Origin of the sequence: Streptomyces sp. NPDC048623 (assembly GCF_040650755.1) — a bacterium.
In the GTDB taxonomy this organism is placed as follows: domain Bacteria; phylum Actinomycetota; class Actinomycetes; order Streptomycetales; family Streptomycetaceae; genus Streptomyces.
Window position 1 is genome coordinate 56,348 of the sequence record NZ_JBEZHV010000011.1, and the last position, 55,104, is coordinate 111,451.

At 73.6% G+C, this 55,104-nt stretch carries 52 protein-coding genes (2 of these 52 only partly in view); 28 read left to right on the forward strand and 24 right to left on the reverse strand.

The annotated features are described in order from the left end of the window. The 5 genes from AB0C73_RS17900 to AB0C73_RS17920 form a co-directional block, all read left to right on the forward strand. A protein-coding gene (locus AB0C73_RS17900; protein ID WP_362530611.1) for a DUF4429 domain-containing protein crosses the window boundary here: on the forward strand, positions 1-345 show its final stretch. Its footprint begins 519 nt before the window's first position; 345 of the gene's 864 nt are visible here — the last part of the coding sequence; the start codon falls outside the window, past its left edge; its stop codon occupies positions 343-345. A 147-nt stretch (positions 346-492) separates the two neighbouring features. Next, positions 493-1,977: a sensor histidine kinase gene (locus AB0C73_RS17905; RefSeq protein ID WP_362530614.1), complete on the forward strand. Its 1,485-nt coding sequence runs from the start codon at positions 493-495 to the stop codon at positions 1,975-1,977. Then, positions 1,974-2,654, forward strand: coding sequence for a response regulator transcription factor (locus AB0C73_RS17910; RefSeq protein WP_362530617.1), 681 nt, complete (start codon positions 1,974-1,976; stop codon positions 2,652-2,654). The genes AB0C73_RS17905 and AB0C73_RS17910 overlap by 4 nt, the downstream gene beginning before the upstream one ends. 183 nt (positions 2,655-2,837) lie before the next feature. Further along, complete coding sequence (locus tag AB0C73_RS17915; protein WP_362530619.1) at positions 2,838-3,893, forward strand: alpha/beta hydrolase; 1,056 nt, start codon at positions 2,838-2,840, stop codon at positions 3,891-3,893. Further along, entirely contained in the window at positions 3,890-5,179 is a 1,290-nt protein-coding gene (locus AB0C73_RS17920; RefSeq protein WP_362530621.1) for an acyltransferase, read from the forward strand. The genes AB0C73_RS17915 and AB0C73_RS17920 overlap by 4 nt, the downstream gene beginning before the upstream one ends. Before the next feature lie 20 nt (positions 5,180-5,199). Here AB0C73_RS17920 and AB0C73_RS17925 read toward each other — a convergent pair whose 3' ends face one another. Together AB0C73_RS17925 and AB0C73_RS17930 are read right to left on the reverse strand one after the other, a co-directional pair. After that, complete coding sequence (locus tag AB0C73_RS17925) at positions 5,200-6,228, reverse strand: aldo/keto reductase (protein WP_362530624.1); 1,029 nt, start codon at positions 6,226-6,228, stop codon at positions 5,200-5,202. Next, on the reverse strand, positions 6,225-6,665 hold the full coding sequence (locus tag AB0C73_RS17930) for a MerR family transcriptional regulator (protein ID WP_362530626.1): 441 nt from the start codon (positions 6,663-6,665) through the stop codon (positions 6,225-6,227). Before AB0C73_RS17930 ends, AB0C73_RS17925 begins: the two co-directional genes overlap by 4 nt. Before the next feature lie 52 nt (positions 6,666-6,717). Between AB0C73_RS17930 and AB0C73_RS17935 the strand changes: the two genes are divergently transcribed. Beyond that, entirely contained in the window at positions 6,718-7,548 is an 831-nt protein-coding gene (locus AB0C73_RS17935) for a serine hydrolase domain-containing protein (protein ID WP_362530628.1), read from the forward strand. 73 nt (positions 7,549-7,621) lie between these two features. Here AB0C73_RS17935 and AB0C73_RS17940 read toward each other — a convergent pair whose 3' ends face one another. After that, the gene (locus AB0C73_RS17940) at positions 7,622-8,470 is read right to left on the reverse strand and encodes a methyltransferase domain-containing protein (protein ID WP_362530631.1); all 849 of its coding nucleotides are present in this window, start codon (positions 8,468-8,470) and stop codon (positions 7,622-7,624) included. 128 nt (positions 8,471-8,598) lie between these two features. Between AB0C73_RS17940 and AB0C73_RS17945 the strand changes: the two genes are divergently transcribed. Then, positions 8,599-9,213 (forward strand): TetR/AcrR family transcriptional regulator, encoded by a 615-nt coding sequence (locus tag AB0C73_RS17945; protein WP_362530634.1) that lies wholly within the window; start codon positions 8,599-8,601, stop codon positions 9,211-9,213. A gap of 26 nt (positions 9,214-9,239) precedes the next feature. Here AB0C73_RS17945 and AB0C73_RS17950 read toward each other — a convergent pair whose 3' ends face one another. From AB0C73_RS17950 to AB0C73_RS17970, 5 genes are read right to left on the reverse strand one after another with little or no spacing between them, the layout of a single operon-like run. Next, the gene (locus AB0C73_RS17950) at positions 9,240-9,866 is read right to left on the reverse strand and encodes a hypothetical protein (protein ID WP_362530637.1); all 627 of its coding nucleotides are present in this window, start codon (positions 9,864-9,866) and stop codon (positions 9,240-9,242) included. Next, positions 9,863-11,353 carry a HAMP domain-containing sensor histidine kinase gene (locus AB0C73_RS17955; RefSeq protein ID WP_362530639.1) on the reverse strand — a complete coding sequence of 497 codons (1,491 nt, stop codon included), beginning with the start codon at positions 11,351-11,353 and terminating at the stop codon, positions 9,863-9,865. Before AB0C73_RS17955 ends, AB0C73_RS17950 begins: the two co-directional genes overlap by 4 nt. 19 nt (positions 11,354-11,372) lie before the next feature. Further along, positions 11,373-12,059: a response regulator transcription factor gene (locus AB0C73_RS17960; protein ID WP_362530642.1), complete on the reverse strand. Its 687-nt coding sequence runs from the start codon at positions 12,057-12,059 to the stop codon at positions 11,373-11,375. A gap of 43 nt (positions 12,060-12,102) precedes the next feature. Then, positions 12,103-13,752 carry a murein biosynthesis integral membrane protein MurJ gene (murJ, locus tag AB0C73_RS17965; RefSeq protein ID WP_362530644.1) on the reverse strand — a complete coding sequence of 550 codons (1,650 nt, stop codon included), beginning with the start codon at positions 13,750-13,752 and terminating at the stop codon, positions 12,103-12,105. Further along, the gene (locus tag AB0C73_RS17970) at positions 13,749-14,882 is read right to left on the reverse strand and encodes a peptidoglycan bridge formation glycyltransferase FemA/FemB family protein (RefSeq protein ID WP_362530996.1); all 1,134 of its coding nucleotides are present in this window, start codon (positions 14,880-14,882) and stop codon (positions 13,749-13,751) included. Before AB0C73_RS17970 ends, murJ begins: the two co-directional genes overlap by 4 nt. 274 nt (positions 14,883-15,156) lie before the next feature. Between AB0C73_RS17970 and AB0C73_RS17975 the strand changes: the two genes are divergently transcribed. Continuing rightward, positions 15,157-16,338, forward strand: coding sequence for an Ig-like domain-containing protein (locus AB0C73_RS17975; RefSeq protein WP_362530646.1), 1,182 nt, complete (start codon positions 15,157-15,159; stop codon positions 16,336-16,338). Positions 16,339-16,389: 51 nt separating this feature from the next. Here the strand turns inward: AB0C73_RS17975 and AB0C73_RS17980 are convergent, their stop codons facing one another. Further along, positions 16,390-17,061: a pirin family protein gene (locus AB0C73_RS17980; protein ID WP_362530649.1), complete on the reverse strand. Its 672-nt coding sequence runs from the start codon at positions 17,059-17,061 to the stop codon at positions 16,390-16,392. Between the two features lie 448 nt (positions 17,062-17,509). Between AB0C73_RS17980 and fasR the strand changes: the two genes are divergently transcribed. The 5 genes from fasR (at position 17,510) to fabF (ending at position 22,454) form a co-directional block, all read left to right on the forward strand. Next, positions 17,510-18,691: a fatty acid biosynthesis transcriptional regulator FasR gene (gene fasR / locus AB0C73_RS17985; RefSeq protein WP_362530651.1), complete on the forward strand. Its 1,182-nt coding sequence runs from the start codon at positions 17,510-17,512 to the stop codon at positions 18,689-18,691. Positions 18,692-18,780: 89 nt separating this feature from the next. Then, a complete protein-coding gene (locus tag AB0C73_RS17990) occupies positions 18,781-19,719 on the forward strand; it encodes an ACP S-malonyltransferase (RefSeq protein WP_362530654.1) in 939 nt (312 codons plus the stop codon). An 18-nt stretch (positions 19,720-19,737) separates the two neighbouring features. Further along, on the forward strand, positions 19,738-20,769 hold the full coding sequence (locus tag AB0C73_RS17995; RefSeq protein ID WP_362530657.1) for a ketoacyl-ACP synthase III: 1,032 nt from the start codon (positions 19,738-19,740) through the stop codon (positions 20,767-20,769). 58 nt (positions 20,770-20,827) lie between these two features. Further along, positions 20,828-21,076: an acyl carrier protein gene (locus AB0C73_RS18000; RefSeq protein WP_362530658.1), complete on the forward strand. Its 249-nt coding sequence runs from the start codon at positions 20,828-20,830 to the stop codon at positions 21,074-21,076. 109 nt (positions 21,077-21,185) lie between these two features. Continuing rightward, positions 21,186-22,454, forward strand: coding sequence for a beta-ketoacyl-ACP synthase II (fabF, locus tag AB0C73_RS18005; RefSeq protein ID WP_362530659.1), 1,269 nt, complete (start codon positions 21,186-21,188; stop codon positions 22,452-22,454). A 181-nt stretch (positions 22,455-22,635) separates the two neighbouring features. On the opposite strand, the gene AB0C73_RS18010 is transcribed toward fabF, so the two are convergent. Beyond that, on the reverse strand, positions 22,636-24,159 hold the full coding sequence (locus tag AB0C73_RS18010; protein ID WP_362530662.1) for a PQQ-binding-like beta-propeller repeat protein: 1,524 nt from the start codon (positions 24,157-24,159) through the stop codon (positions 22,636-22,638). 52 nt (positions 24,160-24,211) lie between these two features. Continuing rightward, positions 24,212-24,706, reverse strand: coding sequence for a DUF3145 domain-containing protein (locus tag AB0C73_RS18015; RefSeq protein WP_362530665.1), 495 nt, complete (start codon positions 24,704-24,706; stop codon positions 24,212-24,214). Between the two features lie 260 nt (positions 24,707-24,966). Here AB0C73_RS18015 and AB0C73_RS18020 point away from each other — a divergent pair, with 260 nt between their 5' ends. Then, positions 24,967-25,866 carry an SGNH/GDSL hydrolase family protein gene (locus tag AB0C73_RS18020; RefSeq protein WP_362530667.1) on the forward strand — a complete coding sequence of 300 codons (900 nt, stop codon included), beginning with the start codon at positions 24,967-24,969 and terminating at the stop codon, positions 25,864-25,866. A 54-nt stretch (positions 25,867-25,920) separates the two neighbouring features. Here the strand turns inward: AB0C73_RS18020 and AB0C73_RS18025 are convergent, their stop codons facing one another. Further along, on the reverse strand, positions 25,921-28,350 hold the full coding sequence (locus AB0C73_RS18025) for a glycoside hydrolase family 3 C-terminal domain-containing protein (protein ID WP_362530670.1): 2,430 nt from the start codon (positions 28,348-28,350) through the stop codon (positions 25,921-25,923). 139 nt (positions 28,351-28,489) lie between these two features. On the opposite strand from AB0C73_RS18025, the gene AB0C73_RS18030 reads away from it, so the two are divergent. Continuing rightward, on the forward strand, positions 28,490-29,059 hold the full coding sequence (locus AB0C73_RS18030) for a TetR/AcrR family transcriptional regulator (protein WP_362530673.1): 570 nt from the start codon (positions 28,490-28,492) through the stop codon (positions 29,057-29,059). 282 nt (positions 29,060-29,341) lie between these two features. Here AB0C73_RS18030 and AB0C73_RS18035 read toward each other — a convergent pair whose 3' ends face one another. Then, positions 29,342-30,184, reverse strand: a complete 843-nt coding sequence (locus AB0C73_RS18035; RefSeq protein ID WP_362530676.1) for an NAD(P)-dependent oxidoreductase — start codon at positions 30,182-30,184, stop codon at positions 29,342-29,344. A gap of 59 nt (positions 30,185-30,243) precedes the next feature. Here AB0C73_RS18035 and AB0C73_RS18040 point away from each other — a divergent pair, with 59 nt between their 5' ends. Continuing rightward, entirely contained in the window at positions 30,244-31,170 is a 927-nt protein-coding gene (locus AB0C73_RS18040; protein WP_362530679.1) for a LysR family transcriptional regulator, read from the forward strand. A gap of 32 nt (positions 31,171-31,202) precedes the next feature. Beyond that, the gene (locus tag AB0C73_RS18045; protein WP_362530681.1) at positions 31,203-31,916 is read left to right on the forward strand and encodes a carbon-nitrogen hydrolase family protein; all 714 of its coding nucleotides are present in this window, start codon (positions 31,203-31,205) and stop codon (positions 31,914-31,916) included. A 133-nt stretch (positions 31,917-32,049) separates the two neighbouring features. On the opposite strand, the gene AB0C73_RS18050 is transcribed toward AB0C73_RS18045, so the two are convergent. Continuing rightward, a complete protein-coding gene (locus tag AB0C73_RS18050; protein ID WP_362530684.1) occupies positions 32,050-34,263 on the reverse strand; it encodes a M4 family metallopeptidase in 2,214 nt (737 codons plus the stop codon). Positions 34,264-34,407: 144 nt separating this feature from the next. On the opposite strand from AB0C73_RS18050, the gene AB0C73_RS18055 reads away from it, so the two are divergent. Continuing rightward, on the forward strand, positions 34,408-35,367 hold the full coding sequence (locus AB0C73_RS18055; protein WP_362530687.1) for a LysR family transcriptional regulator: 960 nt from the start codon (positions 34,408-34,410) through the stop codon (positions 35,365-35,367). Between the two features lie 42 nt (positions 35,368-35,409). Here the strand turns inward: AB0C73_RS18055 and AB0C73_RS18060 are convergent, their stop codons facing one another. From AB0C73_RS18060 to AB0C73_RS18070, 3 genes are all read right to left on the reverse strand, one after another. Beyond that, positions 35,410-36,243, reverse strand: coding sequence for an EI24 domain-containing protein (locus AB0C73_RS18060; RefSeq protein WP_362530690.1), 834 nt, complete (start codon positions 36,241-36,243; stop codon positions 35,410-35,412). 109 nt (positions 36,244-36,352) lie between these two features. Next, entirely contained in the window at positions 36,353-36,775 is a 423-nt protein-coding gene (locus tag AB0C73_RS18065; RefSeq protein ID WP_362530693.1) for an organic hydroperoxide resistance protein, read from the reverse strand. 64 nt (positions 36,776-36,839) lie between these two features. Next, positions 36,840-37,859 carry an NADP-dependent oxidoreductase gene (locus AB0C73_RS18070; RefSeq protein WP_362530696.1) on the reverse strand — a complete coding sequence of 340 codons (1,020 nt, stop codon included), beginning with the start codon at positions 37,857-37,859 and terminating at the stop codon, positions 36,840-36,842. A 124-nt stretch (positions 37,860-37,983) separates the two neighbouring features. Here AB0C73_RS18070 and AB0C73_RS18075 point away from each other — a divergent pair, with 124 nt between their 5' ends. Next, positions 37,984-38,433, forward strand: a complete 450-nt coding sequence (locus AB0C73_RS18075) for a MarR family transcriptional regulator (protein WP_362530699.1) — start codon at positions 37,984-37,986, stop codon at positions 38,431-38,433. A gap of 18 nt (positions 38,434-38,451) precedes the next feature. Here the strand turns inward: AB0C73_RS18075 and AB0C73_RS18080 are convergent, their stop codons facing one another. Further along, positions 38,452-39,339, reverse strand: a complete 888-nt coding sequence (locus AB0C73_RS18080) for a hypothetical protein (protein WP_362530701.1) — start codon at positions 39,337-39,339, stop codon at positions 38,452-38,454. 122 nt (positions 39,340-39,461) lie between these two features. Here AB0C73_RS18080 and AB0C73_RS18085 point away from each other — a divergent pair, with 122 nt between their 5' ends. The 6 genes from AB0C73_RS18085 (at position 39,462) to AB0C73_RS18110 (ending at position 47,263) form a co-directional block, all read left to right on the forward strand. After that, positions 39,462-40,106 carry a hypothetical protein gene (locus AB0C73_RS18085; protein WP_362530703.1) on the forward strand — a complete coding sequence of 215 codons (645 nt, stop codon included), beginning with the start codon at positions 39,462-39,464 and terminating at the stop codon, positions 40,104-40,106. A gap of 169 nt (positions 40,107-40,275) precedes the next feature. Further along, entirely contained in the window at positions 40,276-41,328 is a 1,053-nt protein-coding gene (locus AB0C73_RS18090) for a rod shape-determining protein (RefSeq protein WP_362530706.1), read from the forward strand. A gap of 147 nt (positions 41,329-41,475) precedes the next feature. Next, positions 41,476-43,068 carry a GAF domain-containing protein gene (locus tag AB0C73_RS18095; RefSeq protein ID WP_362530999.1) on the forward strand — a complete coding sequence of 531 codons (1,593 nt, stop codon included), beginning with the start codon at positions 41,476-41,478 and terminating at the stop codon, positions 43,066-43,068. A 135-nt stretch (positions 43,069-43,203) separates the two neighbouring features. Next, positions 43,204-44,391 carry a NarK/NasA family nitrate transporter gene (locus AB0C73_RS18100; protein ID WP_362531002.1) on the forward strand — a complete coding sequence of 396 codons (1,188 nt, stop codon included), beginning with the start codon at positions 43,204-43,206 and terminating at the stop codon, positions 44,389-44,391. A 21-nt stretch (positions 44,392-44,412) separates the two neighbouring features. Next, complete coding sequence (locus tag AB0C73_RS18105; protein ID WP_362530708.1) at positions 44,413-45,930, forward strand: acyl-CoA synthetase; 1,518 nt, start codon at positions 44,413-44,415, stop codon at positions 45,928-45,930. After that, entirely contained in the window at positions 45,923-47,263 is a 1,341-nt protein-coding gene (locus AB0C73_RS18110) for a carboxyl transferase domain-containing protein (protein WP_362530711.1), read from the forward strand. The genes AB0C73_RS18105 and AB0C73_RS18110 overlap by 8 nt, the downstream gene beginning before the upstream one ends. A 70-nt stretch (positions 47,264-47,333) precedes the next feature. On the opposite strand, the gene AB0C73_RS18115 is transcribed toward AB0C73_RS18110, so the two are convergent. From AB0C73_RS18115 to AB0C73_RS18130, 4 genes are all read right to left on the reverse strand, one after another. After that, complete coding sequence (locus tag AB0C73_RS18115; RefSeq protein ID WP_362530713.1) at positions 47,334-47,513, reverse strand: hypothetical protein; 180 nt, start codon at positions 47,511-47,513, stop codon at positions 47,334-47,336. A 150-nt stretch (positions 47,514-47,663) separates the two neighbouring features. Then, on the reverse strand, positions 47,664-48,998 hold the full coding sequence (locus AB0C73_RS18120; RefSeq protein ID WP_362530716.1) for an MFS transporter: 1,335 nt from the start codon (positions 48,996-48,998) through the stop codon (positions 47,664-47,666). Next, the gene (locus tag AB0C73_RS18125; RefSeq protein WP_362530718.1) at positions 48,995-49,477 is read right to left on the reverse strand and encodes a GNAT family N-acetyltransferase; all 483 of its coding nucleotides are present in this window, start codon (positions 49,475-49,477) and stop codon (positions 48,995-48,997) included. Before AB0C73_RS18125 ends, AB0C73_RS18120 begins: the two co-directional genes overlap by 4 nt. 66 nt (positions 49,478-49,543) lie before the next feature. After that, on the reverse strand, positions 49,544-50,017 hold the full coding sequence (locus AB0C73_RS18130; protein WP_362530721.1) for a MarR family transcriptional regulator: 474 nt from the start codon (positions 50,015-50,017) through the stop codon (positions 49,544-49,546). Positions 50,018-50,142: 125 nt separating this feature from the next. On the opposite strand from AB0C73_RS18130, the gene AB0C73_RS18135 reads away from it, so the two are divergent. The 3 genes from AB0C73_RS18135 to AB0C73_RS18145 all read left to right on the forward strand — a co-directional run bounded on the left by AB0C73_RS18135 (position 50,143) and on the right by AB0C73_RS18145 (position 53,649). Next, positions 50,143-50,559, forward strand: coding sequence for an organic hydroperoxide resistance protein (locus tag AB0C73_RS18135; protein ID WP_362530724.1), 417 nt, complete (start codon positions 50,143-50,145; stop codon positions 50,557-50,559). Between the two features lie 253 nt (positions 50,560-50,812). After that, positions 50,813-52,870: a phosphocholine-specific phospholipase C gene (locus AB0C73_RS18140; RefSeq protein WP_362530726.1), complete on the forward strand. Its 2,058-nt coding sequence runs from the start codon at positions 50,813-50,815 to the stop codon at positions 52,868-52,870. Positions 52,871-53,043: 173 nt separating this feature from the next. Continuing rightward, positions 53,044-53,649, forward strand: a complete 606-nt coding sequence (locus AB0C73_RS18145; protein ID WP_362530729.1) for an HAD family phosphatase — start codon at positions 53,044-53,046, stop codon at positions 53,647-53,649. Between the two features lie 35 nt (positions 53,650-53,684). On the opposite strand, the gene AB0C73_RS18150 is transcribed toward AB0C73_RS18145, so the two are convergent. Continuing rightward, positions 53,685-54,449: a phosphate ABC transporter ATP-binding protein gene (locus tag AB0C73_RS18150; RefSeq protein WP_362531005.1), complete on the reverse strand. Its 765-nt coding sequence runs from the start codon at positions 54,447-54,449 to the stop codon at positions 53,685-53,687. 27 nt (positions 54,450-54,476) lie between these two features. Continuing rightward, positions 54,477-55,104, reverse strand: partial view of a class E sortase gene (locus AB0C73_RS18155; RefSeq protein ID WP_362530732.1) — the 3' portion only. Its footprint extends 263 nt past the window's final position; the window shows 628 of its 891 coding nt (coding positions 264-891); its start codon lies off the right edge, out of view — the gene reads right to left on this strand; the stop codon is at positions 54,477-54,479.

Below are 55,104 nucleotides of genomic sequence, written 5' to 3' on the forward strand. Positions count from 1 at the left end.
CTCAGCGGGGTCGAGTGGCGCTCGCCGGAGATCATGGACGGCTATCTGCGCCTCGTCCGCCGGGAAGGCCACGACACCCGCCCGGTGCAGCCCGACCACGACCCGGCATCCCTGGTCTTCGGCCTCGGTTACGGCCCCGTGCACGAGTCCCTGCCGTTCGCGGCGGCCGTCCTCGCCGCGATCCGCGGCGCCTCGGACCGCGTACCGGCGTCCGCGGCGATACGGCCCCGGGACCCGGCCGCCGTCGCAGAAAGGATCCGCCACCTCGGTGAGCTGCACCAGGCGGGGCTCGTGACGGACGAGGAGTTCTCGGCCAAGAAGGCGGACCTGCTGGCGGAGCTGTAGCGGCGGCGGCAGGGATAGGCGGCAGCTGTAGTTGTAGCGGTACGGGACAGGGCGCGCCGCCCACGATCTCGTACCCCGGTATGACGTACCGCCCCGCACCCCGGTATGACGTACCGGCGCGGCGCCGCTGCCTACCCTGGGCGGGCCATGAAGGACGAAGAGAAGCGGCGACCGCCGCGCACGCGTATGCCACGCCCGCCACGCCCGCCACGCACGGCCGGGGCATGGGCCCGCAGGCTGCTCGCCGGCCTCGGGACCGCCCTGACGACGCCCACCGCACACGGCGAGGCGCTGCTCGCGCGCGCCGCGTCGCCCTGGGTGCGCTGGCTGCCGTACGCCGTCGCCGTCGCCCTCGTCGCGACCCTGCTGCCCGTCACGATCGTCGTGCTCGTGAACGACTACCACGTCGACGGACCGGTCGCCGGAGCGCTCGCCACCGCCCAGACCGCCCCGCTGCTGCTCGCCGTCAGCCGGCCGCTGCAGGCCTGGTGGGTGATCTTCGCGGCGGACGTGGCCGGCGGCCTCGCCGTCCTGATCGCCGACGACTACCGCGAACTGCCCTGGCCGTGGACGCCCACCGTGGTGATCGGCTACCTCTTCCTGATGATTCCGCTCGGGCTTCGCGAGTCCCGGCGTGCCCTGTTCTCGGTGTGGCTGATGACCGGCGCCGCCGGTGCGGTCTTCGAGGCGCTCTCGCCCGGCCGGCCGGGCGACGGCGTGGTCGTGCTGCTCTTCGTGCTCAGCGGGCTGGTGCTGCTGCTCACCTCCACGCTGCGCGGACGCGGCGAGGCGGAGCGGCGCCTGGTCGAGCAGGAGACCATCAGCGAGGCCGAACGGTCCCGCCGGACGCTCCTGGAGGAGCGCGCCCGGATCGCCCGCGAGCTGCACGACGTGGTCGCCCACCACATGTCGGTGATCACCGTGCAGGCCGACTCCGCGCCGTACCGCATCCCGGACCTGCCCGACGCGGCCCGCGAGGAGTTCGTGTCGATCGCGAGCGGCGCCCGCGAGTCGCTGGCCGAGATGCGGCGGCTGCTCGCGGTGCTGCGCAGCGAGGGCACGGAGGGCGAGCGGGCGCCGCAGCCGGGGCTCGACCGGGTGCAGCAGCTGGTGGAGGCGACGGTACGGGCGGGGGTGCCGGCCGAGCTGTCGCTCGCCGCGGACCTGGGCGAGGTGCCGCAGGCGGTGGACCTCTCGGCGTACCGGATCGTGCAGGAGGCGCTGGCCAATGTGGTGCGGCACGCGCCGGGTGCGGTCACCCGGGTGTCGGTGCGCGGCGACGCCGCGGGCGGCTGGCTGAACGTCCTGGTGGTCAACGGGCCCGCCGCGGAGCCCACTTCGCCGATCGAGGGCGGTTCGGGCACCGGTCACGGGCTCGTCGGGATGCGGGAGCGCGTACGGTTGACCGGCGGCTCGCTCGACACCGGGCCGCTGCCGGACGGGGGCTTCCGGGTCGCCGCCCGGCTGCCGCTGACCGAGCGGCCACCGGACGGGCAGTCCCTGGCCGAGCGGTCCAAGACCGAGCGGTCCCTGACGAAGCAGGGGCCCGGCGAACCGCCGGCTTCCGAACCGCCGGTATCCGGACCGGCGGCATCCGGACCGCCACCGACCGAATCGAAGGGCACCCCGTGACCATCCGCGTGATCATCGTCGACGACCAGGCCATGGTGCGGGCGGGCTTCGCCGCCCTGCTCTCGGCGCAGAGCGACATCGACGTGGTGGGCGAGGCCCCGGACGGGCGGCAGGGCGTGGACGTGGCGCGCGCGACCCACCCGGACGTGGTCCTGATGGACGTACGGATGCCCGAGCTCGACGGGCTCGCGGCGGCCCGCGAGATCCTCGACCCTCCGCCGGGGGTGGTGCACCGGCCGAAGGTGCTGATGCTCACCACCTTCGACGTGGACGACTACGTGTACGAGGCGCTGCGCGCCGGTGCCTCCGGCTTCCTCCTGAAGGACGCGCCGCCGGCCGATCTGATCGCGGCGGTACGGGTCGTCGCGGCCGGTGAGGCGCTGCTCGCGCCCTCCGTGACCAAGCGTCTGATCGCCGACTTCGCCGCCGCCCGGCCCGCCCCGCGCGCCGACCGGGCGGCGCTGCGGCTCAACGGGCTGACCCCGCGTGAGACGGAGGTCCTGGAGCTGATCGCCCGGGGCCTGTCGAACCAGGAGATCGCCGACCATCTGGTCCTCGCGGAGCAGACGGTGAAGACCCACATCGGGCGGGTGCTCGCCAAGCTGGACCTGCGCGACCGGGCGCAGGCGGTGATCTTCGCGTACGAGTCCGGCCTGGTCACGCCGGGCGCACCGTGACCACGTAGGGAGGGCCCCCGGGGGTTTCCCCCACCCCCGCGCTCCGGGCGGCCCCTCGTCCCACCCCTACCCCGGTATCACTTCGGGATTGGCGCTCCGGTGTGACGTCCCGTCACCCACTCCGTTCCTACCTTCCTCTCGCCAGCGACGAGAGCGACAGGAACGGAAAGGGAGGGCCGCCGCATGGGCCGGTTCACGGGGAGGCGCAAGGAGAGCACGGCTTGCACGGCGAACAGGCGGACCGGGCGGTCGCGCGTCACCAGGACCCTGGTCGCCGCCGCGCTCGCCACCGCCGTGGTGGCGGGAACGGCGGGCTGGGCGTCCGGGACCGCCCAACTGCCGGTCACCGGGGCGCCGGTCGGTAGCGACGCGTGGCGCGCCGCCGGACTGCCCGACCCGGCGCAGATGACACCCGCTCAGGTCGATGCGTACTTCCAGCAGTTGAGCCCGGAGCGGCGGCAGCAGCTCGTACGGTCCCACCCGGGCGTGGTCGGCAACCTGGACGGCGCCCCGCTCACCCTCCGGTACGAGTCCAATGCGCTGACGGCGGGCGCCCGTTACGCCGGGCAACAGGTCCTCGCGTACGACCCGAGAGGGCGCGGGCAGGCCGTGCTCGTGTACGGGGACCTGGCGCGGGCCGCGCATGTGGCCGTGATCGTGCCGGGCTCGGACACCGACGCCGGGCATCTCGACGGGCTCGTGCGCAAGGCCACCGCGCTGCGCGGGGCGACCGGCGGCCGGACCGCCGTGATCGCCTGGGCCGGGTACACCACACCCGTAGGGGTCGGCCTGGACGCCGCCTCCGGGGAGCTCGCCGAGGCCGGCGCGGACCGGCTGACCGGCTTCCTGGCCGGGCTGCGGGCGGTCGGCGCGGCGGAGCCCGCGCTGTTCTGCCACAGCTACGGCTCCGTGGTCTGCGGCCTCGCCGCCCACGCGGTCAAGGCCAAGGACCTGGTCGCCGTCGCCTCGCCCGGTATGCGCGCCGACGACGTGGCCGCCCTGAACACCACCGCCCGGGTGTGGGCCGCGAAGGATCCGACGGACTGGATCGACCGGGTGCCGAACGTCTCGTTCGCGGGTCTCGGTCACGGCACCGACCCGACCGACCCGGTCTTCGGCGCCAGGATCGTGCCCGCCGGGGACGCCGACGGCCACGACGGCTACTTCGCGCCCGGCACCGCCTCCCTGCGTACCTTCGCCGAGATCGCCGAGGGGAACGCCGAGGGGAACGTGCGATGAAGACCCTCACGAAGCCCCTCACGAAGCCCCTCGCGAAGGCCGTCGCGAAGGCCGTCGCGAAGGCCGTCGCGAAGCCCCTCACGAAGTCCGCCGCCCGCACCGCCGCGACGATCGAGGCCCGGACCCCCGCCCACCGCGACCGCGCGATCGACGGACTGCGCGCCCTCGCACTGCTCGCCGTGCCCACCGGGCACTGGCTGCTCGGCGGGTTCACCCGCTCCGCCGACGGCGCGATCCACAACGCCAGCCCGCTCTCCGCCTTCGGCGGCTTCGCGCCGGTCAGCTGGATCCTCCAGATGCTGGGCATCTTCTTCCTGGTCGGCGGCTACGCCTCCGTCCTCTCGTACCGGCGCCGTACGGGCTCCACGCGCGCGTGGCTCGGCGGCCGGCTCGCCCGGCTCGGGCGGCCGGTGCTCGGGGTGACCGCCGTGTGGGCGGCGCTGCTTCCGCTGCTCCACTACGGGTTCGGGGTGCCGGCCGACAGTCTGCGGACGGCGTCCACGCTGGTGATCCAGCCGCTGTGGTTCGTGGGTGTGTACGTGGTCGTCACCGCGCTCACCCCGTACTGCGTGCGCGCCGCCCACCGGCTCGGCGCGTGGGCGGCGGCGCCGCTGCTCGGCTCGGTCGCCGTGGTCGACTTCCTGCGCTACGGGCCGTACGCCGACGCGATGCCGTCCTGGCTGAGCGTGCTCAACATCCTGCCCGGCTGGCTGTTCGCGTATCAGCTGGGCGTGTCCTGGGGCGAGGGGCGGCTCGGGCGCCGCCACGCGTGGGGGCTGCTGCTCGGCGGGGCGGCGCTCTTCGCCGTCCTCCTCGTGTGGTTCGGCTACCCGGCCTCGATGGTCGGCGTCCCCGGCGAGGCACGCACCAACTCCCACCCGCCGTCGCTCCTGGTCCTCGCCCTCGCGGCCGCGCAGAGCGGCGTCGCCATCCTGCTGCGCGAGCGCTTCGGGCGGCTTCTGCGGCGGCCCGCGCTGTGGGCGCCGGTCGTCGTGATCAACCTGTCCGCGATGACGATCCTGTGCTGGCACCAGACGGCCATGCTCGCCGCCGCGCTCCCCGCCTCGTACGCGGGCGAGGTCGCCGGCCTGGTGGGCGCGCCGGACTCGGTGGCGTGGATCCTGGCGCGGCTCGCCTGGATGCCGGTCTTCGCCGGTCTGCTCGTCCTGATCGGCCGGTACGCGCGGGGCTTCGAGTCCCCGTGGACGCGCACCGGCACGGGCCTGCGGGCGGCCGCGGGCGTCCTGGCGGCGGGCTTCGCGGTCTTCGCCCTGGGCCTCGCGTGAGGAGCGGCCCGGCGGCGGCCTCAGCCCTCCCGGGCCGCCGAGGTGGAGCGCATGTCCGGGTAGCGGTCGCCGGCGACGAGGCCGGCGATCGGCTCCAGGGCGGCGAGGTCGGCGTCCGACAGCTTGATCCGCGTGGCGGCGGCGTTCTCCAGGAGGCGGGCGCGCTTGCGGGTGCCGGGGATCGGGACGACGCCCAGGCCGTGGACGGCGGGGCGGTGATGGAGCCAGGCCAGGGCGATCTGCGCGGGCGTCGCCTCGTGGGCGGCGGCGATGGCGCGGACCGGCTCCAGGAGGGCCGCGTTGCGCTCGGCGTTCTCGCCGCTGAAGCGCGGCTGGCTGCGGCGGAAGTCGCCGGCCGCGAGCTCCTTGGAGGCGTCGGCGAAGGAGCCGGTCAGGAAGCCGCGGCCGAGCGGCGAGTACGGCACGAAGGTCACGCCGAGTTCGGCGGCGGCGCCGACCGCGCTGTGCTCCACGTCGCGGGAGAACAGCGACCACTCCGACTGGAGGGCGGCGATCGGGTGCACGGCGTACGCCTCGCGCAGCTCGGGCCCGGTCACCTCGCTCAGGCCGAGCTGCCGGACCTTGCCCTCCTTGACCAGCTCGGCCATGGTGCCGACGGATTCGGCGAAGGGCACGGCCGGGTCCCGGCGGTGCATGTAGTAGAGGTCGATGGTCTCGACGCCGAGGCGCCGCAGGCTGCCCTCGACCGAACGCCGGATGTACGCCGGGGAGTTGTCGATCCCCCGGTAGGTGGGGTCGTCGGCGCGCCGCACCAGGGCGAACTTGGTGGCCAGGACGATCTCGTCGCGGTGCGCGGCGACGAACGGGGCGAGGAACTCCTCGTTCGCGCCGCTGCCGTACGCGTCGGCCGTGTCGATGAGGGTGACTCCGGCCTCCAGGGCCGCTTCGAGGGTGTCGCGGGCGGAAGCCTCGTCGGTGTCGCCGTAGAACTCGCTGATCCCCATCGCGCCGAAGCCCTGCACGCCGATCTCGGGCCCGTCGGGGCCGCCGAGGCGTACGGTGTCGATCTTGCCGTTCCGTGTGGTCATGACGGGGTTCCTCCGCAGAGTGTGCCGTAGTGATCGATCTTGTGGTCGAGCACGGCGAGGGCGTCCTGCAGCTCGGCGATCCGGGCGACGACGTCGTCCCGGGTGCCTTCGAGCAGGGTCCGCCGCGCCTCGTGGGTGTGGGCGCCCTCGCGCACCAGCTCCGCGTAGCGGACCATGTCCGCGACCGCCATGCCGGTCAGCCGCAGCTTGCCCACGAAGCAGAGCCAGTCCAGGTCGCGCCGGCCGAAGCGGCGCTGGCCGGTGTGCGAGCGGTCCACGTGCGGCATGAGGCCGATCCGCTCGTACCAGCGCAGGGTGTGCGCCGAGAGGCCGGTGAGGGCCGCGACCTCGCTGATGGTGAACCGCTCCCGGGCAGGATCACCCGATGTACTCGTACTCGTACTCGTGCTCGTGTCCGTGCTCTCGATCACGCTCATGACCACCACGCTAAAAGGTTGGAGTGCACTCCAAGCAAGTAGGCTCGGCTCCATGCAGAGCAGCTTGCCCAGCCTGGCGTCGATCGAGAACTGGCCCGTCCCCCACGCGGCGGCCGCCGTCGTCCGCGCCGACGGCGCCCTGGCCGGATCGCACGGTCCCACCGACCGCCGCTTCCCGCTCGCCTCCGTGACCAAGCCGCTCGCGGCGTACGCGGTGCTCGTCGCGTACGAGGAGGGGGCGATCGACCTCGACGAGCCGGCCGGGCCCGAGGGCGCGACCGTACGGCATCTGCTCGCGCACACCTCCGGGCTCGCCTTCGACGAGAACCGGGTGACGGCGGCCCCCGGCACCCGCCGGATCTACTCCAACACCGGCTTCGAGGCGCTCGGCGACCATGTCGCCAAGGCCACCGACATCCCCTTCGCCGAGTATCTGCACCAGGCGGTCCTGGAGCCGCTCGGCATGGTGAACACGACCCTCGACGGCTCGCCCGCCAAGGACGGCGTGTCGACCGTCGACGACCTGGTGCGGTTCGCCGCCGAGGTGCAGGCGCCGCGGCTGCTCGACGCGCGCACGGTCCTGGAGGCGATGACCGTCGCGTACCCCGGCGTGACCGGGATCCTGCCGGGCTACGGGCACCAGCGGCCGAACGACTGGGGTCTCGGCTTCGAGATCCGCGACGGCAAGTCGCCGCACTGGACGGGTGCCACGTCCTCGCCGCGCGCCTTCGGGCACTTCGGGCAGTCGGGCACGTTCCTGTGGATCGACCCGGACGCGGGTGCGGCGTGCGTGGCGCTGACCGACCGGGCCTTCGGGCCGTGGGCGATCGAGGCGTGGCCGCCGTTCACGGACGCGGTGCTCGCGGACCTGCGGGCGCGCTAGAACCCTGCCAGGGCCTGACCGTTGCCCGGTCAGGGCCTGGTGAGGGCCTGGCCATTGCCTGGTCAGGGCCTGGTCAGGGCCTGGTCGCCGTGACCAGCCAGGCCGTGCTGCGCAGTCGTACGGCCGTGCCGTCCGGCGTCTCGTGGGGCCGCAGGTGCTCGGTGAGCGTGGCGCGGGCGCGGGCCTGGGTGGCCGGGTCGGCCTGGTCCATGAAGTGGCGGCCGGGGCCGGAGGCCAGCAGGAAGTCGGTGACGTCCTCGGCGTCGCGGCCCCAGTTCCCGTACGCCTCCGCCCGGTCGACGGCGATACCGGTGAAGCCGGCGGCGGTGAGGACGGTGCGGACCCGGTCCGGGTCGGCCAGCGAGAACATGCCGGGCGCGCCCGGTGTGCCGACGTCGCCGACGGGCAGCAGCTCGCGCAGTGCGGTGAGGGCCACCAGCCAGTCGTTGAGTCGCGGTTCGGCCGCGCAGACGAACGCGAGCCGGCCGCCGGGACGCAGGGCCCGGCCGATGTTGCCGAAGGCGGCCTCGGGGTCGGCGAAGAACATCACGCCGTAGCGGCTGATCGCGGCGTCGAACGCGCCCGCGCCCAGCGGGTGGGTCTGGGCGTCGCCCTGGACGAACTCGGCGTTGGTGACGCCTTCGCGGGCGGCGCGGGCGCGGGCCTCGGCGAGCATCGGCCCGGACAGGTCGAGGCCGAGGGCCCGGCCCCCGGGCGCGCGCCGGGCGGCGAGGAGGGTGGTCTGGCCGCCGCCGCAGCCGATGTCGAGGGTGCGGTGGCCCTCGGCGATGCCGGCCGCGGTGAGCAGCGGCTCGTCGAATCCCTCGTTGACGGCGTTCCAGCGGTCCTGGTGGCGGGCCCAATGGGCGCCCTCGGGACCGTTCCAGGCCTCGTGCTGGGCGGTGTTGACGATCTTGGGCATGGCTGCCTCCACGGACGCGACTTGAGAATGGGCGCTTGCCCAAAACAGTATGGGCGTGTGCCCATTCCGGCAATCCCGATTACGATCCAGGGAGGTCCGGGAGGTCGCCGAGCAGAGGGAGAACAGTCATGTCACCGCGTGGAGTGGCGACGCCCGACGTGCGCGAGCGCCTGTTCGCCGCCGCCGAGCGGGTCGTGGAGCGGGACGGCCCCGGCGCGCTGACCAGCCGTTCCGTCACGACGGAGGCGGGCTGCGCGAAGGGGCTGCTGCACGCGCACTTCGCGGGCTTCGACGAGTTCGTGGCCGAGCTCTGCCTCGACCGCTTCGCCCGCACCGCCGAACGGGCCCGGGCCCTGGAGGGCCTGGCCGGCCGGGGCACGGTCACCGGCAATCTCGACGCCGTCGTCCTCGCCCTCTTCGCGAGCGACGGCCCCGCCGTCTCGGGCCTCGTCATGAGCCGCCCGGCCGCCACCGTGCGGGTCCGCGAGGCCCTGGAGTCCGGGGCCCCCGGCTTCGACGCGATCCAGGACTCGATCGCCGCCTATCTGACCGCCGAACGCGCCCTCGCCCGCGTCCCCGCCGCCCTCGACCCGGTCACCACGGCCCTCGCCGTCGTCGGCACCGCCCACCACCTCCTGATGACCACCTGGCCGGGCGCCCCGGACCCGCGCCCGGTGGTACGGCGCCTGGTGGCGATGCTGGTGGGCGCGGCGCCGGACACGGCGCCGGACGAGACGCCGTAACCCCGGCCCCGCCCAGTCCGAAGCCCCTACGACAGCTCGCAGCTCGTCGCCGGCCGCGCGCCGTCCGTGCCCGAGACCACGACCGGGATCCCGGTGCCGAACTTCTCGGCCTCGGCGTACGCGGCGGTGCACACCAGCTGCTGGGCGGCGACCGGGTCCAGGTCGCGGACCCGCACCCCGAGACGGAGGCTGAGCTCCCGGGCGCCGTCGTGGGCGGGCCCCGTGACATGGGGTTCGCCGCGGCCGTGGAGGGCGAGACGGGTGGTGAGGCCGGCGGCGCGTTCGATCTCGCTCGGGCCCTCCAGGAGCGCGCTGAGCACCTTGTCCGTGGCGACCTGGTAGGAGCCGTCCTCCGGGAAGGTGGGCATGACCGAACGGCCGGCGCCCGAGCCCGCGCTCGACTCCGGGTCGGGGAAGATGCCGACCGGGCGGACGGTCATCATCAGGCGCCCGCCCTTGCCGGCGAAGAACAGCACGATCCGCGGGCTGCTCGTCGGGTTCACGGTGACCGGCGCCGGGCCGCCGGCCTCCACCACATCGCTGCCCTGGATCCCGCACGCCGCGAGGACGGGGAGCCACAGCAGCGCCGCGAGCCCCCGCCAGGTACGCCCGCGAGGCCGGCTCGGGCGGCTCGGGCGGCTCGGGCGGCTCACAGCGGGATCCTGACCGTGAAGACCGCGCCGCCGCCGGGGCGGTCCGCGGCGACGACCGTGCCACCGTGTAGCCGCACGTTCTCCTGGGTGATGGCGAGGCCGAGGCCGCTGCCCTCCGAGCGGGTACGGGCCTGGTCGGCCTTGTAGAAGCGGTCGAAGACATGCGGCAGCACGTCCGCCGGGATGCCGGGACCCCGGTCGGCGACCTCCGTGACAAGCACCGCCCCCTCCGCGTACACCCGGACCGTCACCGGCGGCGCGCCGTGCCGCAGCGCGTTGCCGACCAGGTTGGCGACGACCACGTCGAAGCGGCGCGGGTCGAGCCGCGCGCGGATGCCGTCCGTCAGCTCCGGGACCACCTGCTCCGGGTCGGTCCAGTGCCGGTTCTGCAGGGTCTTGCGGACCGCCTCGGCCGCGTCCACCTCGTCCGTGTGCAGCTCCGCGGCCTTGGCGTCGAAACGGGAGATCTCCATCAAGTCCTCGACCAGAACCGCCAGTTTGCCCGTCTCGGCGCTGATGAGCCGCACCGCCCGCGCCGTGTCCGAGTCGAGCGTGCCCGCGTCCTCGTCGAGCACCTCGGTCACCGCGAGCATCCCGGCGAGCGGCGTGCGCAGCTCGTGCGAGACGTCGGAGGCGAAGCGCCGGGCCCGTGCCTCGGCCCGCCGCAGCTCCGTCACCGATCGTTCCAGCTCCGCCGCCGACTCGTTGAACGTGCGTGCCAGATCGGCGAGTTCGTCGCTCCCCTTGGCGTGGATACGGGTGTCCAGACGGCCCCGGCCCATGCTGTGCGCGGCGCGCCGCAGCTCCCGTACCGGACGCAGCACGCCCCGTGCGGCGATCAGCGCCGGGACGAGCGCCACGAGCAGCGCGGGCAGCGCGCCGTCGCGGGCGGCGACCAGCATGGCCTCGACGTTGGCCTCCTCCACGCCGAGGTCCATCACCGCGTACACGACGAGCCCGGTGGGGCGGCCCTCCGGGAAGCCGCGGAAATTGCCGAAGACGGCGGGGACGGCGATGGTGAGGTACGGCGTGCCGTCCTTCACCACCCGCTGGAAACTGCCGTGCGTGGTGCCGTCGGCACCGGCGATGCGGCGCAGTTCGGGGGTGAGGACGCCGGACTCGGGGCGCTCGGCGGAGGAGACGCGCAGATCGCCGTACTCCGCGTAGACCCGCCACGGGCGCGGTTTGCCCTGCCGGGCGATCCGCTGGAGCTCGCCCCGCAGCCCGTCGCGGTCCACCGGCAGCTGGATGTTGAGGGTCTCGACCTGCTGCCGGAAGGCGGTCACGGCGGTGTCCTGGGTCTGCTCCAGGATCGCGGTGCGGGCGGCGCGGTAGGTCAGCGCGGCGGTGGTGCCGCAGCCGACGGCGGCGACCAGGAGGAAGGCGAGGACGAGCCGGGTGCGCAGCCCGAAGGGGCGCGGCCGGCGGCGTCTCGGCAGCCGGTCGGCGTCGCCGCCGTCGCCGTCGCCCGGGACATGGGCCTTCACTTCGTCGTCCTCACTACTCTCACTGGAGCGGGCCGAAGCGGTAGCCGAAGCCCCGCAGCGTCTGGATGTAGCGGGGGTCGCCGGGGGTGTCCTCGATCTTGTTGCGCAGCCGGCGCACGCACGCGTCGACCAGGCGCGCGTCGCCGTGGAAGCTGTGCTCCCAGACGTGTTCGAGGAGCTGCTGGCGGCTGAAGACCTGCTCGGGGGCGGCGGTGAGGTGGAGCAGCAGCTTGAGCTCGGAGGGGGCGAGGGCGACGCGTTCGCCGTTCTTGGCGACGGTCAGTCCGACCCGGTCGACGGCCAGTTCGCCGTGGAACTCCACGGCCGGGCGCCCGCCGCCCGGTTCCTCGATGCGGCGGAGCACGGCGCGGATCCGGGCCTCGATGACCTCGGTACGGGCGGGCTTGACGATGTAGTCGTCGGCGCCCGCCTCCAGGCCCACCACGACGTCGAAGTCGTCGCCGCGGGCGGTGAGCATGATGATCGGCAGCTGACTGCTCTCACGCACCCGACGGCACACCTGGACGCCGTTCATGCCGGGCAGCATCAGGTCGAGCAGCAGCAGGTCGGGCCGGAACTCGCGGAGCGCGGCGAGCCCCGCCTCACCGGTCGCGGCGGTGCGCACCTCGTGCCCGCGGCGCCGCAGTCCGAGCTCGACGCCCTCGCGGACGGAAGGGTCGTCTTCGATCAGGAGCACGCGTGGCATCTGTGGAGTATCCCAAGGTCAGAGCGGTCGGTCGTGGGCGCGGTCATCGGGGCCGCCTGGTGAGACGGTGGACGCGGCCGGTCGCGTTCCCGATCAGCGCCCGCACCTCGGCGAGCCGCAGCGGGCGGGCGAGCAGCGCGAAGACGGCGAGGATCGCGACGGCGCCGGCCAGGCCGGAGGGTACGGACCCGGCGGGACCGGTCAGGTCGGCGGTCAGGTCGGCGGTCAGCAGGCCGAGGCCCGCGGCCGGAACGGCGGCGACCAGAAGCCGTACGAGCGCCGCGCCCGCCCCCGTACCGCCGGCGCACACCACGCCCCGCAGCCTCCGGGACAGGACCCACGCCGTCAGCCCCCAGCCCGCCCACAGGGCGAGCGAGTAGCCGGCCGCCATGCCGGCGACCGCCCAGCGGGCCGGGAGCACCGCGTACGAGACGCCGGCGAGCAGCGCGTTCAGGCCGGCGATGACGAGGTTGAGCAGGAACGGGGTGCGGGTGTCGCGCATCGCGTAGAAGGCGCGGGTGCACACGTACTGGCCGGACAGCGCGATCAGGCCCGGCGCGAGGGCCATCAGGATCCAGGACATCGAGCGGACCGCGCCCGCGTCCGTCACTCCGTACTGGAAGACGGTCGCCATCAGCGGCACCGCGAGCGCGAAGAGCGCGCACGCGGCGGGGACGACGGCCGCGGCCGTGGTGCGCTGCGCGTAGGCGACGTCGCGGCGCACGGCGGTGAGGTCGCCCTCGGCCGCCGCCCCGCTCATGCGCGGCATGAGCGCGGTGACGAGGGCGACGGTGATGATGCCGTGCGGGACCGCCCACAGCAGATAGGCGTTGTTGTACGCGCTGAGCCCGGCGCCCTCGGCGCGCTGGCCGGCCGCGGTGGCGACCTTGGTCGTCACCCAGTACGCGGCCTGGTTGGTGAGCACGAGCAGCACCAGCCAGCCGGCCGCCCGCAGCGGCGCGGTGAGTCCGCTGCCGCGCCAGTCGAGGCGTGGGCGCCAGCGGAAGCCGGCCGCGCGCAGCGAGGGCACGAGGGCGAGCGCCTGGACGGCGATGCCCGCGGTGGTGCCCCAGCCGAGCAACGCGGTCTCGCCCGCGGTGAGTCCGCCGCCGTCGGAGACCACGAGGAAGAGCGCGAACACACCGATGACGACGATGTTGTTGAGGACCGGCGTCCACATCATCGCGCCGAACCGGCCGCGCGCGTTGAGCACTTGACCGAGCAGGGTGAAGAGCCCCAGGAAGAGGATCTGCGGCAGGCACGAGCGGGCGAAGGCGATGGTCGTGTCGCGCTGCGCGCCCGTGTAGTCGGTGTAGCCGTCGACGATCGCGGGCGCGGCGAGCACGGCGACCGCCGTGAGGACGGTGAGGGCGAGCACGCAGACGGTGAGCAGCCGGTCGGTGTAGGCGACGCCGCCGTCCTCGTGCTCCTTGGCCGCCTTGACCAGTTCGGGCACGAAGACGGCGTTGAGGGCGCCGCCGAGGAGCAGCATGTAGACGATGGTCGGTACGGAGTTGCCAACCGCGTAGCCGTCGGCGACGAAGCCGGTGCCGATGGCCGCCGCGACGACCGCGGAGCGTACGAAGCCGGTGGCGCGGGAGACCAGCGAGCCGGCCGCCATGAGGGCGCCGCTGCGGAGGACCGACGTCCGCTCGCGGGGCTCGGCGACGGCGGTCCGCGTGACAGAGGTCATCGGCGGGCCAGATACGCCTGGAAGGCGCGGTACAGCGCGTGGTTGGTCGTGCCGGGCATCGGTGTCTCCCACTCCCCCAGGGTCTCGACGACCTGTCCGCCGGTGCCGAGCTTCCAGCGAAGCAGCCCGTGGGCGCGGTCGTCGGGGTCGAGGGTGGAGGGTACCCCGCGCAGGTCGTAGACGTCGGCGCCGAGCGCGTGGGCGTCGAGCATCATGCCCCACTGCAGGGCGTTGGAGGGGCGGACCTCGCGGCGGTGGTCGGCGGAGGCGCCGGTCTGGTACCAGACCCGCCGGCCGACCGTGATCATGGTGTGGGCGGCCAGGATCTCGCCCTCGTGGCGGGCGAGATACAGCTTCATGGTGCCCGGCCGCTCGGCGTTCAGGACGGCGTACTGGCGCTCGTAGTACGCGAGGGAGCGGCCGAGCCGGAAGCCGTCGCGTTCCTCGGTGATGCGCAGGAGGCGGTGGAACTCGGGCAGATCCGCCGCCGATCCGACGACGACCTCGACACCGCTCTTGCGGGCCTTGCGGATGTTGCGCCGCCACTCCTGGTTGAGGCCGTTCCACAGGTCGTCGGCGCTGCGGCCGGTGAGCGGCACCTGGTAGACGTGCCGGGGCTGGGCGTCGGCGCCGTCCTGGGAGTCGCCGCCGCACTTGCGCCAGCCGCGGGCGCGCAGGCGTTCGGCGACGGCCGAGCCGAGCGGGTCGACCTCGGTGGCGAGGACGTCGGCGAGGTGCCGGCCGGGCCCGGTGTGCGCCTTGAGGGTCGCGGCGCTCCAGCGCCGGTGGTCGGGCCCGGGCCCGATCCGTACGGCGAAGGCGCCGGCCGCCCGCAGGTGCGTGAGGAGCGGGCCGAGCCAGGCGTCGATGTCGGGGTCGGCCCAGTCGGCGACCGGCCCCTCGGGGAGGTACGCGAAGTACTTGCGGGTGCCGGGGAAGGCGCGGAGCAGCACCAGGGCGGCTCCGGTGAGCTCGCCCGACTCCGGGCCCCAGCCGATGAGCCGGTGCGACCAGCCCTCCTTCACCTGGGCCCAGGAGGGGAGTTGGAGGAAGCTGGGCCCGTGGGGTCCGGTGGAGCGGGTGGCGAGGAACGCGCGGTACGTCTCCGGGGTGACCGGTCCGAGCCGCAGCGGCACGGCGGCGTGGGCGGGCACGGGCGCGGGTGCGGGCGTCACGAGCAGCGCTGACACAACGGGGAGCCTCCTTGTTCCGCCCCGTTCGGTGGTGGGGCGCACAGCAGGCTCACAGCCGGTATTGACCGGTCCGCGCGAGGAATGTGACCGGACGATGACCGTTTCTCGGCAGCCGCCGTCACATGGGCCGGGGGCGGGGCGGAGGGTGCGCGGGGCGGCCTACAGTCCGACGCATCCCACCTTTTCCCGCAGCCTCCTGGAGGTCCGTCCCGTGCTGCGCACCCGCATACGTGTATCCCTGTTCCTGCTCTCGGCCGTGACCCTGACCGCCTGCTCGGCGGCGACGGCGGACGACGCCTCGCCCAAGGGCGCCGCGTCCGCCGCCGCACCGGACGGGGCCCCCGCGAAGGTGACCGTGGTCCCGCCGGCCGCCGGGAAGCCGGTCACCGTGACGGCGAGCGGCGGCTCACTCGCCGCGGTCAAGGTCGTCGACGCGAAGGGCGGCGAGCTCGCGGGCCGTACCGGTTCGGACGGTTCGGCCTGGACCTCCGACCGCAAGGCCGCGCCCGGCACCTCGTACACCGTCGAGGTCACCGCCCGCGGCACGGGCGGCAAGGAGACCACCTCGCGCTCGACCTTCTCGACCCCGGCCGCGGACACGGTCAACAAGCTGACCCTGGCGCCCGGCAAGGACACCACCGTCGGGGTCGCCCAGCCGCTGTCGATCGTCTTCGACCGGCCGGTCGCCAACAAGGCGGACGTGGAACGCCAGTTGAAGGTCACCACCTCCAACGCCACCGAGGGCTCCTGGGGCTGGGTGACGGACTACTCGGGCCGGGACCGGGTCGACTGGCGGCCGAAGGAGTACTGGAAGCCGGGCACCAAGGTCACGCTGGAGGCCACCCTCAACGGGACGGACTCGGGGCGGGCGGGCGGCTGGTTCGTACGGGACTACCGCACCGGTTTCACCGTCGACCCGGTGTCCCGGGTCGTCAAGGTCGACCTCGACCGCAAGAAGCTCACCGTGGTCCGCGACGGCAGGACCGCCACCACCATCCCGGTCTCCGGCGGCACGCCCGGCGGCGACAAGCGGTCCTGGCGGGGCACGGCCGTGCTGATGGCGAAGGAGGGCACGATCCGGATGAACTCGGAGACGGTCGGCCTCGGCGACGCGTACGACAAGCAGGTCGCGTACTCGATGCGGCTGACCTGGTCGGGGATGTACGCGCACGCGGCCCCGTGGAACGCGGCGTACTTCGGGCGCGCCAACAAGAGCTCGGGCTGCATCGGCATGAGCACGGAACAGGCCTCGTCCCTCTTCGCGGCCCTGCGCCCCGGCGACCCGTTCGAGATCAAGGGCGCGGACACGAAGGGCGTGGTGGCGGAGGGGAACGGCTACGGGGACTGGAACCTGAGCTGGGAGCAGTGGCAGGCGAAGAGCGCGGTGCGGTGAGGACCGGCGGCGCGGAGGCCCCCACCGGGCCGAGGGGGTCGGCCCCCGCTGTCACACGGCCCCGGAAGCGCCCCGCATCTCCCACACCAGGACCTCCGCGTCGCCCGTCGCCAGGAGCGCCAGGTCCTTCTCCCCCGTCACCCGTGCCGCGTCACCGGGCGCCAGTTCCTCCCCCGCCAGCCGGACCGTGCCGCGCACCACGTGCACGTACAGCGACTCCGCGTCCGGGAGGGCGGTGCGCTCGCCCGTCTCCAGGCGGCGGACGTGGAGGAGCGCGCCGGCGGCCGGGAGGTCGTACGGCGTGGCGTCGGCGATGCCGCGGACGATCTCGTACGACGGGTCGCCGCCCGGGTCCAGCGGGGCCAGCCACATCTGCACGAAGACCAGCGGGTCCGGGCCGTCGTTGCGCTCCACATGGCGGGCCCCGGAGGCCGAGGAGAGCCGCTGGAGGTCGCCCGGGCGCACCACGGTGGCGTGTCCGGTCGAGTCACGGTGGGTCAGCTCGCCCTCGACGACCCAGGTGACGATCTCGGTGTGGCTGTGCGGATGCTCCTCGAAGCCCGCACCGGGCGCGAGCCGCTCCTCGTTGCACGCGAGCAGCGCGCCGAAGCGCAGGTTGTCGGGTTCGTAGAAGCGCCCGAAGGAGAAGGCGTGGCGGGTGTCGATCCCGGCCTCCGCGTCACCCCCGGGGTACCGCTCGCCGGCGCGCTGGATACGTATCACGGGATCACGGTAGCGGCGCCCGCCCCCTGCGCGCGGCCGCGGGCCGCACGGCGCGGCCCCGCCCCGGCTCCAGACCAACCTTCGCGCGGCGAGGACACGCCCCCGCCCTCCCGTACGCGACCCGCGGGCGCCCGGAGCGATCCGCAGGGGACCCTCCGGGGGCTCCCGCCACGGCTCGGGCTCGGCTTCGAGCCGATCGCCGGGCGTCTCCCTGTCGACTCGGACCGGCCTTCACGCGGCCCGAGGACTCTCCCTCGCCCTCCCGTACGCGGCACGCGGCGTTTCCCGGCGGGACCGTTCGGATCCGGAACCGCGCGGTCCGCAGGGGCCCCGGGGCGCTCCCCGGCCGGCCCCCGGGCGGCCCCGGGCCCCGAAAACCGCGCGCCCCACACGCGCGCCCCCGCCCCGACCCGACACGTGGCCGTCCCGATAAGGCAGTCTTGTCCCCGTGTCTGAACCCGTGAACGCCGCTCACCCGCATTCCGCGACCCTGAAGCGCCTCGAACAGTCCTCCGGGCGGCTCGCCGCCAACGCCATTGCCCGCATGGACGAGTCGCTGCCGTGGTACCGGGCGATGCCGCCCGAGAACCGGTCGTGGATCGGGCTGGTCGCGCAGGCCGGTATCGCCGCGTTCACCGAGTGGTTCCGGCACCCGGAGACGCCACAGGCGATCTCGACCGACGTCTTCGGGACCGCGCCGCGCGAGCTGACCCGGGCGATCACGCTCCGGCAGACCGTCGAGATGGTGCGGACGACCATCGAGGTCATGGAAGCGGCGATCGACGAGGTCGCGGCGCCGGGCGACGAGCGCGTGCTGCGCGAGGCGCTGCTCGTCTACGCACGCGAGATCGCCTTCGCCACCGCCCAGGTGTACGCGCAGGCCGCCGAGGCCCGGGGTGCCTGGGACGCGCGCCTGGAGTCGCTCGTCGTGAACGCGGTGCTCTCCGGCGAGGCCGACGAGGGCGCCGTGTCCCGGGCCGCCGCGCTCGGCTGGAACTCGCCGGAGAACGTGTGCGTGGTGCTCGGCACCGCGCCCGACGGCGACTCCGAGCTGACCGTGGAGGCGATCCGCCGCGCCGCCCGGCACGCCAAGCTCCAGGTCCTCACCGGCGTCCTCGGCGACCGTCTCGTCGTCATCGCGGGCGGCAACGACAACCCGCTCGCCGTGGCGAAGGCGCTGATCGGGCCGTATGCCGCGGGCCCCGTCGTCGCCGGGCCCGTCGTGCCCGATCTGCTCGCCGCGACCCGGTCCGCGCAGGCCGCGGCGGCCGGCCTGAAGGCCTGCACGGCCTGGCAGGACGCCCCGCGCCCCGTACTCGCGGACGATCTCCTGCCGGAGCGCGCCATCGCCTCCGACCCTTCGGCGCGCGAGCAGCTGGTGGAGGAGATCTACAGACCGCTGGAGGAAGCGGGCTCGGCGCTCCTGGAAACACTCAGCGTCTATCTGGAGCAGGCGAGCAGTCTGGAGGGCGCGGCGCGGATGTTGTTCGTGCACCCGAACACCGTGCGCTACCGGCTCCGACGTGTGACCGACGTCACCGGCTGGTCACCTTCCGATGTGCGCTCGGCGTTCACCCTGCGGATCGCCCTGATCCTCGGGCGCTTGGCCGACGCGGAGACGCAGTCCTAGACTTTTGTCGAACACCAACAATTCCCCCGACGGTTCTTCGTCCTTGTCCCCACGGGCGTCGGGGACCGTCCCCAAGAGAGAGTGTGAGGGTGCTCGTACTCGTCGCTCCCGGCCAAGGCGCCCAGACGCCCGGCTTCCTGACTCCCTGGCTCGAACTCCCCGGTGCCGCCGACCGCGTCGCCGCGTGGTCCGACGCCATCGGGCTCGACCTCGCCCACTACGGCACGAAGGCGGACGCGGACGAGATCCGCGACACCGCCGTGGCCCAGCCCCTGCTGGTCGCCGCGGGCCTGCTGTCCGCCACCGCCCTCGGTGACGCGCTCGGTGACGGCATCGGCCTCGCGCCCGGCGCGGTCGCCGGTCACAGCGTCGGCGAGTTCACCGCGGCCGCGTTCGCCGGTGTCCTCGACGACACCGCCGCGCTGCGCCTGGTCCGTACCCGCGGTCTCGCGATGGCCGAGGCCGCCGCGATCACCGAGACCGGCATGTCCGCGATGCTCGGCGGCGACCCCGAGGTGATCGTCCCCCACCTCGAGAAGCTCGGTCTGACCCCCGCGAACGTGAACGGTGCCGGCCAGATCGTGGCCGCCGGCACCATGGAGCAGCTGGCCGCCCTGGCCGAGGACAAGCCCGAGGGCGTCCGCCGGGTGGTCCCGCTGCAGGTCGCCGGCGCGTTCCACACGCACCACATGGCCCCGGCGGTCGCGAAGCTGGAGCAGGCCGCCGCGGAGCTGTCCCCGGCCGACCCGGCCGTGCGGTACGTCTCCAACAAGGACGGCCAGGTCGTCACCGGCGGCGCCGAGGTCATCGCCCGCCTGGTCGGCCAGGTCGCCAACCCGGTCCGCTGGGACCTGTGCATGGAGACCTTCCAGACCCTCGGCGCGACCGCCCTGATCGAGGTGTGCCCCGGCGGCACCCTCACCGGTATCGCGAAGCGCGCCCTGCCCGGTGTCCGCACCGTGGCGCTGAAGACCCCCGACGACCTCGACGCGGCCCGCACGCTCGTCGCCGAGACGGCCACGGCCTGACAAGGAGTGTCGACAAGCATGGCGAAGATCAAGCCCAGCAAGGGCCACCCGTACGCGCGCATCATGGGCGTCGGCGGCTACCGCCCGACCCGCGTGGTGCCCAACGAGGTGATCCTCGAGAAGATCGACTCGTCCGACGAGTGGATCCGTTCGCGGTCCGGCATCGCGACCCGCCACTGGGCGTCCCCCGAGGAGACCGTCACCGCGATGTCGGTGGAGGCCGCCGGCAAGGCGATCGCCGACGCCGGGATCGACCCCAGCCAGATCGGCGCGGTCGTCGTCTCGACGGTGTCGCACTTCAAGCAGACCCCGGCCGTGGCCACCGAGATCGCCGACAAGGTCGGCGCCGGCAAGCCCGCCGCGTTCGACATCTCCGCCGGCTGCGCGGGCTTCGGCTACGGGCTCACGCTCGCCAAGGGCATGATCGTCGAGGGTTCGGCCGAGTACGTCCTCGTCATCGGCGTCGAGCGGCTCAGCGACCTGACGGACCTGGAGGACCGCGCGACGGCCTTCCTGTTCGGCGACGGCGCCGGCGCCGTGATCGTCGGCCCGTCCGACGAGCCGCGGATCGGCCCCACCGTGTGGGGTTCCGAGGGCGACAAGGCCGAGACCATCAAGCAGACCGTGCCGTGGAACGAGTTCCAGGTCGGCGACGTGTCGAAGCTGCCCCTCAACCAGCAGGGCGAGGTCAAGTTCCCCGCCATCACGCAGGAGGGCCAGGCGGTGTTCCGCTGGGCCGTCTTCGAGATGGCGAAGGTCGCCCAGCAGGCCCTGGACGCCGCCGGCATCACGGCGGACGACCTGGATGTCTTCATCCCGCACCAGGCCAACATGCGGATCATCGACTCGATGGTGAAGACGCTCAAGCTGCCGGAGCACGTCACGGTCGCCCGTGACATCGAGACCACCGGCAACACCTCGGCCGCCTCGATCCCGCTCGCGATGGAGCGGCTCCTGGCGACCGGCAAGGCCAAGAGCGGCGATACGGCGCTCATCATCGGCTTCGGGGCGGGTCTCGTCTTCGCCGCGACGGTCGTTACTCTCCCCTAGGCACTCCGGATCATCCGGAAGCCCGTTTCTCACAGAACACACCAGAAGGAGCGCCACCATGGCCGCCACCCAGGAGCAGATCGTCGAGGGTCTCGCCGAGATCGTCAACGAGATCGCCGGCATCCCGACCGAGGACGTCCAGTTGGACAAGTCCTTCACCGACGACCTGGACGTCGACTCGCTGTCCATGGTCGAGGTCGTCGTGGCCGCCGAAGAGCGCTTCGACGTCAAGATCCCGGACGAGGACGTCAAGAACCTCAAGACCGTGGGCGACGCGACCGCGTACATCCTCAAGAACCAGGCCTGATCCGGCCCCAGCCGGGCACCGTCCCGGCTGGACCGGTCCGGCTGAACCGGTCCGCCACCCAGCGGTGGCGCCGTTTTTCGACCATCACACACATGGAGAAAGAATTCCTGTGAGCTCGACCAATCGCACCGTGGTCGTCACCGGTATCGGCGCAACCACTCCGCTGGGTGGCGACTCCGCTTCGACCTGGGAGGGTCTCCTCGCGGGTCGCTCCGGCGTCCGGCACCTGGAGGGCGAGCGTTTCGCGGAGCTGCCCGTGCGGATCGCCGCACTGGCCGCCGTGGACCCGTCCGAGGTGATCCCCCGCCCGCAGGCCCGCAAGCTGGACCGCTCGGCGCAGTTCGCGCTGATCGCGGCGCGCGAGGCGTGGGCCGACGCGGGCTACACCGGCCCGGCCGGTGAGGGCGAGGACGCCCAGATCACCCCCGAGCGGCTCGGCACGGTCATCGCCTCCGGCATCGGCGGTGTGACCACCCTGCTCGACCAGTACGACGTGCTGAAGGAGTCCGGCGTGCGCCGCGTCTCCCCGCACACCGTGCCGATGCTCATGCCCAACGGCCCTTCCGCGAACGTCGGTCTGGAGGTGAACGCCCAGGCGGGCGTGCACACCCCGGTCTCCGCGTGCGCGTCGGGTGCCGAGGCCATCGGCTACGCCATCGAGATGATCCGCAGCGGCCGTGCCGACGTGGTCGTCGCCGGCGGCACCGAGGCGGCGATCCACCCGCTGCCCATCGCGGCCTTCGCCAACATGATGGCGATGTCCAAGAACAACGACGAGCCCGAGAAGGCCTCCCGCCCGTACGACAAGGCGCGCGACGGCTTCATCCTGGGCGAGGGCGCGGGCGTCATCGTGCTCGAGTCCGAGGAGCACGCGAAGGCGCGCGGCGCGAAGATCTACTGCGAGGCGCTGGGCCAGGGCCTGTCGGCCGACAGCCACCACATCGCGCAGCCCGAGCCGACCGGCCGGGGCATCGCCGCCGCCATGCAGAACCTGCTCGACGCGACGGACCTCAAGCCCTCCGAGGTCGTGCACCTCAACGCGCACGCCACGTCGACGCCGCAGGGCGACGTCGCCGAGATCAAGGCGCTGCGCAAGGTCCTGGGCGACGACCTGGACCACGTCGCGATCTCCGCGACCAAGTCGATGACCGGCCACCTCCTGGGCGGCGCCGGCGGCATCGAGACCGTCGCCACGGTCCTCGCGCTCCACAACCGCCTGGCCCCGCCGACGATCAACGTCGACGACCTGGACCCGGACGTCGAGGCGGACATCGTCCTGAACGAGCCGCGCGAGCTGCCGCAGGGCACGATCGCCGCGATCAACAATTCGTTCGGCTTCGGCGGCCACAACGTGGTGCTGGCGTTCCGTTCCGTGTGACCGGCCGCCGACCGGACCCACGCCGGCCCGCCGGACGGAGTCCGGCACAGCGCTCCGAAGCCCGCGCAGCGGTGCGAGGGGCGCACGAAGAAGGGGTGCTCCGGCGTCACCTCTCGCTTGAAAGGCCCCCGGGCGGAACGTTCACGTTCCGCCCGGGGGCCTTCGGCATGTGCGGGACTCGTCAGCGGATCCCGAAGAGGGCCGGTTCGCCGGACATCGAGATCTTGTTGACGACCACGTGGTCGCCCGCCGCCACATAGAGGTCGGGGTAGATCGAGACCTTCTGCTCCCCGGGCCGCTGGTCCGGGCCGACCTGGCGCAGTCGCTTCCCGGTGGCGGGGTCGAGCACGACGACGTTCCCGCCGTGCCTGAGGACGCCGACGCTGCCGTCCGGTTCGGCCGCGAGCGCCTCCAGCATGTCCTCGTCGCGGTACGACCACAGCTTCCGGCCGCCGTCCAGGGCGTACGCGAGCACCTCCATCGCCACTGACGAGGACTCCTCCACGGTGACGAACAGCCGTCCGCCCGCCACCACCGGACGGTAGCCGGACGGGTCGATCGTGCCGGCGGGCCCCACCAGCGGCACCGTCGCCGTGGGCCGGCCGGCGTCGTCGTACGCGAGGATCGCCCGAGTGCCGCGCTCGTCCTCCTCGTCGACGGCGACGACCGGGGGCGTCACCGACACCACGGACGCGGTCAGTCCGGACGCGACGTCCAGGGCCCGCGTCCATCGCTCCTTGCCGGTCGCGGTGTCGAGCGCGGTGAGGCGCGCGGACGTGTCGTCGCATCGCTCGACGAGGAGCGTACGGGCCGGGTCGGCGTCCACCGCAAGGACCGCGCAGGACTCCCGCATCGGGTACTCCCAGCGGGCCGCGCCGCTCTCCGCGTCGCGGCCGAGGACCACGGAGCCCTCGGCGATCACGGCGACGGGGCCGCCGACCGCGACGCCGTAGACGCCCTTGCCGCCGACGGGCCGCTGCCACAGCGCCTTGCCGGTGCCGGTGTGGACGGCGACGACGGTCGCACAGGGCTTGCCGTGGCGTCCGTACGCGATGAGGCCGACGTCCTGCCCGGCCCGCGGGCTCATCCGGCAGACGGCCTCGCGGGCGGGCGCGGCGACGTTCCAGCGCGTCTTGCCGTCGCCCGCGCCGTAGGCGGTGAGCCCGTCGAGCCGGACCTGGACGACGGTGTCGCGCACGGCCCAGGCGCCGGGTTCCTCCTCCTCGACCCGGACGGGCGGCACCTCCCAGGTGCGGGCGGGCGCCTGGGAGGAGGACGGCGCGGCGGTGGCGGTCGGCCGGCCGTCCGGCTCCGGGGCGAAGTCCTCCGTATCGGGCCAGACCGCCCAGAGGACCGCCAGAAAGGCGGCGAGCCCGAGGAAGGCGAGCGGGAGGACGGCCCCGTCCGGCACGCCGCGGCGCCGAGCGGCGGGCCTGCGGTCGTGCTTGTTCAGGACGGCGGGCCGTACCCGCGACGCGGCGCCCACCGGCCCCCAGGCCCGCCCCACGGCCCGCCCCACGGCTCGCCCCTCGGGCCGCTCCGCGGGTGCGGGCCGCCGCCGGCCCAGCACATACCCGGCCACGAACGCCGCCACCACGCCCACCGCGGTGAACAGCCACCACCAGGCGCCCCCGCCGGGTCCGGACCCGTCACCGGACAGCAGAACGGCGGCCTTTCCGGCCGCCGTCGTTCCCCGTGCCTCCATCGCACACCCCCCGAGGGGAATCTACGACCTCTCCGGACTCCTGGGCCAGGCCCTAGACCACCTGGTGGAGCCAGCGCACCGGCGCTCCCTCGCCCGCGTACCGGAACGGCTCCAGTTCGTCGTCCCAGGGCTTGCCGAGGAGCTTGGCGATCTCGGCCTCCAGGACCGTTTCGCCCTGCGCGGCGCGGGCCAGGGCGGCGCGCAGCCGGTCCTCGGGGATCAGGATGTCGCCGTGGATGCCGGTGACGGCGTGGAAGATGCCGAGGTCGGGGGTGGCGCTGTAGCGCTCGCCCTCGGCGTGGGCGGAGGGCTCGGCCGTGACCTCGAAGCGGAGCAACTGCCAGCCGCGGAGGGCCGAGGCGAGTTTGGAGGCGGTGCCGGTCTCGCCCTGCCAGGAGAACTCGGCTCTCCAGGTGCCCGGGGACGCGGGCTGGCGGATCCAGTCGAGCTGGACCCGCGCACCGAGGACGCCCGCGACCGCCCATTCGACGTGCGGGCAGAGCGCGCGCGGTGCGGAGTGAACGTACAGGACTCCACGTGTCGTCACCGGGACCTCCAGTGTGGGACGAGGTTCGCCTTTCCCAGCGGCCTCAGTAAACAACATCACGAAGAAGCGGCTTCGCAAACCCCCAAAAAGGGGACAGCATGTGACGTGATGTAATTTACCGGAGCCGATCGGCAGGGGCGCCTCTGGTTCGACGGGGGAAAAGCTACCGTGCCGCGCCCGGGTCGGGGTGACGTACGGTCGGTCGGGGGCGGGTGGACACGAAGCTTTCACTCGCCAGGACGCCGAGGAGGGGCCGCGGGATGCCGCACGGGCGACACCGATTCCGTACCGCCGCCGCGGGGACGGCGCTGCTGTGCGCCGTGACGGTGCTCGCGGGCTGTTCGAACGCGGACGGCGGGCCGGACTCGCCGACGGGACGGACGCGGGCGGCGTCGCCGAAACCGCGGCCGCCGAAGCCCGTGTGGGACGTCTCGCCCGGTTCGGTCGCCGCCGTCGGCGACTCCGTCACCCGCGCCTTCGACGCCTGTACGGTCCTGGCGGACTGCCCCGAGGTGTCCTGGGCGACGGGCACGGACGCCCAGGTCAACAGCCTGGCGCTGCGGCTGCTCGGCCCGGCGCGGGTGGCCGGCCGGAGCTGGAACCTGGCCCGCAGCGGCGCGCGGATGGCGGAGCTGCCGGAGCAGATGGCCGCGGCGGCGGCCGAACGGCCCGAGCTGGTCACGGTGATGATGGGCGCGAACGACGCGTGCCGCGACCGGGCCGAGGACATGACCCCGGTCGACGACTTCCGTGCCTCCTTCGTGGCGGCCCTCGGCCGGCTGCGCGCCGGGGCGCCGAAGGCGCAGGTGTACGTGTCGAGCCTGCCCGACCTGCGGCGTCTGTGGGAGACCGGCCGGGTCAGCCCGCTGGGCCGCCAGGTGTGGCAGCTGGGTGTCTGCGGCGCGATGCTCAAGGACGCGACGGATCTGGGCCCGGCCGCCGAGCGGCGCCGGACGGCCGTACGGGACCGGGTCGTGGCGTACAACCGGGTGCTCCGCGAGGAGTGCGCGAAGGACCCGCGCTGCCGCGACGACGGCGGCGCGGTCTTCGGCTTCGCCTTCGACCGGCCGCAGCTCAGCCCGTGGGACTTCTTCCACCCGAGCAAGGACGGCCAGGCGCGGCTCGCGGAGATCGCGTACCGGCGGATCACGAAGCCGTAGGGCCCCGGGGCGGATGTCAGGGTCCGCCCCGGGACCGGTCGTCACGGATACGTCTCAGACGTCGAGGCGTGCGGTCAGGCGGGGGTCCGTGAGGGAGTGGGCCGCGTGGACCTCGTACGTACCGCGCACCAGGGTCCAGGCGTGCTTGCCCTCGTCCCAGATCTCGAAGGCGCGGCGCGGGAGTTCGATGCCGACCTCGACCGTCTCGCCCGCGGCGGCCTCGACACTCGCGAAGCCGGCCAGCCAGCGCGCCGGGCGCTCCACGGAGTCGCCGACCGGGGCGAGGTAGAGCTGGACGACCTCGCGGCCGGTGCGCGTACCGGTGTTGGTGAGCCGGACGGTGGCCGAGTCGGGGCCGAGGTCGAGGGATTCGTACGCCCAGGTGGTGTAGCCGAGGCCGTGGCCGAAGGGGTACGCGGGGACGGCGCCGGCCTTGTCCCACGCCCGGTAGCCGATGAACACGCCCTCTTCGTACGCGAGTCGGCCGTCGGCCGGGGCGACCTCGGTGACCGGGGCGTCGGCGAGGGTGACGGGCCAGGTGGTGGGGAGCCGGCCGCCGGGTTCCTCGGCGCCGGTGAGGACGTCGGCGAGCGCGGCGCCGCCCTCCTGCCCCGGGAACCAGCTCAGCAGGATCGCGGCGACGTCCTCGCGCCATGGCAGCTCCACCGGGGAGCCGGCGTTGACGACCACGACCGTGTTCGGGTTGGCGGCGGCGACGGCCCGTACGAGGTCGTCCTGGCGCCCCGGCAGGGCGAGGTCCTTGCGGTCGAAGCCCTCGGACTCGACGCGCTCGGTGGTGGCGACGACCACGACGGCGGTGTCGGCGGCGCGCGCGGCGGCGACGGCTTCGGCGATCAGTTCGTCGGGGCCACGGCGCGGACCGAGGTGGACGAAGGAGAACATCACGGCAGGCAGCGGGGCCGCGAACTCCTTGTCCAGGGTGTGCCGGAGGGAGACCTCGACGGTCTCACCGGCCGTGAGGACGACCTTGCCGCGCTCGACGGGCGAGCCGAAGAAGGCCTCGAAGGGGTCGGTCTCCGGGCTCATGGTCTGCACGCCGTCGAAGAGGGTCCGGCCGGCGACGGTGAGGGTGTACGCGCCGAGGCCGCGGGTGCCGAAGGAGTGCGCGCCGCTCTCGCGCGGGGTGAAGGTGCCGGTGACCTCGACGGAGGCGAGGGTGTCGTGGGTGGCGCCGGCCGGGAGGTCGTCGCCGATCCACTGGACCTGGCCGTTGGGCAGACTGCCCTCGCCGATGAGCGTGCCGGAGGCGTCACGGCACACGGCGCGGAGGGTGAACCCCTGGTCGGCGGGGGCGAGTTCGTCGCTGGGGTCGGCGCCGATCGCGTACGTGAGGCTGCCCTCGGGGAGCGCGGCGGCGAGGCCGTCGAGCGGCGGGACGACATGGTCGGGGAAGACCTGCGCGGAGCCGCCGCCGAGGACGCGGGCGTCGCGGGCGGCGGCGCCGGAGAGCGCGACGGTGCCGGGCTTCAGCGGGAGGGCCTGGCCCTCGTTGCGGACGAGGACGAAGCCGCGGCGGGCGATCTCGCGGGCGAGCGCGTCGCCGTCGATCGCCTCGGGGAGCTCGGTGACGGCGGCCGGGGCGCCTTCGAGGGCACCGACGCGGGCGGCGAGCCGGAGGACGTTGCGTACGGCGGTGTCGACGGCGGACTCGGCGACCTCGCCGGCCCGGACGGCGGCGGCGAGCGCCTCCCCGTACACGGTGCGCGGGCCCGGCATGGCGGCGTCGAGGCCGCCGGTGATGGCGCCGGTGGTCGAGCGGGCGGCCATCCAGTCGGAGACGTTGTACCCGTCGAAGCCCCACTCGCCGCGCAGCACCTCGTTCACCAGGTACCGGTGCTCGGTCATCGTCACGCCGTTGACCTGGTTGTAGGCGGTCATGATGCCCCAGGGGTGGGCGTTGGCGACGATGGCCTCGAAGGGGGCGAGGTAGAGCTCGCGCAGCGGGCGCGGGGCGATGCGGTTGTCGACGGTGAAGCGGTCGGTCTCGGCGTCGTTGCCCACGAAGTGCTTGACGGTGGTGCCGACGCCGCCGTCCTGGACGCCCTGGACGTAGCCGGTGCCGATGGCGCCGGTGAGATACGGGTCCTCGCTGTAGGCCTCGAAGTGGCGGCCGCCGAGCGGGCTGCGGTGCAGGTTGACGGTGGGGGCGAGGAGGACGTGGACGCCCTTGCGGCGGGCCTCCTGGGCGAGCAGCCGGCCCGCCCGGCGAGCGAGTGCCGGGTCCCAGGCGGCGGCGAGGGCGGTCGGGGAGGGCAGGGCGACGGACGGGTCGTCGGCGGTCCAGCGGCCCCCGCGGACGCCGATCGGCCCGTCGGACATGACCACCGACGCCAGGCCGATCTCGGGCAGGGCGGGCAGCGACCACATGTCCTGGCCGCCGAGCAGCCGGGCCTTGGCGTCCAGGCCGAGCTTGGCCAGGGCCGCCTCGACGGCCTCTTCGCGCACCGCGTTCGTGTCTGCCACGGCCGTACCTCCTCGTCGTGGGCGTTGTGCGGCCATGGTGACTCACCTACCTGTAGATCGGTAGGTTGCGTGAGCATTTCGTTATCTCCGGAATGGCGTACGGTCCTCCCGACGGGACCTTCGGAAGGGAAACGGGGCCATGGCACGGGCCAGGAGCGAGGAGCGCAAGGCGGAGATCGTCCGCGCCGCCCTCGAAGTGATCGCCGAGCGCGGTTACCGGGGCGCGGCCCTGGGCGCGGTCGCCGAGCGGGTCGGGCTGACCCAGCAGGGCCTGCTGCACTACTTCCCCACCAAGGAGGCGCTGCTCGTCGCGGTCCTGGAGGAGCGCGACCGCTGGGACACCAGCGGCGGCCGGGACCGGGAGCGCTGGCGGCTCGACCTCCTGGAGTCGCTGGTCGAGTACAACGCGATGCGCCCGGGGATCGTGCAGACCTTCTCGGCGCTGCTCGGCGAGAGCGTCACCGAGGACCACCCGGCGCGGGCCTTCTTCACCGAGCGCTACGGGCAGGTGCGGGAGAGCATGGCGGAGGTGCTGCGCGCCGAGTTCGGCGACGAACTGCCCGGCGGGCTCACCCCGGAGCGGGCGGCGCCGCTGCTGACGGCGGTGATGGACGGGCTGCAGTTCCAGTGGCTGCTCGACCCGGACGCGGTGGACATGCCGGCCGCGTTCCGTGACTTCATACGGCTTCTGCGACCCGAGGAGCGCTGATCCAGGGGCGTCTCCGGTCCGGGTGCGGGGCGACGGGATTCGAACCCGTGCGACCCTCCCGCCAGGTCCGGCGACGGGCCCCTCGCCCTGGGCTTCGGGAACCTCCTCCACCCTGGACCGCAATCGACCGCTCTGCCACGGCCCCGCACCCTGCGGGGCCGCGCGCGACCCCGCTGCGCCCGACCCTAACTCGGGCCGGGGCAGGGCCACATGTGGTTTTCCGGCGCAGCGCGGGGCGATTCCGCCGGCGCGCACATGGTCCGGCGGGATGCCCCGGGGCCGTCACTTCACGACGGCCGCCAGGTCCTCACCCGCGAGGGACGGGTCGCGGGTGAGGGTCTGGTGAACGGCTTCCAGGATCGGGAGCTTCGCGGCCGTGGCAGCGGTGGCGAGGGACACGTCCTTGGCGGCGAGGGACACCGGGAAGTGGACGCCGGTCGCGGTGGCGCGGCCGACGGCGCCGGCCAGGGGGCCCGCGCCGAGGGTGCGCAGGGCGAGTTCGCGGGGCAGGCCGAGGGCGTCGCTGAGCGCGAGGGCCTCGCCGATGAGGGCGACGCCGCCGATGACGGTGTTGATGAGGACGAGCTTGAGCGCGGCGCCGGTGCCGGGCCCGCCGCACGGGGTGACGGTGCCGAGCCGGGCCAGGACGTCGGCGACGGGCGCGGTGTCGCCGCCCGCGAAGATGAGGAGCTCGCCGGAGGCGGCCCGGTCGACGCTGCCCATGACGGGCGCGTCGATCAGGGTGACGCCCTCGGGGAGGCGGGCGGTGAGCTCGCGCACCGCGTCGGGGCCGATGGTCGACGTGTCGATCCAGTGGGTGCCGGGGCGCAGCGCCGGGAGCATGGCGTCGGCCACGGCACGCGCGGCGGCCGGGTCGGCGAGCATCGTGACGACGACATCGGCGTCGGCGACGGCCTCGGCCGGGCCGGCGGCACGCACGGCGCCGTCGGCGACGAGGGGGTCGGCCTTGCCGGGGGTGCGGTTCCACACGGTGAGGGGGTGGCCGGCGTCGAGGAGGCGGCGGGCCATGGGGAGGCCCATGGTGCCGAGTCCGAGAAAGGCGATCTTCTGAGCGGTCTCGTTCTGCGTGTCGTTCTGCGTGTCGTTCTGCATGTCGTTCTGCATGTCTTCGACGCTAGGCGAGGGGCTGTCCATGCGACAAGCGAATGTCTAGCATGGCTGCCATGCCCAACCCGCATGGCACACAGGGTGCCCAGTCCCTCTACGAGGTGTTCCTGGCCGTCGCCCGCGCCGGCTCCTTCACCGCCGCCGCCCGGACCCTCGGCTACACCCAGTCCGCCGTGTCCCGGCAGATCCAAGCCCTGGAGGACGAGACGGGCGCGGCCCTGTTCGAGCGCCTGCCGCGCGGGGTGCGGCTGAGCGAGGCGGGCCGGGTGCTGCTGCCGCACGCGGAGGCGGTACGGGAGCGACTCGCCCTGGCGCACGCCGAGTTGGCGGCGCTGCGCACCCTGGACGGCGGGCTGCTGCGGCTCGGCGCCTTCGCCAGCGCGGGCGCGGCGCTCGTACCGCGCGCCCAGGCCGCGTTCCGCACCCGGCACCCGGGCGTCGCGGTGACCAGGGTCGAGGGCCCGTCGGTGAAGCACCTGGGCCTGGTGGCGGCCGGCGAGGAGGATCTCGCGGTGGTCAGCCCGGCCGCCGACGGAGCCGCTCCGGACGGGGTGAGACTCCATCACCTCCTGGACGAGCCGATGCTGGTGGCCCTGGAGCGCGGACATCCGTGCGCGGGGCGGCGGGACGTACGCCTGGCGGCGCTCGCCGACGAGGAGTGGATCGGTGTCCACGAGCGGCTGGAGGACACCCTGTTCGGGCCGGCCGTGGCCGCCGGTTTCCGCCCCCGTACGGGTCTTGTGGCCACCGACTGGATGGGCAAGCTGGGCGCGGTCGCGGCCGGGCTCGGCGTCACGCTCGTACCGGCGCTCGCGGCCACGTCCGTACGGCCCGATGTCGCACTGGTGACGATCCACCCGGACGACGTGCCGTATCGCCGGATCTGCGCCGCGACCCCGCAGGTGCCGACGGTGGCGGCCACGGCGTTCCTGGCGCTGCTCCAGGAGACCGCACAGGAGCTAACACCCGCAGACCACTATTGATCCTTACAGGAAGACACGGGATGATGGCGGCCATGATGGTCGCCGCCACGCAGTTCGCCCCGGTCGCCGGGGACATCGCCGCCAACGTCCGGTCCATGGCCGGCCTGATCCGCGCCGCCGGGGCCGCCGGGGCCCGGGTCGTGGTCTTCGCCGAGCTCTCCGTCACCGGGTACGAGCCGAGCCTGATCCGGGACGCCCCCGAGCTCGTGCTCACCGAGGACGACCCGCGCCTGGAACCCGTACGGGAGGCGTGCCGCGAGGTGTCGGCCGCCGCCGTGGTCAACGGGCCGGTGCGGACGCCCGGTTCGCGCCCGGGGCTCGCCACCCTCGTGATCGGCCCGGACGGCGGCCTGCTCACCCGTTACGACAAGCAGCATCTGTACGGGGTGGAGGCCGAGGTCTTCGAACCGGGCACCGTGGACGGGCGGTTCGCGCTCGACGGGGTCCGGTTCGCGCTCGCCACCTGTTACGACAACCGCTTCCCGGAGCTCGCCGAACGGGCCGCCGCCGACAACTGCGCGGTGTATCTCGCGAGTTCGGTGCTCGGCGCCGCCAGCGACTCGTTCACCACGGTGTATCCGGTGCGGGCCCGCGACTTCGGGCTGCATGTCGTCCTCGGCAATGTCCTCGGGCTCAGCGAGAACGGGGAGGGCGGCGGCATGGCCGGTGCGTGGGGTCCGGACGGTGAACGGCTCGCGGACGCGGGCCAGGACAAGCCGGGCTTCGTGCTCGCCGAGGTCGGCTGAGCCGGCACCCGCACGTACCCGTACCCGTACAAGAAGGAGGAGGGCCGGACCGCCGTGGGACATACGGCGGTCCGGCCCTCCGGGCAGGACCGTCACGGAACCCCCTGCCCGTGACAGTCCTGGCCCATGCCCCTTACGGGGCGCTCAGGCCCAGCGTGTACGCGCCGGAGCCGCTGTAGGCGTGCACCACATAGCGGTAGTAGCCCGCGGTGCCGTAGTAGGTGGTGTCCTCGTCGGCACCCGCGGTGCCGCCGACGGCCACGTCGGTCCAGCTCGCCCCGTTCCACTTCTGCAGGTAGAGGTCGAAGTCGGTGCCGGCCGGGCCGCGCAGACAGCCCACGTGGGTGCCGGAGGTCGCGGAGTAGTAGTACGAGCCGTCCGGCTGGGCCTCGGCCTGCCCGGAGGCGAGCGAACCCTGGTACGTGTACTCGGTGTTGTCGCAGCCGGTGGGCGGCGGGGTGCCGGCGCCGACGGCCAGCTGGTAGGTGACGGTGTGGGTGGCGGAGCCCGTACCGGTGACGGTGATCGGGTACGTGCCGTCGGCGGTGCCGGCCGCGACCTGGACGGTCATGGTCGAGGAGCCGCCGGAGGTCACCGAGGACGGGCTGAAGGAGACGGTGATCCCGCTCGGCGCGCCGCTCGCGGAGAGCTGCACGGTCTGGGCGCTGCCGCCGGTGGTCGTGGTGTTGACGGTGGAGGTGACCGAGGCGCCCGGCTGGACCGAGCCGGTGGCCGGGTTCAGGGCGAGGGAGAAGTCGGGGCTGGTGGTGCCGCCGCAGTCGGTCTCACCGGACTGGGCGGGGACGCCGATCGCGTTCCAGGCCGTCTTCACCGCGTTGCACTCGGCACTGCCGTAGCTGTTCTTGGCGCTGGCCAGGGTCGCCCGGCGGGCGGCGAGGTGGTTCCAGGACGAGGTCTTCATCAGCAGCGCGCCCATGAAGATCTTGCCGGCCTTCTGCACGCCGATGCCGGTCACGGAGGACGGGCCGCCGGAGCAGATGGGGCTGGCGGGCTTGCCGCCGCCGGGGTTGGAGCCCTCGGCGAGCAGGTAGAACCAGTGGTTCTGCGGGCCGGCCGCGGCGTGCACCTCGGTGCCGGAGTTCAGCTGCGGGTAGCAGTTGGGGTCGCCGGCGAGGGACGGGTTGTACATGTAGCGGATCGGCTTGTTGTCGCCGAGGAAGTTCAGCTTCTCGCCGACGGTGTAGTCGGGGGTGTCGTTGGGGTTGTTGGCGAAGTGCTCGGTGAGCGCGCCGAAGATGTCGCCCGTCGACTCGTTCATGCCGCCGTTCTCGTTGGACGAGCCGGCGCTGCCCGGGGTCTTGTCGAAGATCTCGTGCCCGTACTCGTGGGCGACCACGTCGATGCCGGTGAGCTGCATCGTGCCGTTCTGGTTGTGCCCGAAGGTGGTCTTGGTGCCGTCGTAGTAGGCGTTGACCTCGCCGAGTCCGGCGCGGGCCGGGACCATGCCGCCCTGCCCGTTCTGGCCGTTGTAGCCGAACCACTGCTTGAGCATGTCGTTCTCGCGCTGGGCCGCGTACATGATGTCGACGCAGGCGGTCACCAGGTCGTTGGCGCTGCCGCTGCCCCAGGGCGAGGAGCCGGTGTAGGCGCTGCCGTTCTGGCCGCCGCAGCGGAACGGGGAGCGGGTGCCGTCGGTCATCGAGGTGGTGGCGGTGTCGATGGTGACGTTGCCGTTGTGGTACCCGCGGCCGTCGGCGTGCAGGATCTTGTCGGTGGCCTGCGTGACCTTGCCGGTGCGGGCGTCGACGTAGGTGTCGAGGGAGCTGGGCAGGCCCGCGGCGGTGCGGCCGACGACGAGGGTGTGCCAGGTGAGGACCGGCTTGCTCCCCTTGATCAGCACGGTGAGTTCGGGGGCGCTCGCGCTCTCGACGCCGGCCAGCTGGGCGCGGGCGGTGGCGAGCGCGGCGGCGGAGCCGACGGTGGCCCTGGTCGACAGCTTGAGGGCGGGGGCGGGCGCGGCGGTGACGTGGCGGACCCTGCCGGCGCTGTCGGACAGGACGACGGCGTCGCCGCCGCCCGCGACCGGGAGTCCCTTGTAGGTGCGCTGGTAGGCGGCGTAGTAGAGGCCGCCGGCCCACGGGGTGACGGCGGTGCGGACGAGTTCCTCGTCGGCGCCGTGGCGCAGTCCGTCGAGTCCGCTGTCGGCGGCCTTGTCGGCGGCGGCGAGGGCGAGGGACTTGCCCTGCCCGGGTGGCACGGGCACGGGCGCGGGCACGGCCTGCGCCTGCGGGTTCGTCGCGGCACTGGCGGTGCCCGCGAGGGTGCCCGCGAGGCTCGCCGTCAGGGCGAGCGCCGCGACGGCCGCCGAGAGTCTGGTGGGGTGCACGTCTGCTCCGTTCGGGTGGGGGAGACGGTGGGACGCGCCGAGTATGGGTGTGGACATGGCAAGGAAGGGACCTCTCACCCGCCATAAGACCCGCGTTATGCCGAACCTCGGCGTCCACCCCGGACCGATGTCTAACCTGGTGAAATGCAGCTGGAGTTGAGGCATCTCGAAGCCGTCTGCCGGATTGCGGAAGCGGGCAGCCTGGGGCGCGCCGCGGCCCGGCTCGGGGTGTCCCAGCCGGCCCTCTCCGCCCAGCTGCGGCGGATCGAACGGGCCGCGGGCGGCGAGCTGTTCGTACGCGGCCGGCACGGCGTGGACCCGACGCCGCTCGGCGAGTTCGTGCTGTCCAAGGCGCGCCGGGTGCTCGGCGAGATGGACGCGCTCGCGGCCGGCGCGCGGGCGGCCGCACCGCATCCGACGCTGCGTCTCGGCTGCATCCTGCTCGTGCTGGTGGACCGGCTGATCGGGCGGCTGGAACAGGAGCTGGCGGGCCCGGAGATCGCGGTCAGCATCGAGCACTCGGTGACCACGCTCAGCCGGATGCTGGGCGCCGGGCAGTACGACGCGATCGTGTACGGGGAGGTGGCCGAGCACGAGGTGCCGCTGCCCGACGGGGTGGCGGCCCGCACCCTCATCCCGAAGGAGCCGTTCTGCGTGCGCCTCTCGGCGGCGCACCCGCTGGCCGGGCAGGACCGGATCGCGCTCGCGGACCTGGCGGGCGAGACCTGGATGACGCTGGTCGAGGACGACGACGGCGGCCCGGAGGCGCTGGTCGCGGCCTGTCGGCGGGCCGGGTTCACGCCGACGCTGCGGTACCGGATCGCCGACCGCAAGATGCACTACGACCTGATCGCGGCGGGCCGGGCGCTCTCGCTGAGCCAGCCGACGGCGCCGCCCGCCGAGGGCACCGTGCTGCGGCCGCTGGACGGCGACCCGATCACCGGCCGTATCCGCCTCGCCTGGAACCGGGCCGCGGTCTCCGAGCGGCGCGCGGCGCGGCTGTACCGGGCGGCGGGCCTGGCGTATCTGGACAACGTGCCGCACAACGCCTTCCACCGCGTGTGGTGGGAGGCCCGCCCGGAGCTGCACCCGGTGCTCGACTGAGCGGCGCCGGACCGTGCCCCGCGCGGGGGCGGCACCCGGAGGTCAGCCGAGTCGGCCGGCGGCGCCGTTCGTCTCGTACGGGGCGGGCGCGCCGCCGGCCTGGTCCTCTCCCTCGTCCCCCTCCCCGTCCTCCGCCGGGGTCTCGCCGTCGAGCTCGCGGGCCATCAGGGTGGCGCCGGCGACGGCGCCCGGCATCAGGAGCACGGCGACGAAGGGGATCAGGAAGGCGAGGGTGAGCGGTACGCCGAAGCCGAGGGCGACGGCCCGGCGGCCGCGCAGCATGCCGAGCCGCTCCTTGAACTCGACGCCACGGCGCTGGAGGGCGACGGCGGTGAGCTCCTCGGTGAGGAAGAAGCCGGAGACGCAGAAGCCGACGGCGGGGACGACGGTCTGGCCGGCGACCGGGATGAAGCCGGCGGCGAAGAGCAGGATGCCGTAGAACGCGACCCGCGCCAGGACCCGCAGGCTGTCGCGGGCGGAGATCCACAGCTCGCGCCAGAGGGGAAGCCCGGACTCGGGCACCTCGCCGCCCTCGGTGCGGTCGACCGCCTCGGAGAGGGACTCGTAGAAGGGCTGGCCGACCAGAAGGGTGACGGCGGTGAAGGTGATCACGGCGAGGAACAGGCCGAGCGCGAAGACCAGGAAGGTGAGCGCGCCGCGGAGCAGGCCCTGCCAGGGCGTGCCCCAGTCGTCGGCGAACGGGGTCGCCCAGGCCGTCAGGTCGTCCGCGCCGTAGCCGAGGCCGATCAGTGCCCCCACGTACAGGACGAGGGTGACGAGACCGGGCAGCAGCCCGAAGCCGAACCAGCGTCCGTGGCCGGCGACCCACTTCTGGCCGCGCAGCAGATAACCGAAACCCACCCCGAAATCACGCATGGCGATCACCCTAACGGCGAGACGCGCGGGGTACGAAGAAGGGCCGCACCCTGGTCGGTCAGGGTGCGGCCCCTCTTCAGTCTGCGGCCCCGAGGAGCGGGCGTCGAACTCAGACGGCGAGCTCGACCGTGATGTTGCCGCGGGTCGCCTTGGAGTACGGGCAGACCTGGTGGGCCTTCTCGATGAGGCCCTTGGCGGTCTCGGCGTCCACGTTCGGGATGCGCGCGGAGATCCTGACGATGATGCCGAAGCCCTCGTCGTTCCTGCCGATGCCGACCTCGGCGGTGACCGTCGAGCCGGCGATGTCCGCGTTCTCGTTGCGGGCGACGACGCCGAGGGCGCCCTGGAAGCAGGCGCTGTAGCCGGCGGCGAAGAGCTGCTCCGGGTTGGTGCCCTCGCCGGAGCCGCCCATGGCCTTGGGCGGGTTCACGACGACGTCGAGCCTGCCGTCGTCGGTGGCCACCCGGCCGTCGCGCCCGTTCTCGGCGGTGGCGACGGCGGTGTACAGGACGTCGGAGTGCTGAATCGACATGCTGCTGTCTTCCTTCTGCGGTTCGCCGCGACTCGCGCCCACGATCGCGACGGCTGGGGGAAGACTAACGGGTCGCCGAGACGATCATCTTTCCGGTGTTGTCGCCGCGGAGCATGCCGAGGAAGGCGTCCACGCCGTTCTCGATGCCCTCGACGAAGGTCTCGCCGTACTTCAGCTCGCCGGAGCGCAGCCAGCCGCCGACCTCCTGGACGAACTGCTGCTGCATCCCGTAGTGGTCGCCGACCAGGACACCCTGGAGACGCAGCCGCTTGCCGATGATCATGGCCATGTTGCGCGGTCCCGCCACCGGCTCGGTGTCGTTGTACTGCGCGATCATGCCGCAGATGGTGGCGCGGCCGTGCACGTTGAGCGTGGAGATCGCGGCCTCCAGGTGCTCGCCGCCCACGTTGTCGAAGTAGACGTCGATGCCGTCCGGGGCGGCCTCGCGCAGCTGGTCCTTGACCGGGCCGTTCTTGTAGTTGAAGGCGGCGTCGAAGCCGAGCTCCTCGACCAGCCACTTCACCTTCTCGTCGGAGCCGGCCGAGCCGATGACCCGGGAGGCGCCCTTGAGGCGGGCCATCTGGCCGACCTGGCTGCCGACGGCGCCGGCCGCGCCGGACACGAAGACGGCGTCGCCCTCCTTGAAGGAGGCGACCTCGAAGAGGCCCGCGTAGGCGGTGAGGCCGGTCATGCCGAGGACGCCGAGGTAGGCGGAGAGCGGGGCGAGCTCCGGGTCGACCTTGGTGGCGTGCTGGGCGGGCACGTCCGCGTACTCGCGCCAGCCGAGGCCGTGCAGCACGTGGTCGCCGACGGCGAAGCCCTCGGCGTTGGACGCGATGACCTCGCCGACCGCGCCGCCGTCCATCGGGCGGTCCAGCGTGAACGGCGGGACGTACGACTTCACGTCGTTCATGCGTCCGCGCATGTACGGATCGACCGAGAAGTGCAGGTTGCGCACGAGAATGCGGCCCTCGGCGGGCTCGGCGACCGGGGTCTCGCGGAGCGCGAAGTCCGCGGGCACGGGCCAGCCGTGCGGACGGGCGACGAGGTGCCACTCACGGCTGGACGCGGGAAGTACGGACATCGGCTGGGCCTCCGGATAAGGATCTCCCGGACCCCGGAAGGAGCCCTTGGGAAAGTTTCACTACCTGAAACAACCATGCGCCTGGATATTTCATGTTGTCAAGCATCGGAGTACGATGGTTCCCATGCCCACTCCTCCCCGCACACCACGCACGGACCCCCTGACCCGCGAGGTCGTGGAACTCATCGGCACGGTCGTGGCCCGCTACCACGAGGAGTACGAGGAGGCCGCCGCCGCCCACGCCCTCACCGGCGCCCAGGCCCGGGTCCTGGGGCTGCTCGCCCTGGAGCCCACGCCGATGCGGAAGATCGCCGAGCAGCTCAAGTGCGAGCCCTCGAACGTCACCGGCATCATCGACCGCCTGGAGTCCCGCGGTCTGGTCGAACGCCGCCCCGACCCCGCCGACCGCCGCGTCAAGGTCGCCGCCCCGACCGACGAGGGCCGCGAGACCGCCCGCGATCTCCGTGACTCCCTCCGCTTCGCCCGCGAGCCGCTGGGCGAGCTCACGGAGGTCGAGCGCACGCTGCTGCGCGACCTGCTGAAGCGGATGCTGGGCGAGGCGCCGACGGCGTAGGGCCTGCCTGGGCCGGGTCTACACGCACCACCACAGGAAGGGCGTGCACGTCGGTTCCGGGCTCGGGGAGGCCGTCGGAGCCGGCGCGCCCGACGAGGGTCCCGGGGCCGTGCCGCTCGCGGAGGGCGAGGCACTGCCGCTGCCGCTGGGCGTGGCGGAAGGTTTCCCCGGGCCGGCGGGCGTGGCCCCCGGCGAGGGCGTGGACCCGTCGCCCGTACCGGCACCGGAGCCCGTGCCCGTACCGGAACCCGTGCCCGTCCCCGTACCCGTGTCGCTGCCGTGCCCGCTGCCGCCGCCCGCGCGGGCGGAGCCACGGGCCGGACGAGGGGTGGTGGAGGGGCGGGCCGAGCCGGACTCGACCGGGCCGGGCCCGTCGGGTATCCCGGCGCTCTCCGAGGGCGTCGGCTGCTCGGGGTCGAGGGACTCCTCGGGAGCGTCCTCCTCCTGGACCGCGGTGGCCGCACCGCCGTCGCCCGGCTGTTCCAGGGCCAGCTTGGTCATCGTCAGCGAACCGGCCGCGAGCGCGAAGCCGAGCGTGCCGAGCAGGATCGTGCGGCCGCGCCGCGACCGCGCCCGGCGCCCGGCGTTCCGCCCGCCGTCACGCCCGGCGGATCTACCGCCCGACCTGCCGCCGCTCCTTCCGCCGCCGTCCTTGGCGCGGCGGCGCGCGGCGGCGCGCCCCTCGGCCGGGCGGGGCGGCTCGACCGGGTCCAGTTCGTAGCTGAACTCCGGTTCGACGGACGGCGGCGGGGTGGAGGCGACCGGTTCCGCGAGCGGCAGGAAGGACGTGGGGGATGTGGGGGGTGTGGGGGGAGCGAAGTACCGCAGCTCCTCGGCGGGGGTCCCGCAGCCCGCACAGGCCAGGGCGCCGTTGAGATGCCGTCGGCACTGGTGGCAGTAGTCCATGGCGCCCGCAGGCTATGCGTCATGAGGACCCGGCAGGTAGGCGCCGACGTGAGGATCCTGTGAGGAAACCGCAGGTCGGGGGCGTGCCGCCGTGATTCTCCCCCTTCGGGCAGGATGGGCGCATGACCCCTGGCGCCCCCATTTCCGCCCCCTTCGGGCCGCGCGATCTCCAGTTCGTCCTGCTCCGTCGGATGGCCGACCACCAGCCGGCTCTGGTCGACGACGCGCTGCGCGAACTCGGAGCCACGCACACCGAGATGCGCGAGGCGAACAGACGGTGGCAGGCGGGGGCGCACGCCCGGCGGGGGCCCGGCGAGTTCGACCGCTACCGCCGGGCGCTCGGCGAGCCGGAGGCCCGGCACCCGGTGCGGGGCGACGCGCTGCGCGGTGACGCGGAGGCCTGGCTGTGGCCGGTCCCCCTGTGGCCCGACCTCCGCTTCACGGTCCTCGTCGGACCGGGCCGCACCGTCTGGTCCCGCACCCTGACCAGGGCCCCGGGAGCGCCCGTACCGCCGCTGCGGACGGCGGAGGACCTGCGCCCGTGGGGGTGCACGATCGACGAGGTCTGGCGGGCGTTCCAGGAGGTCGAACCGCGTGAGGGGGTCGCGCCGACGCTCGCGCGCCTCGACTTCACGCTGCCCGACGGGACGCGGTGCGCGGCGGAGTTCGCGTGGGGTCTGCTCCAGCGCCGGGTCCCGCCGCTGCCGTCGTACGAGGCGCGCACGCGACCACCCGGCCGCCCCGCCCGGCCCGATCGCCCGGCGTGAAGCCATGACCATGACCTGACGTTCCGTCAGCGATTCCCGGCGTGTCGTCACCCCCGGGCGGCTCAGCTCAGCGCGCGCCCCGCACGGGGCGGCAGCACGATGCCAACAGGACCGCGCTCTCCCGCGGGTCCGCCTCGCCCGTGCCAGCACCGCACTCCGGAGGACCGCCGTGACCGTCAGCCTTGATCAGTTGCGCCGCTGCCATGTCGCCGTCGACCTGGGCGCCGCCCGCACTAGGGTCTTCGTCAAGGGCGCCGGCCTCGTCGTCGACGAGCCGTCCGTCGCCGCCGTGAACACCCGCACCGGCGCGCTGATCGCCGTCGGCGCGCTCGCCGAGAAGATGACCGGCCGCACCCCCGACTACATCCGGGTGGTCCGGCCCGTCTCCGGCGGCACCGTCGTCGACATCGAGATGGCGCAGCGGATGCTCCGTCATCTCCTCGGCGACAAGCTCCGCCGCCAGCTGCGCCGCAAGCCGCGGCTCCGCGCCGCCGCCTGCACCCCGCACGACAGCGACCCGCTCGCCCAGCGCGCCGCCGTGGAGACCCTGGTCGGCCTGGGCGCGCGCCGGGTGGAGCTCGTCGACACCCTGATCGCCGCGGCCGTGGGCTGCGGCCTCCCCGTCGAGCAGCCGACCGCCACCATGATCCTGGTGTGCGGGGCGGCCACCACCCAGGTCGCCGTGCTCTCGCTCGGCGCGATCGTGACCGCCGAGCGGATGCCGGTCGGCGGCGACGCCATCGACCACGCCGTCATCCAGCACCTGCGCCACCAGCACGAACTGATGCTGCCGAGCCAGTCCGTCCGCCCGCTGCAGGTCGCGCTGCACGGCAACGGCCTGACGGTGCAGGGCCCCACCTTCACCGAGATCCACGGCCGTGACGTGGCCACCGGTCTCGCCCGCTCGGTGACCGTCGACACCGCCGCCGTCCGCGAGGCCATCCAGACCCCGCTGACCGCCGTCCTCGACGGCATCGGCAAGGTGCTCCGCGACTGCCCGCCCGACCTCGTGGCCGACCTCGCCGACCGCGGCATCATGATGGTCGGCGGCAGCGCCCTGCTGCCGGGCCTCGACCAGATGCTGCGCGAGGCGACCGGCATGCCCGTGCACATCGCCGAACGGCCCGACGTGTGCGCCGTGCTGGGCCTCGGCGCGATGCTGGAGGGCCGTGTCCAGCCCCTCGTCCTCGATCCGCTGGCCGAAACCAGCGAGGCCGAGTAGGCACTTGAACGGCGCTTGGGTGTTTTGTACGACAATGAGCCCATGCCGATCATGGACGAGGACGCGCAGGGGCCCGCGGGCCCCCAGGAGTACGAGGCCGAGGGCGCCGGCGCGTCCGCGGGCGCGGAGCCCGTACCGCGGCTGCCCATGCTCCTGGAGGCCGTCCTCAGCGTCGGCAGCGCGCTCGAACTGCGGCCCACCCTCCAGCACGTCGTGGACATCGCGACCGCGCTGACCGGCGCCCGCTACGGCGCGCTCGGGGTCCTCGACCCCGAGCGGCGCCGGATCACCGAGCTGTTCACGTCCGGCATGAGCGCGGAGGAGCGGGCCCGCATCGGACGCCTCCCCGACGGCCACACCGGACTGCTCGGCGTCCTCGTCCAGGACCCGCAGCCGCTGCGGCTCGACGACCTGACCGCCGACCCGCGCTCCTGCGGGATGCCCGAGGGGCATCCGCCGATGCGGTCCTTCGTCGGTGTGCCGATCCGCGTGCACACCGAGGTCTTCGGCAACCTCTACCTCACCGACAAGCGGACCGGCCCCTTCACCGAGGCGGACCTGGCGTTCCTCCGGGTCCTCGCCACCCAGGCCGGCATCGCCATCGGCAACGCCCGCCTCTACGAGACCGCCCGCCGGCGCGAACGCTGGATCGAGGGCGCGGCCGCCGTCACCACCGCGCTGCTCGCCGGAAAACCGGCCCAGGACGCCCTGACGACCGTCGCCGAACGGGCCAGACTGCTCGCCGACGCCTCGGCCGGGATGGTGCTCCAGCCCACCGAGGAGGGCGGCATGGAAGTCGTCGCCGCCTCCACGGCGACCGACGGGCCCGAGGGCGGCCCGGGCGAGCCCGGCGCACCCGGCGTCCCCGACGAGCCCGAAGCCCTCGCCGAGCCGGGCGAAACCGGCGGCCCCGGCGAGCCCGCCACCCCCCGCGGTGCCGGCAGCCTCGTCGGGACCGTCATCGCGCCCGGTTCCCCCGTCCTGGCCCAGCTGCTCGGCGGCGAACCCGTGTTCATCGAGGACTCGGCCACCGATCCCCGGATGACCGCTCCCCTCCGCGGCCGCTTCGGTCCGTCGATGATGCTGCCGCTGCGGAGCGGCGGGAAGCTCATCGGCACCCTCGCGCTTCCCCGCCGCCGCGGTGGCCGCCCGTACAGCGCCGCCGACCGGCTGCTCGCCTCCCAGTTCGCCTCCCAGGCGGCGCTCGCGCTCGTCCTCGCCGACGCGCAGCACGACCGCGAGCAGCTCGCCGTCTACGAGGACCGCGACCGGATCGCCCGCGACCTGCACGATCTCGTCGTGCAACGGCTCTTCGCCACCGAGATGATGCTGGAGTCGACCCGCCGCCGGGCCGCCGTGCCGGAGGTGGACACCCTGCTCGGGCGCGCGGTCGACGAGCTGGACCTCACCATCCAGGAGGTCCGCACCACGATCTTCGCGCTCCAGCAGCCGCCCGCCGACGCGCCCGCGTCCTTCCGCGGCCGGGTGCTGCGCGAGACCGGCGGCGCGGCGGCGCTGCTCGGTTTCCAGCCGTCCGTGCATTTCACCGGCACCGTCGACGCCCTCGCCGAGGAGGCCGACGCCGACCAACTACTCGCCGTCCTCCGCGGCGCGCTCGCCGCGGCCCACCGGCGGGCCGGCGTCGGGGCGGTGACGGTCGACGTGACCGCGGACGAGGAGGGCCTGCGGCTGCGGGTGACGGACGACGGGCGGCCGCCGGCCGTCGTGACCTGGCCCTGACCCGTCACCATGCGCGCCGCGACGCCCCTCGGGCCCTCGTACGGAGCAGTCCCGCGCGCCCCGCCCCCACCCCGGATCTTGACTGAAGAGGTGACCACCGAGAAGATCCCCGCGGCCGCCTACCGCAATCTGGCCATGGCCACGATCGGCTTCACGCTCACCTTCTGGGCCTGGAACCTGATCGCGCCGCTCGCCAGCTGGTACGGGGACCGGCTCTCGCTGAGCTCCTTCCAGCAGTCGCTGCTCGTCGCCGTCCCCGTCCTGGTCGGCTCGCTCGGCCGGATCCCGGCGGGGGCGCTCACCGACCGGTACGGCGCGCGGCTGATGTTCCCGCTGGTGTCGGCGCTCACCATCGTGCCCGTCCTGCTGCTGACCGTGGTCAAGGACTCGTACGGTCTGATGCTGGCCGTCGGCTTCCTCCTCGGTCTCGGCGGCACGACGTTCGCCATCGGCATCCCGCTGGTCAACTCCTGGTTCCCGCCCGCCAAGCGCGGCTTCGCCCTCGGTGTCTTCGGCATGGGCATGGGCGGTGTGGCGCTGTCCGGCTACTTCACCCCGCGGATCGCCAAGCACGGCGAGAACCTGCCGTTCTTCGTGGTCGCCCTCGCCCTCGCCGCGTTCTCCGTGCTCGGCGCCCTGCTGCTCTCCGACCGGCCGGACCGGCCCGTGCCCTCCGCCTCGCTCGGCCACCGGCTCGGGCAGGCCGGGCGGCTGCGGGTCACCTGGGAGCTGGCGGCGCTGTACGCGATCGGCTTCGGCGGAATCGTCGCGTTCGGTGTCTACCTGCCCACGTATCTGAAGACCTGGTACGAGCTCGACCCGACCGACGCGGGCACCAAGGCGGCCGGATTCGCCCTGGTCACGGTCGTCTTCCGGCCGTTCGGCGGCTGGGTCTCGGACCGGGTCCACCCGGCCCTGGTGACCGCCGTCGCGCTCGGCGTCGTCGCGCTGCTCGCCATCGTCCAGGCCTTCGACCCACCCCTGAACCCCGGCGGCACGATCGCCCTGCTCATCATGGCGGCCGGCCTCGGCACCACCAGCGGCGCGGTCTTCGCGCTCGTCTCCAAGGTCACCCCGCAGCCGCAGGTCGGCAGCGTCACCGGCATCGTCGGCGCGATGGGCGGGCTCGGCGGATTCGTGCCGCCGCTGGTCATGGGCGCGATCTACAGCGCCAAGAGCTCGTACTCGATCGGCTTCATGCTGCTGTCCGACCTGGCGCTCGCCGGCTGCGTGTACGCGTACGGGCGGATGCGCAACGTCCGGCCGCCCGAGGGCGGGGACGCGGCGCCCGACGTGAGCAAGGTCGCAGCGCGCCGTCCCTGACGCCTGGGCAGAATTCCCGGCATGAGCGCCCTCTTCCCGGCCCTGAAGACATCCGACCGGCCCGCGCTGCGGTTCGGCGCCGACACGCTGACGTACGAGGAACTGGCGCGCGCCGCCGGAGCCCTGGCGGTGCGACTGCTCGCCGCCGGCGGTGCCACCGGCCGGGTCGCCGTCTGGGCGACGCCGACGGCTCGGACGGCGGTCGGCGTGGTCGCCGCGCTGCTCGCCGGCGTGCCGGCGGTGCCGCTGAACCCGCGGATCGGGGAGCGCGAACTGGCGCACATCCTCGGCGACGCGCGGCCCGGCGCGGTGCTCGCCGCGGCCGGGGACGAGCTGCCGGAGGGTCTGGCGGAGCTGCCGCGGATCGACGTGGAGACCGAGGTCCCGTACTTCACCCCGGTCAGCGCCGCCTTCGCCTTCTCCGGAGGACCGGACGATCCCGAGACCCCCGCCCTGATCGTCTACACCTCCGGCACCACCGGCCCGCCGAAGGGCGTCCTGCTGTCCCACCGCGCGATCGCCGCGTCCCTCGACGCGCTCGCCACGGCCTGGGAGTGGACCGGCGAGGACGTCCTGGTCCACGGCCTTCCGCTCTTCCACGTGCACGGCCTTGTGCTCGGGATCCTCGGCCCGCTGCGACGCGGCGGCGAGGTGCGCCACCTCGGGAGCTTCACGGTGGAGGGCGTCGCGAAGGAACTGGGCAAGGGCGGCGGCACGATGCTGTTCGGCGTGCCGACCATGTACCACCGCATCGCGGAGGCCCTCCCCCACGACCCCGCGCTCGTGCGGTCCCTGACGGAGGCCCGGCTGCTCGTGTCCGGTTCGGCGGCACTGCCGGTGCACGACCACGAGCGGATCACGGCGGCGACGGGGCGGACGGTGGTCGAGCGTTACGGCATGACCGAGACGCTCATGCTGTGTTCTGTGGGGGTCGACCCCCACACCCCCGCGTCCATCCCCGTCGGCTCGGGCCCGCGCCCCGGCTCCGTGGGGCTGCCGCTCGACGGCGTCGAGCTGCGGCTCGTGGAGGAGGACGGCTCCGTACTGCCGGTGTTCGACGGCGAGACGGTCGGCGAGGTCCAGGTGCGGGGCCCGAACCTGTTCAGCGCGTATCTGAACCGGCCGGACGCGACGGCGGCGGCCTTCGCGGAGGGCGGCTGGTTCCGCACCGGTGACATGGCGGTGCGGGAACCCGACGGCTCTGTGCGGCTCGTGGGCCGCAAGGCCACCGACCTCATCAAGAGCGGCGGCTACAAGATCGGCGCCGGAGAGATCGAGAACGCGCTCCTGGACCACCCGGGAGTTCGCGAGGCCGCCGTCACCGGCGCCTCCGACCCGGACCTGGGCGAACGGATCGTGGCCTGGATCGTCCCCACCGACCCGGCCGCCCCGCCCGCCCCCGACGCCCTCGCCTCCCACGTCGCGGCCCTCCTCGCCCCGCACAAGCGCCCCCGCGAGGTCCACTACCTCGACGCCCTGCCCCGCAACGACATGGGCAAGATCCTCAAGAAGGCGCTCCAGGAGCCGACCGATGGCTGAGCGCCTCTCCGCCCGCGCGGCGATCACCCTGGTGACGGACGACTTCACACCCCTGCCCGCGCCCCCGCCGGGCGGCGACGACCCCCTCGGCTGGGACGGTTACGACGCCTCCCGCGCCCGGGCCGCCCAGCGGACCGGGGAGGACGAGTCCGTCGTCTTCGGGACCGCGACCGTGGGCGGACTGCGCTGCGTGCTCGTCGTGTTCGAGTTCGGGTTTCTCGGGGGGTCGCTCGGGCGGGTGGCCGGGGATCGCCTGGTGGCCGCGTACGGGGCGGCGGGCACGCTGCGGCTGCCGCTGGTGTCGCTGGTCGCGACCGGGGGGAGCCGGATGCAGGAGGGCATGATCGCGCTCACCCAGCTCCAGCGGGTCGCCGCCGCGGCCGTGCGGTTGCGGGCGGCGGGGCTGCCGCATGTCACCGTGCTGCGCGATCCGGCCACCGGCGGGGGCTGGGCGACCGTCGGGGCCGGGGCCGATGTCGTCCTCGCGCTGCCCTCGGCACAGGTGGCGTTCGCCGGGTCGCGGGTACGGCCGGTGGACGCCGACCCCGCCGCGTACACCGCGGAGGACCAGCATGCGCACGGGCATGTCGACGCGCTGGTCCGGCCCGAGAGTCTGCGCGAGACGGTCGCGTTGTGGCTGCGGCTGCTCACCCCGGAGCCCGGGGAGGCCGGGGAGCCCGCGGCCGCTCCCCCGCCGCGCGCGGCGCGTGAGCACGATCTGCCGGCCACCGGCTGGGACGCGGTGCGGGCGGCCCGCGCGCCCGGGCGGCCGCGGGCCGGGGCCTACCTGGACGCGTACTTCGACGTACGGGCGCCGATCCGCGGGGACCGGGCCGGTGGGGTGGACCCCACCGTGGAGTGCGGGTTCGGGGTGCACGAGGGGCGGGCGGTGGCGTACGCGGCGCAGTTGGGCGGGGCGACACGGCCGGCCGGGTTCCGGACGGTGGCGCGGCTCGCGCGGCTCGCGGACCGGCTCGGCATCCCGGTCCTCACGCTGATCGACACGCCGGGCGCGGCCAATGACGCGGAGGCGGAACGGGCGGGGGCCGGTCCCGCCATCGCGGAGGCGTTCACGGCGCTCGCCGAGGCCCGCACACCGGTGACGTCGCTCCTCGTCGGCGAGGGCGGTTCGGGAGGGGCGCTCGCGCTCGCCGCGCCCGGCAACACCTGGGTCACGCCGGACGGCTACTTCTCGGTGATCGCGCCCGAGCTCGCCGCGCAGATCCTCAAGCGCACCCCGGACCAGGTCCCGGAGACCGCCGACCAGCTGCGGCTCCGCCCGCAGGACCTGGTGGCGCTGGGTGTCGTACGCGGCATCGTCGGCAGGACCTGAAAGGGCCCTCCGCACGGGGAAGGCCCCCTCGGAAGCGAGGGGGCCTTCCCGCAGTGACGACGGCGGACGCTCAGGCCACGTCCGTGTCGCCCATGCACACGCTGAAGTCGCCGCAGACGACGACCGTGTGGTCCACCACGGTCACGGTGTCGCCGTCGGACTCACCGTCGTACCCGTAGGCGAGGGCCGTGCCCGAGCCGGAGAGGACGACGGCGGCGGCCAGGGCGGCCGTGGCGAGGAACTTGCGCATGAAAAACCTCCTGAAGAGCGGAGTTGCTCAGACCGGAGCCTTACCCGGGCATAGGCCCGCGGCAAGGACACACGCCCGGACACCGCCCCGGGACGACCCGTTCGGGGGGCGCGTGGCCACTTCACGCCCACCGCTCGGATGACCCGCGGTTCACGGCGTCGGGTGCAGGGCGTCGTAACGGCGGAAGTCCTTCCCGTACCAGGCGAGCAGGCCGATGGCGAGGACGCAGGCGAGACCGCCGCCGGTGATCGCGAGGGCCGGGGAGGTGAGGTCGGCGACCGAGCCGGCCAGGAAGTCGCCGAGCCGCGGCCCGCCCGCGACGACCACGATGAACACGCCCTGGAGCCGGCCGCGCATCTCGTCCGGGGCCGCGACCTGGAGCATCGTGTTCCGGAAGATCATCGAGACGGTGTCGGAGTACCCGGCGGCGGCGAGCAGGAGCAGCCCGAGCCAGAGGTTCCGGGTGAGGCCGAAGAGGGCGATGGCGGTGCCCCAGGAGGCGACCGAGAGCAGGATCGCCTGCCCGTGGTGCCGGATCCGGCCCTGCCAGCCGGAGAACACCCCGCCGAGCAGCGCGCCGAACGCCGGTGCGGCGACGAGCAGTCCGGTGGTCCTGGCGTCCCCGCCGTACCAGAGCACGGCCACGGCCGGGAACAGCGCACGCGGGTGGGCGAGGATCATCGCGCAGAAGTCGGAGAAGAACGTCATGCGCAGATTGGGGCGGGTGGCGAGGAAGCGCAGCCCGTCGAGGACCGAGGCGCGCTTGGCTCCGGCCCCCTCGACGCGCTCGGGCAGCATCGAGGGCAGCCGCCACATCGCGTAGAGGGAGGCGGAGAAGGCGATGGCGTCGATGAGGTACGCGGTCTGGTAGCCGGCCAGACCGACCACGACGCCGCCGAGGCTGGGCCCGACGAGGGTGCCGAAGGTCGTGGTCATGGAGTTGAGCGCGTTGGCGGCGCGCAGCTGCTCGGGCGGCAGCAGGCGGGGGATCATCGAGCTGCGGGCGGGCGCGTTGAGCGCGGCGCAGACGGCCTGGAGGGCGACGATCCCGTACAGGAACCAGACCCGGTGGAAGCCGGCGTACGCGGCGACGCAGAGCGCGACGGAGAGCGCGGCGAGGCCGATGGAGCTGGCGAGCCCGAGTCTGCGGCGGTCGAGGGTGTCGGCGATGGCGCCGCCGTAGAGACCGAAGACGACCAGCGGGACGAGGGAGAAGAGCCCGACGAGACCGACCGCGAACGGCGAGCGGGTGATGTCGTAGACCTGGAGGGAGATGGCGAGGGTCGTCATGCCCTGGCCGACCCAGGTGACGGAGTTGCCGAACCAGAGGCGGCGGTAGTCGGCGGAGGTACGGAGCGGGGTGAGGTCGGCGAAGAGCCGACGCCGCTCGGGCTCGGGCTCGGACCCGGTCGCGTGCCCGGTCCCGGAGGCGGCGGCCTGCCCGGGGCCGGCCTGCCCGGGGCCGGCCTCCTGGGTGGCGCTCACGCGGCGTCGGCCGTGGCCGTGAGGTCCCAGTGCAGCTCGGGGCGGGCCCAGTGGATGTGCCCGGCGGGCCGGACGGTGCCGGTGCGGCGGGCTCCGGTGCGCAGGTAGAACTCCTCGGCGGGCGGGTGGGCGACGACCCGGATCGCGTCGAGTCCGGCGGCCCGGCCCTCGGCGATCATGTGCGTCATGAGCATGCGGCCGATGCCGAGGCCCTGGGCGTGGTCGGCGACGAAGGCGAGGTCGAGTTCGGCCTCGTCGAGGAGGAGCGCGTAGAAGCCGAGGACCAGGCCGTCCGCGTCGACGGCGACGTGGACCGGGTGGTGCTCGATGTACGCAGCGCCGACCTGGTAGCCGTCGACCATGGACGCGTACTCACCGGTGTAGGCGCCGGAGGTGCGGACGAGCCGGGTGAGCCGCCTGGAGTCGGCGGCGGTGGCGCGCCGCAGGGTGATGTCGCGCGGGGGCGTGGGCAAGGGCATGGACGCAGTCTAGGACTGACACCGTCCCCGGATCCTTACATTTGGATGTCGGATACAGGGACCGCGCTATTCGGCGACCGCCACGCACCGGGCCACGTCGTCCGGATCGACGGCGTCGAGGCGGGTGGCGAGGGCGTTCAGCCGGTCGCGCAGCTCCACGATCTCGCCGAGGTCGAGCCCGGTCGCGGCGGCGATCCCGCGCGGCACGCCCAGGGCCTTCTCGCGCAGCGCGGTGCCCTCGGGGGTGAGGCGCACGGTCACGGAGCGCTCGTCCTCGGCGCTGCGCCGCCGCTCGACGTAGCCGGCCGCCTCCAGGCGCTTGAGCAGCGGCGACAGGGTGCCGGAGTCGAGCTTGAGCCGCTCGCCGATGCCCTTGACCGGCAGCTCGCCGTGCTCCCAGAGCACGAGCATCACCAGGTACTGGGGGTAGGTGAGCCCGAGCTCCCTGAGCGCGCCGCGGTAGACGCCGTTGAAGGCGCGCGAGGCGGCGTGCAGGGAGAAGCAGATCTGGCTGTCGAGCCGGAGGAAGTCCTCGTCCATGCCTCCCAGGGTACGGGAGACCTGCATCACACGCGATTAAGTTGTGCACAACTTAATCGCACGCTACAAATGAATGCAGGGCGGCACGATCCCGCCCGCCTCCTCGGACAGGAACGGAAGAACTCATGGACGCCATCTACACCGCCGTCGCCACCGCCAACGGCCGCGAGGGCCGCGCCGTCAGCTCCGACGGTCTGCTCGACCTCCCGCTCGCCCACCCGGTCGCGCTCGGCGGCAACGGCCAGGGCACCAACCCGGAGCAGCTCTTCGCCGCCGGCTACGCGGCCTGTTTCGCGAGCGCCATGGGCGTGGTGGCCCGCCAGGAGAAGATCGACATCTCCGAGGCGTCGGTCACCGCCGAGGTCTCCATCGGCAAGGACGCGGCGGACGGCGGCTTCGGCCTGGCGGTCGTGATGCGCGCCGAGTTCCCGGACCACCTGCAGGGCGAGGCGGGCCGCGCGCTCCTGGAGAAGACCCACGCGTTCTGCCCGTACTCGAAGGCGACCCGCGGCAACATCAAGGTCGACCTCGTCGTCGAGTAGTCACACGCCAGTCAACGGTCCCGAGTGGACTTCTGTTGACAATCGTCCTCCCCCGGGGTGCAGTTGACCCCGGGGGAGTTCGCTTGTGGGTTTTCGCGTTCGGGCACGGGGGATTCGCCGAACGTACGACGGGCAGTCATGGGGCGGCCGCCGGGCCGTGGTCCGCGGGCGCTCTTCTTGGGGCGCTCGTGGCCGGCCCCGCCGGCTCCGCACCGCGCCCCTGTCCGCTCACGTCCCGGAGGACGACTCCCCCATGGCCGACCTCAACCGCCGCCGGTTCCTGCAACTGGCGGGCGGCACCGCCGCGTTCACCCTGTTGTCCGACAGCATCGCCCGCGCCGCGTCCATACCCGCGCAGGGCACCACCGGCACCGTCCAGGACATCGAGCACATCGTGGTCCTGATGCAGGAGAACCGTTCGTTCGACCACTACTTCGGCGCCCTGAAGGGCGTCCGCGGCTTCGGCGACCCGCGCCCGGTGACCCTGCCCAGCGGGAAGCCGGTCTGGAACCAGGAGGACAACTTCGGGAACACCACGCTGCCCTTCCGGCCCGCCAGCGACAAGCTGGGCATGGAGTACCTCCAGGGCCTGAACCACGACTGGCAGGGCGGCCAGAGCGCGTGGAACAAGGGCAAGTACAACAACTGGATCCCGGCCAAGACCAAGGCCACCATGGCGCACCTCACCCGTGACGACATCCCGTTCCACTACGCGCTCGCCGACGCCTTCACCATCTGCGACGCGTACCACTGCTCGTTCATCGGCGCGACCGACCCGAACCGCTACTACATGTGGACCGGGTACGTCGGCAACGACGGCACCGGCGGCGGCCCCGTCCTCAACAACGCCGAGGCGGGCTACGGCTGGACCACCTACCCCGAGCGCCTGGAGGCGGCGGGGGTCTCCTGGAAGATCTACCAGGACGTCGGCGACGGCCTGAACGCGGGCGGCTCGTGGGGCTGGATCAACGACGCCTTCCGCGGCAACTACGGCGACAACTCCCTCCTCTACTTCAACAACTACCGGAACGCCCAGCCCGGGAACCCGCTCTACGACAAGGCCCGCACCGGCACCGACGCCAAGGCGGGCGAGGGCTACTTCGACGTCCTGCGCGCCGACGTGCAGGCCGGCCGGCTGCCGCAGATCTCCTGGATCGCCGCACCCGAGGCCTTCTCGGAGCACGCCAACTGGCCCGCCAACTACGGCGCCTGGTACATCGCGCAGGTCCTCGACGCGCTGACCTCGAACCCGGACGTGTGGGCCCGTACCGCCCTGTTCATCACGTACGACGAGAACGACGGCTTCTTCGACCACGTGGTCCCGCCGTTCGTCCCGAAGGACGCCTCCTGGGGCAAGTCCACGGTCGCCACCTCCCTGGACTGGTTCCCCGGCAAGATCGGCTACGCGTCCGGGCCCTACGGCCTCGGCCCGCGCGTCCCGATGATCGTCGTCTCGCCCTGGTCGACCGGTGGCTACACCTGCTCGGAGACCTTCGACCACACGTCGGTCATCCGCTTCATGGAGACCCGCTTCGGCGTGCGCGAGCCCAACATCTCCCCGTGGCGGCGCGCGATCTGCGGCGACCTGACCTCCGCGTTCGACTTCACGCGTACGGACACGCAGGCCGCCCCGCTCCCGGCGACCGCCGGCTACTACCCGCCGGACAAGAACCGCCACCCCGACTTCCTGGCCACCGCCCCGGCCGTCGGCACCATGCCCCGCCAGGAGCCGGGCAGCAAGCCCACCCGCCCGCTGAAGTACGCCCCGTACGTCGACGGCGCCGCCGACACCACGGCCGGCACCTTCACCCTCACCTTCAGCGGCGGCCCGGCGGCGGGCGCGCAGTTCTACGTGACCTCGGCGAACCGTACGGACGTGCCGTGGACGTACACGGCGGAGGCGGACAAGTCGATCGCCGACACCTGGAACACCAAGTACAGCAGCGGCCTCACCGACCTCACCGTCCACGGCCCGAACGGCTTCCTGCGCCGCTTCCGCTCCCCCGGCAAGACGGCGGTCCCGGAGGTACGGGCCCGCCACAACGCGGCGACGGGCGCCCTGGACCTGACGTTCACGAACCCGGGCAGCACGGCCACGGTGACCGTCACCAACACCTACGGCGGCACGCCGGCGACCCTGTCCGTCCCGAAGGGCGCGACGGTCACCCACACCGTCCCGCTGTCCGCCTCCGCCCGCTGGTACGACGTCAGCATCACGTCCTCGGCGACGGCGGACTACCTCCGCCGCCTGGCGGGCCATGTGGAGACGGGTGCGGCGGGCACGACGGACCCGGGCATCCTGACGTACTAGGCAGTACTGGGCAGTACTGGGCATGTGACGGCGGGGCGGATGAGGGAATGAGACGCGGGCTCATCCGCCCCGGCGGCCGGTCCTGCTCCTGACGGGCGTCCTCACGGCGATCACCTTCACGGCGCTGCTCGACACGCCGACGTCCTGAGAAGTGTCCGGCTATCGTCGGCGTCATGCGACCAGAGGTGATCTTCTTCGACCTGGGGGACGTGGTCTGCCGGTTCCACCCGGAGCGGCGGCTGGCCGCGCTGGGTGAGGCCTGCGGCCTGGGCGCCGGCGAGCTGCGGCAGGCGCTGTACGAGTCCGGGCTCGTCGCCCGCTGGGACCGCGGCCTCGCCTCGGCCACGGAGATCCACGCCACGCTGGAGCGGGAGCTCGGCTACGCGGGCGGCCCCGCGGCGCTCCACGAGCTCTGGTGCAGCGCCTTCGAGCCCGACGACCGGGTCCTCGCCCTGGTGGACCGCCTCCACCCGCTGCGTACGGCCCTGCTCACCAACAACGACGCCCTGCTCCTCGAAGCGCTCCCCGACGTGCTCCCCCAGATCGCCGCCCGCTTCGAGCCCCTGCTCTTCTCCTGCATGCTGGGCGCCACGAAGCCCGCCCCGGCCGCGTTCACGCGGGCGCTCGAACTCGTGGGCTGTTCCCCGGACGCCGCCGTCTTCGTCGACGACAAGGCCGCGAACGTCGCCGGGGCCGAGGCCGTGGGCATCACGGGCCTGCACTTCACCGGCGCCGACACCCTTCACGCCGCCCTGGACGCCCTTCTCGGACCGTCCTGATCCGCCGCCCGCCGCACACCGCCGCACACCGCCGCTCAGCCGAAGCGGCCCTCCACGTAGTCCGCGGTGCGCCGGTCCCGCGGGCTCGAGAACATCGCGTCCGTGGGGCCGTGTTCGACGATCACGCCCGGGGTGGCCTGCTCCGCGAGGAAGAAGGCGCACTGGTCGGAGACCCGGGCCGCCTGCTGCATGTTGTGGGTGACGATCACGATGGTGACCTCGTCCGCGAGTTCCCGGATCGTCTCCTCGATCCGCCGGGTCGACGTGGGGTCGAGCGCCGAGCACGGTTCGTCCATCAGCAGGATCCGCGGCCGGACGGCCAGCGAACGGGCGATGCACAGCCGCTGCTGCTGGCCGCCGGAGAGCGCGCCGCCCGGCTGGCGCAGCCGGTCGCGGACCTCCTTCCACAGCCCGGCCCGGGTCAGGCACTCCTCCACGAGCAGGTCCCGGTCGCCGGCGGAGACCCGGACGCCGGTCAGCTTCAGACCCGCCGTGACGTTGTCGTACACCGACATCGCCGGGAAGGGGTTCGGCTTCTGGAAGACCATGCCGATGTCACGGCGGGCCTCGGTGAGCCGCCGCCCGCGCGCGTAGATGTCGTCACCGTCCAGGAGCACCTCGCCCGCGAGCTCGGCGCCCGGGATCAGTTCGTGCATCCGGTTGAGGATGCGCAGGAAGGTCGACTTGCCGCAGCCGGAGGGCCCGATGAGCGCGGTGACCAGGCCCGCGGGCATGCTCAGCGAGACCCGGTTGAGGACCTTGCGGGGCCCGAACCAGGCGGAGAGGGAACGTGCGTCCAGATGGGAAGCCACGACTGTCCTTTGTCCTTACAGGAGGTTGGGAAGGAGGAGCACCGCCCGGTCGCCGGCCGTGAGGCCGAGCGCGACGAGGACGGGGAAGCCGACCAGCCAGACGTGCGCGCGGGGCACCCGCGACCGCGCCCAGACCAGCACCGCCGCCGCGAGGAGCAGCGCCTGCGCCCACAGCACCAGTGGGATCCAGGCCGAGGACTGGCCCGCGAGCGGGAGTTCGTCGGCCGGGACCCGGCCGAAGCGGAAGGCGGGGACGGCTCCCGGCTGGGGCGGGGAGATCAGCTCCGCGTCGACCAGGAGGACCCCGTCCGGGCGGTACGGGGAGCCGGTCGCGGTCATCAGCGTCAGCCGGCCCGTCCCGGCCTGGAGGGCGGGCGGCCGGGGGTCGCCCGCCCTCCGGACCCCGGTCACCCGGTAGGTGTGCTCGCCCTGGCCGGTGGTGACCCCGATCGACTCGCCGGGCTGCAGGCTCTCCAGGTTCCGGAACGGCCCCCCGTACCCCGCCCGGCGGCCCATGACGATGCTGTTGCCGGGCTGACCGGGCAGCACCGTGTCGCGGCGGTGCCCGGGACCGGCGGCGAGCACCTCGGCGGAACTGCCCTCCCGGATCACCTCCCTCACCCCGAGCTGGGGGATCGTCAGG

Bases quoted from the DNA above. Each gene is read 5' to 3' on its own strand.
- AB0C73_RS18045 (WP_362530681.1), top strand. From the start codon at position 31,203: ATGATGGTCGCCGCCACGCAGTTCGCCCCGGTCGCCGGGGACATCGCC.
- murJ (WP_362530644.1), bottom strand. From the start codon at position 13,752: ATGACCTCTGTCACGCGGACCGCCGTCGCCGAGCCCCGCGAGCGGACG.
- AB0C73_RS18085 (WP_362530703.1), top strand. From the start codon at position 39,462: ATGACCCCTGGCGCCCCCATTTCCGCCCCCTTCGGGCCGCGCGATCTC.
- AB0C73_RS18070 (WP_362530696.1), bottom strand. From the start codon at position 37,859: ATGTCCGTACTTCCCGCGTCCAGCCGTGAGTGGCACCTCGTCGCCCGT.
- AB0C73_RS18125 (WP_362530718.1), bottom strand. From the start codon at position 49,477: ATGCCCTTGCCCACGCCCCCGCGCGACATCACCCTGCGGCGCGCCACC.
- AB0C73_RS17925 (WP_362530624.1), bottom strand. From the start codon at position 6,228: ATGACCACACGGAACGGCAAGATCGACACCGTACGCCTCGGCGGCCCC.
- AB0C73_RS18115 (WP_362530713.1), bottom strand. From the start codon at position 47,513: ATGCGCAAGTTCCTCGCCACGGCCGCCCTGGCCGCCGCCGTCGTCCTC.
- AB0C73_RS17915 (WP_362530619.1), top strand. From the start codon at position 2,838: ATGGGCCGGTTCACGGGGAGGCGCAAGGAGAGCACGGCTTGCACGGCG.
- AB0C73_RS17940 (WP_362530631.1), bottom strand. From the start codon at position 8,470: ATGCCCAAGATCGTCAACACCGCCCAGCACGAGGCCTGGAACGGTCCC.
- AB0C73_RS18075 (WP_362530699.1), top strand. From the start codon at position 37,984: ATGCCCACTCCTCCCCGCACACCACGCACGGACCCCCTGACCCGCGAG.
- AB0C73_RS17945 (WP_362530634.1), top strand. From the start codon at position 8,599: ATGTCACCGCGTGGAGTGGCGACGCCCGACGTGCGCGAGCGCCTGTTC.
- AB0C73_RS18080 (WP_362530701.1), bottom strand. From the start codon at position 39,339: ATGGACTACTGCCACCAGTGCCGACGGCATCTCAACGGCGCCCTGGCC.
- AB0C73_RS18035 (WP_362530676.1), bottom strand. From the start codon at position 30,184: ATGCAGAACGACATGCAGAACGACACGCAGAACGACACGCAGAACGAG.
- AB0C73_RS18105 (WP_362530708.1), top strand. From the start codon at position 44,413: ATGAGCGCCCTCTTCCCGGCCCTGAAGACATCCGACCGGCCCGCGCTG.
- AB0C73_RS17930 (WP_362530626.1), bottom strand. From the start codon at position 6,665: ATGAGCGTGATCGAGAGCACGGACACGAGCACGAGTACGAGTACGAGT.
- AB0C73_RS18110 (WP_362530711.1), top strand. From the start codon at position 45,923: ATGGCTGAGCGCCTCTCCGCCCGCGCGGCGATCACCCTGGTGACGGAC.
- AB0C73_RS17920 (WP_362530621.1), top strand. From the start codon at position 3,890: ATGAAGACCCTCACGAAGCCCCTCACGAAGCCCCTCGCGAAGGCCGTC.
- AB0C73_RS18140 (WP_362530726.1), top strand. From the start codon at position 50,813: ATGGCCGACCTCAACCGCCGCCGGTTCCTGCAACTGGCGGGCGGCACC.
- AB0C73_RS18030 (WP_362530673.1), top strand. From the start codon at position 28,490: ATGGCACGGGCCAGGAGCGAGGAGCGCAAGGCGGAGATCGTCCGCGCC.
- AB0C73_RS18060 (WP_362530690.1), bottom strand. From the start codon at position 36,243: ATGCGTGATTTCGGGGTGGGTTTCGGTTATCTGCTGCGCGGCCAGAAG.
- AB0C73_RS18055 (WP_362530687.1), top strand. From the start codon at position 34,408: ATGCAGCTGGAGTTGAGGCATCTCGAAGCCGTCTGCCGGATTGCGGAA.
- AB0C73_RS18100 (WP_362531002.1), top strand. From the start codon at position 43,204: ATGGCCACGATCGGCTTCACGCTCACCTTCTGGGCCTGGAACCTGATC.
- AB0C73_RS18145 (WP_362530729.1), top strand. From the start codon at position 53,044: ATGCGACCAGAGGTGATCTTCTTCGACCTGGGGGACGTGGTCTGCCGG.
- AB0C73_RS18130 (WP_362530721.1), bottom strand. From the start codon at position 50,017: ATGGACGAGGACTTCCTCCGGCTCGACAGCCAGATCTGCTTCTCCCTG.
- AB0C73_RS18020 (WP_362530667.1), top strand. From the start codon at position 24,967: ATGCCGCACGGGCGACACCGATTCCGTACCGCCGCCGCGGGGACGGCG.
- AB0C73_RS18065 (WP_362530693.1), bottom strand. From the start codon at position 36,775: ATGTCGATTCAGCACTCCGACGTCCTGTACACCGCCGTCGCCACCGCC.
- AB0C73_RS17935 (WP_362530628.1), top strand. From the start codon at position 6,718: ATGCAGAGCAGCTTGCCCAGCCTGGCGTCGATCGAGAACTGGCCCGTC.
- AB0C73_RS18135 (WP_362530724.1), top strand. From the start codon at position 50,143: ATGGACGCCATCTACACCGCCGTCGCCACCGCCAACGGCCGCGAGGGC.
- AB0C73_RS18010 (WP_362530662.1), bottom strand. From the start codon at position 24,159: ATGGAGGCACGGGGAACGACGGCGGCCGGAAAGGCCGCCGTTCTGCTG.
- AB0C73_RS17905 (WP_362530614.1), top strand. From the start codon at position 493: ATGAAGGACGAAGAGAAGCGGCGACCGCCGCGCACGCGTATGCCACGC.
- AB0C73_RS17960 (WP_362530642.1), bottom strand. From the start codon at position 12,059: ATGCCACGCGTGCTCCTGATCGAAGACGACCCTTCCGTCCGCGAGGGC.
- AB0C73_RS18040 (WP_362530679.1), top strand. From the start codon at position 30,244: ATGCCCAACCCGCATGGCACACAGGGTGCCCAGTCCCTCTACGAGGTG.
- AB0C73_RS18095 (WP_362530999.1), top strand. From the start codon at position 41,476: ATGCTCCTGGAGGCCGTCCTCAGCGTCGGCAGCGCGCTCGAACTGCGG.
- AB0C73_RS17995 (WP_362530657.1), top strand. From the start codon at position 19,738: ATGGCGAAGATCAAGCCCAGCAAGGGCCACCCGTACGCGCGCATCATG.
- AB0C73_RS18000 (WP_362530658.1), top strand. From the start codon at position 20,828: ATGGCCGCCACCCAGGAGCAGATCGTCGAGGGTCTCGCCGAGATCGTC.